This window comes from Bradyrhizobium sp. SZCCHNS3002 (genome assembly GCF_032377435.1).
Taxonomy (GTDB): Bacteria; Pseudomonadota; Alphaproteobacteria; order Rhizobiales; family Xanthobacteraceae; genus Bradyrhizobium.
Genome location: NZ_JAUHHY010000010.1, coordinates 278,768 through 333,153, shown reverse-complemented (window position 1 = coordinate 333,153; position 54,386 = coordinate 278,768). Strand labels below are relative to the sequence as shown.

General features: G+C 65.1%; 55 protein-coding genes, 1 tRNA gene and 2 pseudogenes (1 of these 58 cut by a window edge). 32 read left to right on the top strand and 26 right to left on the bottom strand.

Features of this window, described 5'->3' with window-relative positions:
* Window positions 1–221: 221 nt before the first annotated feature.
* Together QW845_RS22940 and QW845_RS22935 are read right to left on the bottom strand one after the other, a co-directional pair.
* On the bottom strand, window positions 222–2,987 hold the full coding sequence (locus tag QW845_RS22940) for an EAL domain-containing protein (protein ID WP_315803788.1): 2,766 nt from the start codon (window positions 2,985–2,987) through the stop codon (window positions 222–224).
* 149 nt (window positions 2,988–3,136) lie between these two features.
* A complete protein-coding gene (locus QW845_RS22935) occupies window positions 3,137–4,390 on the bottom strand; it encodes a FecR family protein (protein WP_315803787.1) in 1,254 nt (417 codons plus the stop codon).
* Window positions 4,391–4,517: 127 nt separating this feature from the next.
* Here QW845_RS22935 and QW845_RS22930 point away from each other — a divergent pair, with 127 nt between their 5' ends.
* Together QW845_RS22930 and QW845_RS22925 are read left to right on the top strand one after the other, a co-directional pair.
* A complete protein-coding gene (locus QW845_RS22930; RefSeq protein ID WP_315803786.1) occupies window positions 4,518–6,314 on the top strand; it encodes a ShlB/FhaC/HecB family hemolysin secretion/activation protein in 1,797 nt (598 codons plus the stop codon).
* A gap of 513 nt (window positions 6,315–6,827) precedes the next feature.
* Entirely contained in the window at window positions 6,828–7,223 is a 396-nt protein-coding gene (locus QW845_RS22925) for a hypothetical protein (RefSeq protein WP_315803785.1), read from the top strand.
* Here the strand turns inward: QW845_RS22925 and QW845_RS22920 are convergent, their stop codons facing one another.
* Complete coding sequence (locus QW845_RS22920) at window positions 7,224–7,736, bottom strand: DUF1833 family protein (RefSeq protein WP_315803784.1); 513 nt, start codon at window positions 7,734–7,736, stop codon at window positions 7,224–7,226. It abuts the gene before it with no gap.
* A gap of 11 nt (window positions 7,737–7,747) precedes the next feature.
* Window positions 7,748–8,995 carry a multidrug effflux MFS transporter gene (locus tag QW845_RS22915; protein WP_315803783.1) on the bottom strand — a complete coding sequence of 416 codons (1,248 nt, stop codon included), beginning with the start codon at window positions 8,993–8,995 and terminating at the stop codon, window positions 7,748–7,750.
* 205 nt (window positions 8,996–9,200) lie between these two features.
* On the opposite strand from QW845_RS22915, the gene QW845_RS22910 reads away from it, so the two are divergent.
* The 3 genes from QW845_RS22910 to QW845_RS22900 all read left to right on the top strand — a co-directional run bounded on the left by QW845_RS22910 (window position 9,201) and on the right by QW845_RS22900 (window position 10,686).
* On the top strand, window positions 9,201–9,521 hold the full coding sequence (locus QW845_RS22910; RefSeq protein WP_315803782.1) for a hypothetical protein: 321 nt from the start codon (window positions 9,201–9,203) through the stop codon (window positions 9,519–9,521).
* A gap of 1 nt (window position 9,522) precedes the next feature.
* Complete coding sequence (locus QW845_RS22905; protein ID WP_315803781.1) at window positions 9,523–10,158, top strand: CAP domain-containing protein; 636 nt, start codon at window positions 9,523–9,525, stop codon at window positions 10,156–10,158.
* Window positions 10,159–10,326: 168 nt separating this feature from the next.
* Window positions 10,327–10,686 carry a hypothetical protein gene (locus QW845_RS22900; protein WP_315803780.1) on the top strand — a complete coding sequence of 120 codons (360 nt, stop codon included), beginning with the start codon at window positions 10,327–10,329 and terminating at the stop codon, window positions 10,684–10,686.
* Window positions 10,687–10,750: 64 nt separating this feature from the next.
* On the opposite strand, the gene QW845_RS22895 is transcribed toward QW845_RS22900, so the two are convergent.
* Window positions 10,751–11,476 (bottom strand): Crp/Fnr family transcriptional regulator, encoded by a 726-nt coding sequence (locus QW845_RS22895; protein ID WP_315803779.1) that lies wholly within the window; start codon window positions 11,474–11,476, stop codon window positions 10,751–10,753.
* A gap of 122 nt (window positions 11,477–11,598) precedes the next feature.
* Here QW845_RS22895 and QW845_RS22890 point away from each other — a divergent pair, with 122 nt between their 5' ends.
* Window positions 11,599–11,835 (top strand): hypothetical protein, encoded by a 237-nt coding sequence (locus QW845_RS22890; RefSeq protein ID WP_315803778.1) that lies wholly within the window; start codon window positions 11,599–11,601, stop codon window positions 11,833–11,835.
* Window positions 11,836–11,841: 6 nt separating this feature from the next.
* On the opposite strand, the gene QW845_RS22885 is transcribed toward QW845_RS22890, so the two are convergent.
* On the bottom strand, window positions 11,842–12,429 hold the full coding sequence (locus QW845_RS22885) for a TetR/AcrR family transcriptional regulator (protein WP_315803777.1): 588 nt from the start codon (window positions 12,427–12,429) through the stop codon (window positions 11,842–11,844).
* Window positions 12,430–12,628: 199 nt separating this feature from the next.
* Here QW845_RS22885 and QW845_RS22880 point away from each other — a divergent pair, with 199 nt between their 5' ends.
* Both QW845_RS22880 and QW845_RS22875 read left to right on the top strand, forming a co-directional pair.
* Entirely contained in the window at window positions 12,629–12,919 is a 291-nt protein-coding gene (locus QW845_RS22880) for a hypothetical protein (protein WP_315803776.1), read from the top strand.
* Window positions 12,920–13,046: 127 nt separating this feature from the next.
* The gene (locus QW845_RS22875) at window positions 13,047–13,613 is read left to right on the top strand and encodes an HXXEE domain-containing protein (RefSeq protein WP_315803775.1); all 567 of its coding nucleotides are present in this window, start codon (window positions 13,047–13,049) and stop codon (window positions 13,611–13,613) included.
* A gap of 134 nt (window positions 13,614–13,747) precedes the next feature.
* On the opposite strand, the gene QW845_RS22870 is transcribed toward QW845_RS22875, so the two are convergent.
* The 6 genes and pseudogenes from QW845_RS22870 to QW845_RS22845 form a co-directional block, all read right to left on the bottom strand.
* Window positions 13,748–13,963 (bottom strand): hypothetical protein, encoded by a 216-nt coding sequence (locus QW845_RS22870; RefSeq protein ID WP_315803774.1) that lies wholly within the window; start codon window positions 13,961–13,963, stop codon window positions 13,748–13,750.
* A 163-nt stretch (window positions 13,964–14,126) separates the two neighbouring features.
* Window positions 14,127–15,578 (bottom strand): HAMP domain-containing sensor histidine kinase, encoded by a 1,452-nt coding sequence (locus QW845_RS22865; protein WP_315803773.1) that lies wholly within the window; start codon window positions 15,576–15,578, stop codon window positions 14,127–14,129.
* Between the two features lie 235 nt (window positions 15,579–15,813).
* Window positions 15,814–17,373, bottom strand: a complete 1,560-nt coding sequence (locus tag QW845_RS22860) for a serine hydrolase (protein ID WP_315803772.1) — start codon at window positions 17,371–17,373, stop codon at window positions 15,814–15,816.
* Window positions 17,374–17,490: 117 nt separating this feature from the next.
* A pseudogene (locus QW845_RS22855) lies at window positions 17,491–17,785 on the bottom strand (type II toxin-antitoxin system RelE/ParE family toxin).
* Window positions 17,782–18,027: a CopG family ribbon-helix-helix protein gene (locus QW845_RS22850; RefSeq protein ID WP_315803771.1), complete on the bottom strand. Its 246-nt coding sequence runs from the start codon at window positions 18,025–18,027 to the stop codon at window positions 17,782–17,784. Before QW845_RS22850 ends, QW845_RS22855 begins: the two are co-directional and overlap by 4 nt.
* Before the next feature lie 98 nt (window positions 18,028–18,125).
* A complete protein-coding gene (locus QW845_RS22845) occupies window positions 18,126–18,857 on the bottom strand; it encodes an alpha/beta hydrolase (protein WP_315803770.1) in 732 nt (243 codons plus the stop codon).
* Between the two features lie 996 nt (window positions 18,858–19,853).
* Between QW845_RS22845 and QW845_RS22840 the strand changes: the two genes are divergently transcribed.
* The 8 genes from QW845_RS22840 (at window position 19,854) to QW845_RS22805 (ending at window position 27,407) form a co-directional block, all read left to right on the top strand.
* The gene (locus QW845_RS22840; protein ID WP_315803769.1) at window positions 19,854–19,979 is read left to right on the top strand and encodes a hypothetical protein; all 126 of its coding nucleotides are present in this window, start codon (window positions 19,854–19,856) and stop codon (window positions 19,977–19,979) included.
* Between the two features lie 127 nt (window positions 19,980–20,106).
* The gene (locus tag QW845_RS22835) at window positions 20,107–21,681 is read left to right on the top strand and encodes a 2-isopropylmalate synthase (RefSeq protein ID WP_315803768.1); all 1,575 of its coding nucleotides are present in this window, start codon (window positions 20,107–20,109) and stop codon (window positions 21,679–21,681) included.
* Window positions 21,682–21,970: 289 nt separating this feature from the next.
* Entirely contained in the window at window positions 21,971–22,987 is a 1,017-nt protein-coding gene (locus QW845_RS22830; protein ID WP_315803767.1) for a TRAP transporter substrate-binding protein, read from the top strand.
* Window positions 22,988–23,108: 121 nt separating this feature from the next.
* On the top strand, window positions 23,109–23,675 hold the full coding sequence (locus QW845_RS22825; RefSeq protein WP_315752772.1) for a TRAP transporter small permease: 567 nt from the start codon (window positions 23,109–23,111) through the stop codon (window positions 23,673–23,675).
* Window positions 23,672–24,997: a TRAP transporter large permease subunit gene (locus QW845_RS22820; protein WP_315756319.1), complete on the top strand. Its 1,326-nt coding sequence runs from the start codon at window positions 23,672–23,674 to the stop codon at window positions 24,995–24,997. The genes QW845_RS22825 and QW845_RS22820 overlap by 4 nt, the downstream gene beginning before the upstream one ends.
* A 149-nt stretch (window positions 24,998–25,146) precedes the next feature.
* Complete coding sequence (locus tag QW845_RS22815) at window positions 25,147–25,746, top strand: Spy/CpxP family protein refolding chaperone (protein WP_315803766.1); 600 nt, start codon at window positions 25,147–25,149, stop codon at window positions 25,744–25,746.
* Window positions 25,747–25,911: 165 nt separating this feature from the next.
* A tRNA-Lys gene (locus QW845_RS22810) sits at window positions 25,912–25,987 on the top strand.
* 907 nt (window positions 25,988–26,894) lie between these two features.
* A complete protein-coding gene (locus tag QW845_RS22805) occupies window positions 26,895–27,407 on the top strand; it encodes a glycosyltransferase (protein ID WP_315803765.1) in 513 nt (170 codons plus the stop codon).
* A gap of 158 nt (window positions 27,408–27,565) precedes the next feature.
* Here QW845_RS22805 and QW845_RS22800 read toward each other — a convergent pair whose 3' ends face one another.
* Together QW845_RS22800 and QW845_RS22795 are read right to left on the bottom strand one after the other, a co-directional pair.
* Window positions 27,566–28,891 carry an ATP-binding protein gene (locus QW845_RS22800; RefSeq protein ID WP_315803764.1) on the bottom strand — a complete coding sequence of 442 codons (1,326 nt, stop codon included), beginning with the start codon at window positions 28,889–28,891 and terminating at the stop codon, window positions 27,566–27,568.
* Window positions 28,888–29,550 carry a response regulator transcription factor gene (locus tag QW845_RS22795; RefSeq protein ID WP_315803763.1) on the bottom strand — a complete coding sequence of 221 codons (663 nt, stop codon included), beginning with the start codon at window positions 29,548–29,550 and terminating at the stop codon, window positions 28,888–28,890. The genes QW845_RS22800 and QW845_RS22795 overlap by 4 nt, the downstream gene beginning before the upstream one ends.
* Window positions 29,551–29,718: 168 nt before the next feature.
* Between QW845_RS22795 and QW845_RS22790 the strand changes: the two genes are divergently transcribed.
* The 4 genes from QW845_RS22790 to QW845_RS22775 all read left to right on the top strand — a co-directional run bounded on the left by QW845_RS22790 (window position 29,719) and on the right by QW845_RS22775 (window position 34,040).
* Entirely contained in the window at window positions 29,719–30,123 is a 405-nt protein-coding gene (locus tag QW845_RS22790; protein ID WP_315803762.1) for a PepSY domain-containing protein, read from the top strand.
* A gap of 237 nt (window positions 30,124–30,360) precedes the next feature.
* Complete coding sequence (locus QW845_RS22785) at window positions 30,361–30,831, top strand: DUF2271 domain-containing protein (RefSeq protein ID WP_315803761.1); 471 nt, start codon at window positions 30,361–30,363, stop codon at window positions 30,829–30,831.
* A gap of 16 nt (window positions 30,832–30,847) precedes the next feature.
* Window positions 30,848–33,052, top strand: coding sequence for a PepSY domain-containing protein (locus tag QW845_RS22780; protein ID WP_315803760.1), 2,205 nt, complete (start codon window positions 30,848–30,850; stop codon window positions 33,050–33,052).
* Window positions 33,033–34,040: an FAD:protein FMN transferase gene (locus QW845_RS22775; protein WP_409997948.1), complete on the top strand. Its 1,008-nt coding sequence runs from the start codon at window positions 33,033–33,035 to the stop codon at window positions 34,038–34,040. The genes QW845_RS22780 and QW845_RS22775 overlap by 20 nt, the downstream gene beginning before the upstream one ends.
* A 159-nt stretch (window positions 34,041–34,199) precedes the next feature.
* Here QW845_RS22775 and QW845_RS22770 read toward each other — a convergent pair whose 3' ends face one another.
* From QW845_RS22770 to QW845_RS22725, 10 genes are all read right to left on the bottom strand, one after another.
* Window positions 34,200–35,054 (bottom strand): F0F1 ATP synthase subunit gamma, encoded by an 855-nt coding sequence (locus tag QW845_RS22770; RefSeq protein ID WP_315803758.1) that lies wholly within the window; start codon window positions 35,052–35,054, stop codon window positions 34,200–34,202.
* Window positions 35,055–36,587: a F0F1 ATP synthase subunit alpha gene (locus tag QW845_RS22765; protein WP_315803757.1), complete on the bottom strand. Its 1,533-nt coding sequence runs from the start codon at window positions 36,585–36,587 to the stop codon at window positions 35,055–35,057. It abuts the gene before it with no gap.
* Window positions 36,584–37,300: an ATP synthase F0 subunit B gene (locus QW845_RS22760; RefSeq protein ID WP_315803756.1), complete on the bottom strand. Its 717-nt coding sequence runs from the start codon at window positions 37,298–37,300 to the stop codon at window positions 36,584–36,586. The genes QW845_RS22765 and QW845_RS22760 overlap by 4 nt, the downstream gene beginning before the upstream one ends.
* A gap of 27 nt (window positions 37,301–37,327) precedes the next feature.
* On the bottom strand, window positions 37,328–37,573 hold the full coding sequence (locus tag QW845_RS22755) for a F0F1 ATP synthase subunit C (RefSeq protein ID WP_315803755.1): 246 nt from the start codon (window positions 37,571–37,573) through the stop codon (window positions 37,328–37,330).
* On the bottom strand, window positions 37,570–38,256 hold the full coding sequence (locus tag QW845_RS22750) for a F0F1 ATP synthase subunit A (protein ID WP_409997954.1): 687 nt from the start codon (window positions 38,254–38,256) through the stop codon (window positions 37,570–37,572). The genes QW845_RS22755 and QW845_RS22750 overlap by 4 nt, the downstream gene beginning before the upstream one ends.
* Window positions 38,256–38,546: an ATP synthase subunit I gene (locus QW845_RS22745; protein WP_315803753.1), complete on the bottom strand. Its 291-nt coding sequence runs from the start codon at window positions 38,544–38,546 to the stop codon at window positions 38,256–38,258. The genes QW845_RS22750 and QW845_RS22745 overlap by 1 nt, the downstream gene beginning before the upstream one ends.
* Complete coding sequence (locus QW845_RS22740; RefSeq protein WP_315803805.1) at window positions 38,543–38,839, bottom strand: AtpZ/AtpI family protein; 297 nt, start codon at window positions 38,837–38,839, stop codon at window positions 38,543–38,545. The genes QW845_RS22745 and QW845_RS22740 overlap by 4 nt, the downstream gene beginning before the upstream one ends.
* Window positions 38,839–39,261: a F0F1 ATP synthase subunit epsilon gene (locus tag QW845_RS22735; RefSeq protein ID WP_315803752.1), complete on the bottom strand. Its 423-nt coding sequence runs from the start codon at window positions 39,259–39,261 to the stop codon at window positions 38,839–38,841. The genes QW845_RS22740 and QW845_RS22735 overlap by 1 nt, the downstream gene beginning before the upstream one ends.
* Entirely contained in the window at window positions 39,258–40,685 is a 1,428-nt protein-coding gene (atpD, locus tag QW845_RS22730; protein WP_315803751.1) for a F0F1 ATP synthase subunit beta, read from the bottom strand. Before atpD ends, QW845_RS22735 begins: the two co-directional genes overlap by 4 nt.
* 226 nt (window positions 40,686–40,911) lie before the next feature.
* The gene (locus QW845_RS22725; RefSeq protein WP_315803750.1) at window positions 40,912–41,865 is read right to left on the bottom strand and encodes a LysR substrate-binding domain-containing protein; all 954 of its coding nucleotides are present in this window, start codon (window positions 41,863–41,865) and stop codon (window positions 40,912–40,914) included.
* Window positions 41,866–42,084: 219 nt separating this feature from the next.
* Here QW845_RS22725 and QW845_RS22720 point away from each other — a divergent pair, with 219 nt between their 5' ends.
* The 10 genes from QW845_RS22720 to QW845_RS22675 all read left to right on the top strand — a co-directional run bounded on the left by QW845_RS22720 (window position 42,085) and on the right by QW845_RS22675 (window position 51,845).
* On the top strand, window positions 42,085–43,116 hold the full coding sequence (locus tag QW845_RS22720) for an ABC transporter substrate-binding protein (RefSeq protein WP_315803749.1): 1,032 nt from the start codon (window positions 42,085–42,087) through the stop codon (window positions 43,114–43,116).
* A 117-nt stretch (window positions 43,117–43,233) separates the two neighbouring features.
* Window positions 43,234–44,277 carry an ABC transporter ATP-binding protein gene (locus QW845_RS22715; protein ID WP_315803748.1) on the top strand — a complete coding sequence of 348 codons (1,044 nt, stop codon included), beginning with the start codon at window positions 43,234–43,236 and terminating at the stop codon, window positions 44,275–44,277.
* Window positions 44,274–45,155: an ABC transporter permease gene (locus QW845_RS22710; RefSeq protein ID WP_315803747.1), complete on the top strand. Its 882-nt coding sequence runs from the start codon at window positions 44,274–44,276 to the stop codon at window positions 45,153–45,155. Before QW845_RS22715 ends, QW845_RS22710 begins: the two co-directional genes overlap by 4 nt.
* Window positions 45,152–45,961 carry an ABC transporter permease gene (locus QW845_RS22705; RefSeq protein WP_315803746.1) on the top strand — a complete coding sequence of 270 codons (810 nt, stop codon included), beginning with the start codon at window positions 45,152–45,154 and terminating at the stop codon, window positions 45,959–45,961. The genes QW845_RS22710 and QW845_RS22705 overlap by 4 nt, the downstream gene beginning before the upstream one ends.
* Before the next feature lie 8 nt (window positions 45,962–45,969).
* Window positions 45,970–47,109: an FAD-dependent oxidoreductase gene (locus tag QW845_RS22700; protein ID WP_315803745.1), complete on the top strand. Its 1,140-nt coding sequence runs from the start codon at window positions 45,970–45,972 to the stop codon at window positions 47,107–47,109.
* 33 nt (window positions 47,110–47,142) lie between these two features.
* Complete coding sequence (locus QW845_RS22695) at window positions 47,143–47,439, top strand: (2Fe-2S)-binding protein (protein WP_315803744.1); 297 nt, start codon at window positions 47,143–47,145, stop codon at window positions 47,437–47,439.
* Entirely contained in the window at window positions 47,436–48,842 is a 1,407-nt protein-coding gene (locus tag QW845_RS22690) for an FAD-dependent oxidoreductase (protein ID WP_315803743.1), read from the top strand. The genes QW845_RS22695 and QW845_RS22690 overlap by 4 nt, the downstream gene beginning before the upstream one ends.
* Window positions 48,839–49,972: an FAD-dependent oxidoreductase gene (locus QW845_RS22685; RefSeq protein ID WP_315803742.1), complete on the top strand. Its 1,134-nt coding sequence runs from the start codon at window positions 48,839–48,841 to the stop codon at window positions 49,970–49,972. The genes QW845_RS22690 and QW845_RS22685 overlap by 4 nt, the downstream gene beginning before the upstream one ends.
* A 7-nt stretch (window positions 49,973–49,979) precedes the next feature.
* Window positions 49,980–50,327, top strand: a complete 348-nt coding sequence (locus QW845_RS22680) for a RidA family protein (protein WP_315752792.1) — start codon at window positions 49,980–49,982, stop codon at window positions 50,325–50,327.
* 126 nt (window positions 50,328–50,453) lie between these two features.
* A complete protein-coding gene (locus QW845_RS22675) occupies window positions 50,454–51,845 on the top strand; it encodes a M20/M25/M40 family metallo-hydrolase (protein ID WP_315803741.1) in 1,392 nt (463 codons plus the stop codon).
* A 413-nt stretch (window positions 51,846–52,258) separates the two neighbouring features.
* Here QW845_RS22675 and QW845_RS22670 read toward each other — a convergent pair whose 3' ends face one another.
* Entirely contained in the window at window positions 52,259–52,384 is a 126-nt protein-coding gene (locus tag QW845_RS22670; protein ID WP_315803740.1) for a hypothetical protein, read from the bottom strand.
* A 460-nt stretch (window positions 52,385–52,844) separates the two neighbouring features.
* On the opposite strand from QW845_RS22670, the pseudogene QW845_RS22665 reads away from it, so the two are divergent.
* Window positions 52,845–52,958: pseudogene (locus QW845_RS22665) on the top strand (fumarylacetoacetate hydrolase family protein); the annotation flags it as partial.
* A gap of 44 nt (window positions 52,959–53,002) precedes the next feature.
* A complete protein-coding gene (locus tag QW845_RS22660; RefSeq protein WP_315803739.1) occupies window positions 53,003–53,797 on the top strand; it encodes a cyclase family protein in 795 nt (264 codons plus the stop codon).
* 61 nt (window positions 53,798–53,858) lie between these two features.
* Here QW845_RS22660 and QW845_RS22655 read toward each other — a convergent pair whose 3' ends face one another.
* Window positions 53,859–54,386 carry the 3' portion of an IS4 family transposase gene (locus tag QW845_RS22655; protein ID WP_315800429.1) on the bottom strand. The gene runs 627 nt beyond the window's last position, so 528 of the gene's 1,155 nt are visible here — the last part of the coding sequence; the start codon falls outside the window, past its right edge; its stop codon occupies window positions 53,859–53,861.

Genomic DNA, 54,386 nt, shown 5'->3' with positions numbered 1-54,386 from the left:
TTGCCAAAAACCCACAACAGTTGAGCCTCGCAATATGCGGAAGCTGAACCGGACAGCCGTGGGTCAAGCCCGGCCATGACGGATCAGTGAGTCAGGCGCTCGCATGGGCCCAACCTTGAACTGGGCGCCCGGACATAACGGTGGATTAGTGCTCGACACGCGAGAGATGCGAGCGTGAACACGCATGGCCCATCCGCTCGCATCAATCCCGCCATCTCACCTCACGCCGCGCCGGCTTGGCGTGTGTCCTCGTGCACCTGCAGGAACCGCTGCGTGAAATCCGCTGCCGGCATCGGCTTGCCGAAGTGATAGCCTTGTCCCTGCTCGCAGCCGAGCCGCAGCAGGAACTCGGCCGTCGCCGCGTTCTCGATGCCCTCGGCGATCACCGACAGGCCGAGCTGCTTGCTCAGGCTGACCGTCGAGCCGACGATGGCCGCGTCGTCGGCCTGGGTCAGCACGTCGCGCACGAAGGAGCGGTCGATCTTGAGCCCGTCGAGCGGGAATTTCTTCAGATAGCTCAGGCTTGCATAGCCGGTGCCGAAATCGTCGAACACCAGGCTGACGCCGAGTGCCTGCAGCCGGTTGAACGTCTGCAGCACGCCGGGTTCGTCGTGCAGCAGGATGTCCTCGGTGACTTCGAGCTCGAGCAGGCGCGGCGACAGGCCGGTCGAGGTGAGCAGCTTGCTGACGAAGGCCGCGAGGTCGCCGGACTGGAACTGGGACGGCGAGAGGTTGACGCCGACGCGAATGTCGTGGCCGGCGAGCTGCCAGTCCCGCGCCTGCCGGCAGGCGGTGGCCATGACCCAGGTCGCAACCGCCTCGGAAAGATGCGAGGTGTTGACGACCGGAATGAAATCACCGGGAGGCACGAGGCCGCGGGTCGGGTGACGCCAACGGATCAGCGCCTCGGCGCCGATCACGCGGCCGTCCAACAGCTCCACCTGCGGCTGGTAGAACAGCTCGAATTCGTTCCGCTCGACGGCGAGCGCAAGCTCCGCCTCCAGCGTCAATCTCTGCTCGAGCTCGTGGCGGATGGCGCTCTCGAACAGCACATGGCCGCCCCGCCGGTCCGTCTTGGCGCGACAGAGGGCAAGGTGGGCATTGCTGAGCAGCTCGTCTGCCGAGTGCCCGCCCTCGGGATGCACCGCGACGCCGAGGGTGACCTTGACGCGCTGCTGGCGCGTGCCCGCGTCCAGCGGCGCCTCGAACAAATGCGACAGGTGATCGGCGAGCTCGGCCACCGTGCCGCCGATGGCGGAGCAGGGAATGGCGACGGCGAACTCGTCGCCGCTGAGCCGGGCGACGCGGCCCATGCTGCCGATCTCGGTGCGCAGCCGCTCGGCCGCCGCGCGCAAGACGCCGTCGCCGAAGGCGTGGCCGAGCATGTCGTTGATGCGCTGGAAGGCATCGAGCCCGACCACCAGCAGCGCCACGCGGTCGGACGCGGCATCCGCGGTCGCGATCATGGCGGCGAGCTCGCTCTGCAGCGTGTTGCGGTTGATCAGCGCGGTCAGCGTGTCGTGCTCGGCGAGGTAGCGGATGCGCTCGGCCTCGCGCTTGCGCGCCGAGATGTCGCGCAGGATCACGCCATATTGCAGGCCGTCGGCGCCCTGCCAGGCGGAGAAGCTCGCCTCGACCGGAAATACCTCGCCGTCCTTGCGCCGGCCGTCGAACTCGATCGTGGAGCCGTCGGGCATCAACGTCGCCGGCAGCGCCGCCTCCTGCTGCGGAAACAGGTCATGCGCGTCGCTGCCGTCGGAGCGCAGATGCGCAAAGGGCTGGCCGATGATCTCGTCGGCGCCATAGCCGAAGATCGCGACCGCGCCCGGATTCCACACCGTGATCCGCCGGTTGCGGTCGGTACAGACCAGCCCGTCCCCGATCGACATCGCGATCCGCTCGAAACGGCTCTCGGCGACGTGCCGCAGCAGGCCGCGGAAGTCGATCTCGTCGAGGGCGGTGGCCGCGAGATAGGCGACCAGCGCGATCTGCAGCAGCGAGGTGTCGAGCACCACGGCGTAGCGGTCGTGCAGCAGCAGCGCCACGGCCTCGATCAGGACGCTGATCATGGCGATCAGCAGCGCGCGCCGCGCCGCCGAGAGGTGCCGCCAGCTCGCCAGCATGATGATGACGATCAGCAGCACGCCCGCCATCGTGGCCGCCGTCGACGTCGAGAGCAGGGTGCGATGCTGAATGATGGACTCGGCCGCCAGCGCCTGCAGCATGACGCCGGGCAGGACGCGGCCGTTCGGCACGCTGTAATAGTCGCCGAGCTCGATCGCAGTCGCGCCGACGATCACCCGCTTGTCCTTGAGCCTGGCCAGTGCCGCCGCGTCGCCGCGGACGACATCGACATACGACACCCGCGGCAGCGACGACAGATCGATGCCGTAGTCGACCAGGAAAGAGCTGTTCTTGACCGCGTCGCTGCCGGCGAGGAACGCGCCCATGGATTGCAGGAAGGTTTTGCCCCCGCCGGTCTCGCAATATTCGCCGAAAGCATAGCTTCTGACGCGGCCATCGCGCGCCACCTCGATATTCACGAAGGCCGACCATGCGAGCTGCTCGAATTGCGGCAGCGGCCGGTTGAGGTGAACGGCGGTGTCCTTCCCGGCCGCATCGAGCTGCCTGAAGGCCGGCAACACGACCGAGCTCTTGGCATTCTGCAGCGCGGTCAGGAACGCCTGATCGCCGGCCGCGTCGGACGGTGTGCTGAAATCCACGTCGAAGGCGACGTCGCGGACGCCGGCGCGCTGCAACTGCTCGAGCAGGCGCGCATGCTGGGTCCGTGGCCACGGCCAGACGCCGATGGCTTCGATCGAGCGCGGGTCGATCGCGACCACCGCGATCTCGCCGCTGGCGGGGCGGTTGTCGAGGCGAAAGCGCAGATCGACGAGGGCGTTGCTCACCAGCTCGTGGCCGCCCGACAGGCCGACCGTCAGCAGCGCAACGACGACCAGAATATGCGGCATGAACCGCCTGAACATGCCCTCTCCCGAATATCTGCGTGCCACGTCGACGCCCGCGTTCCCGATCCCGACCTCATCCCGCTCCGACCGCAGAGCCATGGAACCCTGCGAGCCCGCGCTCCCCCATGACGGCGCATGACGCAGGCGTGACGCTCGATCGGGACTCCCTAGTTCTTGCTGTGGCCGTAGGCGTAGGCATTGCCGTTGCCATGGTTGCCGTTGCCATGGTTGCCGCTGTTGCCGTTGCCGCTATTTCCGTTACCGCTGTTACCGTTGCCATTGCCGTTGTTGCCTTGGCTATCGTTGCCCTGGCCGTTGTTGCCGTTACCGCCATTGTTGCTGCCGCGGCTGCCACCATTGGCATTGCCGTTGCCGGCGTCGCCATTGCCGGCTGCATTGGCGCTGGCGGATCCGCTTGGCGAGCCGACCGCCGCGGTGACGGCAGCTGCGATCGAGGAATCTCCCGACGTGCCGCTCGCGGTGGCCGAATTGCTCGTCGCATTGCCGCTGTTGCCGCGCGCGTCATTCCAGGCGGCGTTTCGTCCTCCACCGGCGGCCGGCGCGTGGGCGCCATGGGCGAGGCCGCGTGTCGCCTTCTGGATGTTCAGGTTGACCTCGCCGATCGATGACGAGATCCGCACCACGCCGGGCTTCGCGCCGCCGAATCCGGTCGCGGAATGCCGCTGAGCGGCGACCGTTGTGCCCGGACGCGCGGGCGGGCCGTTGACGTTCAGCGCGTGGATCACGCTGCCCTTGGCCTCGCGCGGCGCCTGCAGGCCGTCGCGCGGCACCGGAACACGATCGATCGTGGAGGCGCGCGGGCGGCCCTGCTCGATCGGGCTGAAGCTGCCGGCGCCGGACAGGCTGAGGCCGGAGCGGCCGGTCGCAAAGGCGGTGGCGGCCTGGCCGGGCATCACCTGGGCGATCTGGCCGGTCTTGAAATCCGACACCTGCACCTGGCCGCGGCTGACCTCGACCTTGGTGCTGCGGCCGGAGATCGTGACGCTGAACTGCGTGCCCTTGACGACGGCGGCGAGATAGGGCGTCTCGACCTCGAAATGCTGGACGTTGCGCTTCTCGACGTCGAGCAGGATCGAGCCGGCGCGCTGCAGGATGGTCGTCGCCATGCCGTCCCTGGCCGCGGTGGGCAGGCCGACTTCGGAGTTCGGCGCGATCACGATCGTCTCGGCGCCGCGGGTCAGTCGGACGCGGCCGGTCGGCCCGGTCCGGATCGTATCGCCTGGCTTCAGCGGGTCCTCGCGACCGAGCGACACCTGCGCTGCGCCCTGGGTGGTGACCCAGACCTCACCGGACGATTTGCTCACCAGCCACGGCTCACCGTCGGCCGCGAATGCGGCCGGCGTTGCCCCGAAAAGGCACGCGGCGATCAGTCCCGGGATCAGGAAGCGCTTGGATGACATGGCACGAACTCGCGTCGTTGGCAGCTTTTGAAACTAATCGAAATGTTTCAAGAGACCCTTAGGAGTTGCAGCCGCGTTTCCCTCACGCATTTACGCTTCGTTGACCTTAACAAACTAGAAACGAGGCATGCGCGCTGGTTGTGTCGACGGAACTGGGAGGACTGCGGGTTGGCGCGACGTCGCGGCCGGACCGCACGGCTCGCGACGGCTGCATCGAACCGCGATCGCCGCCGGCATTTCCCTGTCCGCGTCGCTGTTTGCAGCGACGGCCCAGGCGCAGCAGGTCAGCCAGCCGAGCTTCGACCCGCGGCAGACCGAGCGATATTTCGACGAGCAGCAGTCGCGGTTGACGCAGCCGCCGCCGCGGCCGCGTGCGCCGCAATTCGCGCCTCAGGGCGGCGGCGATCGCAAGCCCTTGTTCACCATGCGCGGCGTCACGCTGACGGGGGCGTCCGCGCTGCCCGCCGAGCAGCTCGCCGCGAGCTATCAGCCCTATCTCGGCAAGCCGGTGTCGCAGGCCGACCTCGCCGCGATCACGACCGCGATCAGCGATCAGTACCGCGCCGCCGGCTATCATCTCAGCCGTGCGATCGTACCGCCGCAGGACATCCGCGATGGCCGGGTGCGGATCCAGATCCTCGAAGGCAGCATCACCGAGGTGACCTTGAAGGGTGCCGGCGCGGAAGAGTTCGGCATCCGGCCGATGCTCGCCCCCGTGCTGGCCGAGCAGCCGTCACGGCTGGAGACGCTGGAGCGGCAGTTGCTGCTGATCAACGGCCGCGGCGGCGTCCGTCTGGTCGATTCCGCGCTGGAGGAGATCGGCGGCACCACCGGTCGGTTCCGCCTGGTGATCGAGCTGCAGACCTGGCACGTCTACGGCTTCGCCGGCGTCGACAATCTGGGCTCGTCGACCGTCGGTCCCTGGCAGAACTACGCCACGGCCGCCTTCAACTCTTATCTGCTGCCGGGCGACACGCTCACCGCCAACCTGTCGACGACGCCGGGAGATCCGCGCCAGCTCGCTTTCGGCCGGCTGTCCTATGAGGTGCCGGTCGGCACCGACGGCGCCTATGTCGGCGCCTCCGCGCTGTACAGCGAGGTGCGGCCGGGCGACCGGAGACGGCTGTTCAACGACAACACGGTGACCGAGACGCTCGAGCTGCGCGGCGGCCTCATGCCGATCCAGTCGCAACGCGCCTCGCTGAAGCTCAATTTCGCGGCGGCCTTCAGCGACGTGACCGAGCGCGACCTGTTCGGCATCTGGTATCGCGATCGCGTGCGGACGCTGACCTTCACCGCCGACTACCGCTGGAAGGATGATCTCGGCGGCGACAGCTACCTGACGGCGGCGTACCGGCAGGGCCTGAACGCGTTCGGGGCGACGCCGCTCGACGATCCCCTTGCGTCGCGCGCGGGCGCCTCGCCGAGCTTCTCGGTCTTCAGCGGCTGGTTCGCGCGCTATCAGACATTGTCCGAGGCGTGGTCGCTGAAGCTCGCGGCCGCCGGCCAGCTCGCTTCGGGTCCGCTGTACAATTCGCAGCAGTTCTATCTCGGCGGCCTCGCCTATGGCCGCGGCTATGGCAGCGCCGAGATCAGCGGCGACAACGGCGTCGCCGGCACGTTCGAGGTCCGCTTCGAGCAGAAGCCGAACTGGCAATATCTCACGAGCTACCAGCTCTACGGCTTCTTCGATGCCGGGCTCGCCTGGAACGACGGCTTCCGGCCGTCGGACGGCGTGGCGCTGACCTCGGCGGGAGCCGGGATCCGCTTCACCTTCCCGAACGACTGGCGCGCCGACCTCGGCGTCGCCGCGCCGCTCAGCTACCGTGCCCCCGACAACACGACGCGCAGCGCGCGCCTGCTTCTGACGCTGTCGAGCGTGCTCAAGCTGTGCCCGCAGCGCGGGCAGGGCCCCTGCATCTGAGAACTGGCGGGATCGGTGCGGCGGCGGATGTCCGCTCTCCCGTTGGGCGAGCGCGCCTGCGCGACCTCGCGCGCTCCGGATAGCCGGCAAACTCATCCAGCATCCAGCGTCGCGAGAAGCCATCGGGCGCGCCCACCTCTGGCAGCGCGCGGCCGAACAGCTCGCGCTGGACATGACACGCAAGGTCCAGCGGTTGCGCGACTGCCAGCTGATCGGGGGGGGAGAAACTTCGCCCGCTCGTTGCATCCCATCTCAGTTGAACTTTCTCTGCAACGCTGCCATATTTTCTAGTGCAATTGGAGGTTGTGTAATGGCCGACGAACCTAAGTCCGACACACCGAGGCCCCCAGCGGAAGAGCCAACGGCGGAACACGAGCTCCCCGCGGAATTGTGGTGGAAAGAATTCCTCAGGGCCAAGACAAGCTCAACTGGCGCTGCAGCACCCAGTGCCCCTCCGAAGGAGGCGAAGCTTATTAGTCTGGCGAGGCTTTTCAGCCGTTCCTCGAACATGCGATGAAGCTTCAGGGCTACCGCGACGCGTTCACGATGTATACCGCCAAGGTGAGCGACATCTGTCGTCACCTGGGTCTGACGGGCGTTGTAATCATTTGGACCTTCAAAAAGGATGTCGCCGGACAATCCGCTATTCCGAGCGAGCTTCTGCTGCCGCTCCTTCTTATTGCGTCCGGTCTACTGGCTGATCTGCTGCAGTATTTCCTGGGAGCGATCATCTGGTTCTTGTACTATCGGAAGCAGGAAATCTTAGGCACCAAAGAGGATAAGGATATCGGTCACACGCCGCTGCTCGACCTTCCCATGAACGTCCTGTTCCTGTTGAAAGCCGTTCTGTTCGTTGTCGCTTATGGATGCATCGCAGGCTATTTCTTTCGAGCCATCTCGTTTTTATGATCAAGGCAACAGGCTCGGAAACTGCTGATATGTGTAGTCTTTCGAGATCCACGACCATGCCGTCAGCGTCGTCCCGGTGATCGGCACATTGCGCAATTCGAAATGGACGCGGCCACGGGCCGGCCTGGTCAGATCGCTGCCAAGATATTCGCGATAGAGCACGTCGATATAGGCGCGTACGCCGAGCGCGGCACGGATCTGCGGCACCAGCTCGCGCGCGATATTGTCGATCGATATTCGGCAGGACGGCGGCTGCGCCTCGCGCTGCGCCGGATGGTCGGCCTGGAACGGACAGGCGACGAAGGTCACCGTGCTTCTGGCGTCACGCGGCGCACCGGCCTTGATGCCGTAGCTCATGTCATCGCCGACGTTGGCGACCACGCGCGCGGCCTGCGCGAAGGACGGATGCCTCCGTGCCGAGGGACTGGGCCCCTCGGTCGGCGCGACGCGCCGACCTCTTCCGACGGAGCGGAGGTGAGAGGAGATCGCGGTTGGCGCTCGGGTCTCGATCAAGTGCCTCAGATCTAGACCGGCTTGCCATGGCCGTGGAACAGCCGGCCCTTCTCGGTGATCAGGACGATGACCAGCGCGCTCGACGTGCAGGCCAGGAAGCCCGCCGCGAACGGCAGCGCGCTGCCGTCGAAGGCCTGGCCGACGACGGCGCCGGCGGCCATGCCGAGCAGGGTCGTGATCGAGCCGTAGAGCGAGGACGCGGTGCCGGCATTGGCGCGCTGCGGCTCCATCGCCAGCGCGGTGAAGTTCGCGAACATCAGGCCGAACGTGAACATCATGCCCGCCGACAGCAGCATGAACAGCCACAGCGGCAGCATGCCGAGAACCGCCGCGCTGAAACAGGCCAGCGCGATGACGACGCTGCCGACCAGCGCGCCATGCGAGATCATGCGCATGCCGAGCCGCCCGACGAGGCGGGCATTGAGGAAGCCGGCGACCGCGATGGTCACCGCGATCGCCGCGAAGGCGAGCGGGAAGTAGCGGCCGAGATGATAGACGCCGGTGAACAATTGCTGCGAGGACAGCACATAGCCGAGCACGGCGCCGAAGATGCCGCTCGCGGCGAGCGCATAGCCCAGTGTCTGGCGGTTGGTGAGGGTGTTGCGGAAGGCCGCGATGATCTCCTTGACCGAGAACGGCTTGCGCTCGCTCTCGGGCAGCGTCTCGGGCAGCCGCATCGCGGTCCACAGCAAGGTGACGATGCCGTACAAGGTCAGCACCACGAAGATGCCGCGCCACTGCGTCAGCAGCATCACGGCCTGGCCGAACGACGGTGCGATCACGGGAATGGCGATGAACACCATCATCGCCAGCGAGACCACGCTCGCCATGCGGCGGCCGGCATAGCAGTCGCGCACGATCGAGGTCGCAATCACGCGCGTCGCCGCGGTGCCGAGGCCTTCCAGCGCGCGCGCCAGCAGCAGCATCTCGAAGGACGGGGCGGCGATCGCGAGCAGGCTGGCGACCGCATACAGCACCATGCCGCCGATCAGCACCGGGCGCCGGCCGAAGCTGTCGGACAGCGGGCCGATCACGAACTGGCCGAGGCCGAAGCCGATGACGAAGGCCGACAGCACCGTCTGCAGCCGGTTGGCGATGTCGATATGGAACGAGGCGCCGATGTTCGGCAGCGCCGGCAGCATCATGTCCATCGCCAGCGGATTGAGCGCCATGATCGCCGCGACCACGATGACGAATTCGGTGAAGCCCATCGGCCGGTGGCGGACGATCTCGATGGTGTCGGCACTGGTATCAGCCAAGGCGCGGGCCTTCCACGGTGTTGGGAATGCGGGAGAGAGCACCGATAGATATCGGGTTTGCTGCGTCGCACAAGGCGTGTTTCGGAATGGCTGCTCACCGGTGCCGGCGTTGGCGTGATTGTGACTGCCCGTGAGCCGCTGAAAATTGCGCCGGCGGCGCCGCGATGGTAACGGCCGTGTGATCGACGTCCGGATCCAGGCCCGCATGAAGACCTACAAGATCGTCGTCCATGTCCCGGAAGCGGCGGGTGACGCCGTGCGCCACGCGATGGGCGAGGCGGGCGCCGGCCGCATCGGCAACTATGATCATTGTTCGTTTACCTCGAAGGGCACCGGCCGGTTTCGCCCGCTCGCCGGCGCCAACCCGGCGATCGGCGCGGTCGGCCGGCTCGAGACGGTCGAGGAGGAGCGCATCGAGGCCGTGTGCGCCGGGGACAGGCTGAGGTCCGTGATCCAGGCGATCCGCAGTGCGCATCCCTATGAGGAGCCGACGATCGACGTCTATGCGCTCGAGAGGGTGGACTAGCATGCCGATGCTTCATCTCATGCTGCGCGGCTTCCGCACTCTCCTGATCGCGGCGCTGTTCGCCACGACCGCAGCGTCCGCGGCGCGGGCCGGCGACGCCGCGCCGGCCGACCAGATCTCGGCGTTCCGGCTCGCCCATGGCGAAGGCCGCGTGACGCGCGACGCGACGCTCGACCGCATCGCGATGGAGCAGGCGCGCGCGATGGCCGACAAGGACGACCTCAGCCACGAGGTGCTCGCTCCCTTCACCCGGCGTGTCGCGCCGTCGAAGGCCGGCCGCGCCGCCGAGAACATCGCCTATGGCTATGACAATTTCGACAAGACGCTGGGGCAGTGGATCAACTCGGCGGGCCACCGCAAGAACCTGCTGCTGCCCAAGGCGACCAAGGTCGGTATCGCCAGCGCAAGGAATGCGAGCGGCAAGCGTACCTATTGGGCGATGGTGATCGCGGGCGACTACGACGCCGACAAGCCGAAGGGCGCTCCGAAGAGCAAGGGCAAGGCCGTGGTCGCGCAGACGGCGACACGATCCGGGAAGGGCGACGCCAGGCCGGCGACGCGCTGGGGCGCCAAGCCGCCAACGTCCTCCGCCAAGGACTGCCACCTCAGCATCAAGGTCATCGGTCTCTGCATCTGAGCGCAGGGCCTGCGGCCGCTGCTGAACGCGACGCCCGCCGCGCGATCACGTCGTTGTGCGAGGGAGGCTTGTTGCCGAGGCGAGTTTCATCGGATATGCAAGCAATGGTTGTCTTTTGGACAGCCAGTATCGTGAAGATTTTTCATCTCATTTTGAACGGAGACCATCATGGCAGTCATTGAGCAGACATCGGCCACCACCAGCACTAATCCGCAGACCGTCTCGGCGACCTACCAATGGTCGCTCACGTCCTACGAGGAGCAGGGCAATCTGTGGCTCAAGTGGAGCACGAACGCGCCGTTCCGCGCGCAGCAGGGGCAGATCTCCGTCTACAGCGGCAGCAGCTTCCCTTCCGATCCTCAGAAGGACCGCAAGGCCTGGTCGTGGGACAACGAGCACGGCGGCGGCTCGGGATGGGACACGGGCTTGCGCTACGGCTCCGACTGGCATTGCGCCTGGATCGCCGAGAAGAGCCCGAACGGGCCCTACGCCTACGCGGTCAAGCTGATCACCAAGGTCGCCGCCTGACCTGAGGCGGCGCGAGAGGTGGGCTCGACGAGCCCACGTACTTCGCCGCGCTGAGACCTGTGCCTCAGCGCGGCTGCTTCTTCAGGTGCAGATAGCCGGGATCGAACTCGCCGATCGCGCATAGCCGCGTCCAGTCGTGCACCGTCAGCATGCCGCTGCGGAAATCGACCGCGCGGCTGGCGCGCAGCTCGAGCAGCGTGCGGTTGACCGTCGCGATCGCCATGCCCAGCGCCTCGCCGAGCTGCACGAGGCTGACCGGCAACTGCAACTGATCGTCCCGGACGTGTCCGAGCGCGCGGGCGCGATAGAACAGTTCGCAGAACATGTGCGCCATGCGCGCCGGCTTGCTCCGCGCGCTGTTGTTGGTGATGGCCTCGCGGAAGATCGACGCATCGATCAGCGTCTCGCGCCAGATCGCAAAGCCGAGCGTCGGCCGCCGGCTGATCGCGCGGGTCAGCTCCTTGTGCGCAATGCTCGCCACCACCGCCGGCCCGATCGCGCAGACGGCGTGATCCATGCGGTCGAGGAAGATCGCCTGGGCGTCGGGCCAGTCACCCGGCATGTGAAAGGAGAGATACTGCCGCTGGCCGCCGGACAGCAGGTGATAGCGCGCCACCCATCCGGAGATCACGACGACGGAACGGTCCGGCTCGTCGCCCTGGCGGATGAGGTCCTCCTGATCGGCAAGCTCGCGCAAAGCGAAGCTGAAATGCCGGATCTCGGCGATGTCCTCGCCGGTCAGCTTCGAATGCTCCCTGAGCTTCTCGGTGACGATCCGGTCCGCATCCATGAAAATCGTACCGTCCGGGCGCTGTTTTGTATCAAATGAGACGACGGAGCCGGCGATGCCGACTAAGGTGGCTTTCAGCAGATGCGGTCGAAGTTGCCGGTCGCCGCATCGGGAGAACAGCCGTGCCCCACATCGCGTTCCTCTCCCGGCTCCGCCAATTGTTCGGTGGCACGGGGCCGCATATCGAAACCATCGCAGCTGCCCTCGCCGACGGCCGCATCAAGCAGCCGGCGCATCCGATGTCGGATCAGGAGCTGTCGCGCGCGATCCGCGAGTTCCAGAGCCGGCCGGCCTCGGAGGAGGCCTTGAGGAAGCTCGCGGAGCGGCTGGCGGCCGCGAAGCCCGACCGCCCCTCGTGACGGCTCTCATGACGATCTGGCGGGATCCGGCTCCAGCAGGAACAGCATCAGCCGCACCAGTTCGTCCTCGAGCTCGCGCGTGCCGACGAGGCGATGCTCGCGCATGAGGGCAGCCCGGATCGGGCCCAGCGCAGCGCGGACCAGGATGAAGCGCCGCGCGGCCGGCATCGCCTCGCTCCGCAAACCCACCGTCTGGATCAGCCGTTCGGTCATGCGGTCCACCATCTCGTGCAGCGCCTTCTGCAGCTCCGCGTCATTGCCCAGCAGGCCGAGCAGATAGCGCCGCACACGGTGGCGGCCGGCGAACGGGGCGAAGCCCTGGCGCACCGCTGCGCGCACGATCGCCTCGCGTCCAAGCCCGCGATGCGCCTCCAGCGCCTCCCCGAACTCCGCCTCCTGGCGAGCGAACTCGCGCAGCACCAGCGCACGCAACAGTGAGGTCTTGTCCCTGAAATAGCTGTAGAGCGTGCCGATCGAGAAGCCCGCGCGCTCGGCGATGGCGTTCGTGCTCAGGCCCTTGCCGCCGCCGCTCTGCAGAAGTTGAGCGGTTGCCTCGAAGATCACGTCGAGGGTCTGCCGCGTGCGCTTCTGCACCGGGGTTTTTCGAAGTATTTCAGGAGCTTGCTGCACGGTCTGGACCTCGGCTGGCGGACGGGCGAAATCGAGTAGGCGTTGCTGCCGGCTCGGGTTAGATCAGAGCCCGCATGCAGGCGGCCGGACAATGAGTGGATGTGCTCCGGACCGGGCCTGCTTGCGCCGGGCTGAACCTCATTTGAACGAAGGACTGATTGCCATGCTGCGCGTCGCATTCCCGTTTGTCACATTCATCGCCGTCTCCCAATGTCTTCTGTCGCAGGCCGCGCTGGCCGGCAACCGCGCCGCCGCCGACAGCTGTGCCGCCAAGCTGTCGCCGGTGGCGAAGCAGATCTACGACGCGTCTGCGCCGGCCATCGGCCCGGACAGCGTCGTCAAGGACGTCATCGTCGAGCGTGTCAGGCCGCTGGTGATGGCCGGCAGGTTCGATCGCGACACTGCCCGCGCCAACGCCACGCCGGCCGGCGAATGCCTGGTGCTGCTGAAGTAGGTCGCGCCGCGCCCCGCAAGGTTTGGCGGCTGCGATGGGACATCAGGCCGCAGCCTCCCGGAGCAGGCGGCGTCGCCCCGGGGCAACCCGGCTTGGCAAGTTCGGCCGACTCGCGCATCACTAGGTGATGCTGGAGCTTCTCACCCGTCACTGGGTTGCCGGCGCCGTGTTCATGGCCGCGGCGCTGCTGGCGTTGGTGCCGCTGCTGGCGGCCGACTGGCCGCTCGCGCTGCTGCTGATCTTCCTGCATTCGCCGGGCTACATGATCCACCAGGTCGAGGAGCACACCGGCGACCGCTTCCGCAGCTTCGTCAACACCGTGATGTTCGGCGGCCGCGAGGCGCTGACCACCGGCGACGTGCTTTGGGTCAATTGCGGCGCGGTCTGGGGCATCGACCTGATTGCGCTCTACGTCGCCTGGATCGCCGGCCCGGCCTGGGCGCTGGTCGCGCCCTATCTGATGCTCGTCAACGCGCTCGGCCATATCGGCCCGGCGCTGCGTTTTCGCGGCTACAATCCTGGCCTCGTCACCGGCATCGTCCTGTTCATTCCGCTCGGCCTCGTCACCGTGCTGACGATCCCGGCCACAGCGGCGCAGCATGCCCTTGGCTTCGGCCTGTCGCTGCTGCTGCATATCATCATCGCCGCCAACGCGATCCGTCGCGCCCGCGGCGCCGGTCTGGCCAAGGCCTAGAGCGCCGAGCGCATCTGACATGTAGGGTGGGCAAAGGCGCGCCGTGATGCCACCGCGCGCGCGCCACAGCGCGGATTGATTCGCGACATCACGGCGCACCTTTGCCCACCCTACGACGCCACGTTACGACGTTCTCAGCCGCGGCCCTTGTTGTCGTTGTGGTCCTGATACTGCTCGGTCTCGACGCAGCGGCCGTCCTGGCCGCACTCGCGCGAGTTCTCGGTCTTGTCGCGGTTCGACAGCACCATGTTCTCGCCGACCGGGTCCTCCTGCAGGTCGGTCATCGCGCCCGAGCCGTCGCCCTTGGCCTTGATGCGCGGCGGCCGCAAGACGCATGAGCAGCTGCGCATGCTGGAGCGCAGGCCGTGCGGGGCACAGGGAGGTTCTCATCTGCTCGTGCGATCGCTCGTTCGTGACGGCGGCAGAGCGGTGCGACGGTTCCTTGCCTGATCGCCGCGATGCATCGCGCGGGGACAGTTCCGCGGCGAGCCTCGATGCGCGCGATCATCGGGATTATTGCGCTGCTGCGAGCTCCAGCTCGGCCGGCTTGCCCGGCCCGATCAGCGGAATGTCCAGCGTGATGCGCGTGCCCTGCTGCGGCCGGCTGTCGAGCTCGATGCGGCCGCCGAGCGTGGATGCCACGAGGTTGAAGGCGATGTGCAGGCCGAGGCCGGCATTGCCCTTCTCGCGGCGCGTGGTGAAGAACGGGTCGAACACCCGGCCGCGCACCTGGTCGCGCATGCCGACGCCCTGATCGGCGCAGACGATGCGCACCGACTCATCGCTGGGCTGTGCGACCTCCACGGTGAAGACGCCGCTGCTGTCGCCAGGATAGGCATGCGTCGCCGCATTGAAGGCGAGGATGCTGATGACCTGCCCGAGTGCGCCGGGATAGCTGGTGAGCACGATGCCCTCCGGGCAGGACAGCACGACCGTCAGTCCCTGGCGCACCAGCAGCGGGCGGAGCTTGGCGACGTGATCGGTCATCCAGCTTTGCAACTCGAAGGTCTGCAGCGCCTCGTTGGCCTGGTCGACGGCGACCTGCTTGAAGCTGTGGACCATCTCGGAGGCACGATGCAGGCTCTGCGTCGTCAGGTGCAGACCCTGCTGCAGCCGCGCGACGCCCCGCGCCAGATCCGAGCGCCGCACCGGGCCGCCGCCAAGCATGCGCGTGATCGCCTGGACGTCGCCTTCCATCGCCGTCGACGTGGTCAGCGCCAGCCCAAGCGGCGTGCTGACCTCATGGCCGACCCCGGCGACGAGCTGGCCGAGCGAGGCCAGCTTCTCTGCCTGCACGAGATGGGCCTGCGTGGCATGCAGATCGCGCAGCGAGGTCTCGGAGCGCTCCTTCTCCCGCTGCAGTGCCTCGGCAGTGCGGAACTGCTTGCGCGCCTGGTACTCCCGCGCCCCGACCGCATAGAGCGAGAGCAGGCAGGCATTGCCGACCAGCGAATGATCGATGAAGCGCAGGCCCGGCGGCAGCGGCTCCGTCGCGAGACTCTCGGCGACCGCCAGCGCGCTCCAGCTCGTCGCGCAGAAGATCGCGTAGGAGCCGGTACGCAGCGGCAGCATGGTGGACACGAACAGGATGACGATGATCATGCCGGCCGCGGAGTAGGTGAAGCCCGACGGCAGCACCCAGTAGATCGTCGGCAGCACGCAGCCGGGGATCACGCAATAGACCAGATGGATCGGCTCCGCCCATCGGCGCGCCGGCGTCGACAGCAGCGCCGTCAGCGGCAGCAGCACCAGCACGGCGGTGCCGCCGCGGATCGCGAGCGTCGTTGGCACGATCTCGGGATAGAGCACGAAGTCCCACAAGGTGTAGCCGGCAAAGGTGAGCGCACCGAGCAGCATCGCGATCTGCGTCCAGGCGGTATTGCCATGAACAAATTGATCAACGAAGCGCCGCTCCTCGACGGCATCCTCGAAACGCAGCCCCAGCCGCTCCAGCAATCCCAACATTATGCCATCGCAATCGAAAAACGATCCCCCACCGCAGGACGAGCCGCGGCGGGAGGGCAGACATACACGAGATGAGCTGCTCGCGAAAACGACGGGAGATCGCAGCCGTGGCCTGCGGCACGCGGAAGGTTATTAGAACTGTTCCAAACTGTTTCCGGCCCGGTCTGCCGGTCCGTCAGCACCAAGGCATCCGGACTCCGCTGCTATCAGGAGTTTGGCGGAGCCGATCGGGGACTCATGGCGCCGCCTGACCTTCGATCGCCAGATCCTTGCCATAGCGGCCTTTGGTTCTGAACATCACCTTGTCGCCATCGAAGGTGAGCCGCCAGTTGCGCTCCTCGCCCTGGCCGATGAACTGCACGTCGATCGCGAAGGTCGTCGGATCGACCCAGTTGCCCTTCATGGCGCGGTAGACGTAGGGCTGCCAGGGGTGAGGTTGCGCAGTCGCTCGATAGAGGCCGTCGAGGCCGATCGGGCTCTGCAGATGAACTGTTCCCCCGTTGCGGTCTCGCGACGGGATGTCCCAGGTGACCTGCGGCTCGGGTCCGGTGAGGCTGAGGGTGATTGTGTTGATGCCGAGCGGGCCGGGCGGAAATGTGTAGGTCTTGCCCGAGATCGTCGCCGCGATATCCGGGACACTGCCGACCGTGCCTCGCGTCTCCGTCCCGGCCTCGCTGATGGCGGCCGCCAGAGCCTCCTTGGCTCCATCAGCGGCGGGCAGGGCCTCATTCGATTTCACCGTGGCCAGGATCTCATTCGCGAGCTTGCGGAACGGACAGAAATTGCGCGCGGTCATCACGGCCACGATGTCAGGGTCCGGCAGCACCATGATGACCTGGCAGTGATAGCCGACGGCCATGAAGACGTTCCGCTCCGGCAGGGCCCAGAACTGATCGGCATAGCGGAGCCCCGGATCGAACGTCGCGTTCATGCTGACGGTGGCGTGGTTGACGGCTTCGATCCAGTCGAGGGGCAGCAATTGCTGCTCGCCCCAGCGGCCACGGCGCAGATAGAGGTAGCCGATCTTCGCCATGTCGCGCGGCTTCAGCGCGAGCCCGAATCCGCCGCCGGAAATCCCCTTGGAATCCTTGAACCAGGCGTGCTCGGTGATGCCAAGCGGCGCGAACAGTCGTTCCCGGGCAAAATCCTCCGCGCTCTTGCCGGTGAGCTTGGTGACGATGGCGGAGAGCAGATGCGAGTTGCCGCTGTTGTAGTAGAACGTCTCGCCCGGCGCATGCGCCATCGGACGGTCGAGAACATACTGCACCCAGTCGGGGCTTCGTCCCATCTCGTACAGCGACGTCTCGGCGCCGCCGTTGTAGCCCTCGTCCCAGTCCAGGCCGGAGGTCATGTTGAGCAGATGCTGCACGGTGAGCGCCTGCTTGCGCGCGTCGACATTGTCGATCCTGCGATCCTTGAAGAAATCGAGCACCGGATGGTCGAGGCTGTCGAGCACGCCATCCTTGAGCAGCATCGCGATCAACGTGGCGACGACCGCCTTGGTCGAGGAGTTGATGATGTGCAGCTCGTCGTCCTTGTAGGGCGCGTAGGACGCATCGAGCACGACGCGGCCGTGGCGTGTGACCAGCAGGCTGTCGAACCTCATGGTCTTGCCGGCGGCGACGAGCTTCGTCAGCGCCGCGGAGTCCATGCCTTCTTCCTCGGGCGAGGCGGTCGCCCAGCCGGGCTGGGGGAAGCGGGAGAGGCTGGTGTCCTCCGCCGAGGCCGTGTCGGCGAAGAGACCAGCAAACAAGGCCGCCGCGACCAACAAGACGTCAATCCTGAGACGCACCATGCCGAACGTCCTCTGTTGAACATAGCGATGATACGGTATCAGAAGACCCCAATCCATCAAAGATTGTGTGACAATCATATTGCGCGCGACAGCACCGGCGTATTGCCGGTGACAGGGTCAGAACCCGTCCGGCCATCTCTGAGCCGAGTGCATCACGGTCAGAATCTCGATGCCGGCCGTCGTCGGGCGATAGGGCACGATGTAGGGGATATCTGTGAGCACGAGCTCACGGGTGCCGGCCACGCGGCCGGGGCGTCCGATGTGGGGGCTCTCAGCAAGGGATTCGACCCGCAAAAATGATGCGCGCAACGACACGGGCGGCAGCTGCGGGATTGTCTTCGGCAATGTACGAGCCGATCTCATCGAGGCGCCGCAGCGTTCTTCTTGTCCATCGGATGGGACGTTGGCTCATCCTCGTCCGGCTGGCTTCACGTATTTGGCGATGACCTTCGCCACTTCGGCGTCGCTGGCGAAGTCTCCTTGCTCAGCTTCGGCCAGACCCGCCTCGATCTCGGCAAGTTGCCAGGCTTGCCGGTGCACGAATTCCTCAATGGCACCCGCAGCGACTTCGGAGCGCGGACGGCCGAGCCTCTCGGCGAGTTCGTCGAGCTTTGCAGACGTCGCATCTGAGACGCGGACAGTGAAGGCAGCCATGGGATTTGTCTCTCGGTTGGCGCGGGTTGTGTGTGAGACCAACCGTCCGGTCAACGGCCTCCGTCAAGGATCGTCGGATCGTCCGAGCGTTTTCGCGCTCACGCCCAATGCGCCCGCAGCGCCGCCGCGATGCTCTGTGGCCGCTCGACGATGCTCCAGTGCCCGGCGTCCTGCTCGACGTGCAAGGACGCGCCGTGGTGTTGTGCGAAGCGGCTGAGCGTGTCGAGCGGCACGTAAGGGTCTTGCGTGCCTGAGATCACGAGGCCGCGTCGCGGAAGCTGCGCCAGCCGCGCGATCCAGTCGCCACTGAAGCAAAGCCCGTTCGCCGAGCGATACAGCGCGAGGATCGCGCGCTTCATCGGCGACTGCCAGGCCGCGGCTTCACGTGCGGCGAGGTCGGCCGGCAGTCCGCTCTGGCGGAACATCCGCGCCATCAAGCGCTGCGACGACAGCGTCATGAAGATCTCGCCGAGGACCGGCGTGTTCCAGATCCGTGCGATACGATGGCCGCGATAGGCGGCATCGAGGGCGCCGCCGGCGACGGCCCACGAGCGCACCAGCTCAGGCCGCAGCGACGCCGCACGCAACACCAGCAGTGCGCCCCAATCATGCCCGACCAGGTCGAGCGGCCCGACCGCCGCATGCTGCGCCTCCATCAGCGCGACCAGCCAGTCGGCGTAAGCGTCCTTGCTACATGCAAAGCCGGCCGGGGCTTCGCCGCAGAAGCCGGGCAGGCAGGGGACGGCAACGGTCTCCCCGAGCGCCGCGATCAGCGGCCCCCAAATCACCGGCGTGTCAGGGACGCCGTGGAGGAAGATGCGGTTGGTCATGACCTCAATGTATCACGGGCGCGATCTTCGTATTCCGCGAAATTTTTTCTTTCCTTTTTTCAGAAATCATGCTTATCTCCGGCCATCCCGCCTCATCGGAGAGGGGCGTACGCGTCGTCACGATACGTGGAGTGCGGGGAGCGATGGCCGTGAGGCGCCGGTGGACGACTGGCGGTTTGCGGACGGCGAAGTCGTGTGGTCCTGGCGCCCCGAAGCTGGCGTCAAGCCGGCGGCGTTCATGACGAGCGCGCCGGTGACGGGGGCAATCAAGCCGGTCCCCGGGGAGAGCGCGAAGTAAGCCGTAAAGCCGTTGCGCAGGGAAGGCCGGGTTGTCCTGGCCGAGCCTGTGGTTCCTGCCCCGTGCACTTCTTTCCGCACGGGGGCCGCGGGTGTCGGCAGACGCCCGGCCTTCCCTGCACCCTCGAATTGCAGAGGGTTTGATGTCGAGGATCAACCCGGGCGCGGACGTGCTGCGGGGATGATGAGGTGCGTGCTGATGCAGATGCCGACACCGCCAACCACACCCTCACTGTCATCCCGAACAAGCGCGCGGCACGCGCGCGCCGATCCGGGATCCATAACCCCAGGGGAGATCTGCGAGGCGCGATGGCCGCTTCATCCCATCCAGCCACACCAGTCACGGCGTATGGATCCCGGGTCGGCGGCCACCAACGCTTCGCGCTGGCGGCCTTGCCCGGGATGACACCGTTTGTGTGGTGGGCCGGTGCTGGCCGATCGGGACCCCTGCAGATGCCGACACCGCCAAACATGCCCTCGAGGTCGGCCCGGACGAGTGTGCGGCAGACGCGCGCAGATGGATCCATAACCACACGGAGATTCGCGACGCAGACGCCGCAATACGTCACCCCTTCTGACCCTTATTCGGCGTTGCGACGCCCTCCCATTCCCGGTAAAAGCACCGTCGAGGGCACCCCGGCAACGATCCATCAATGGTTTTGCCGCACCATTTTCGTGTCTTCGCAAAAGGGTTTGGCAATGCTGATTCGCAGCGCAGAGATCGAGGCCATCGCCGGGGCAGACGCCCGGTCGATCGCGCTCGCCCCGCTGCCGGCTCGCGGCCTGACCGGCGCGCTCGAGCTTCTGCTTCTTAGCTGCCCCTGAGGGCCGGCTGGGCGGGATGCGCCTGGGCACTCAGGGGGCTGCTTCGACACCGAAACACCCTTCAGCGCCCAATGTTCAGAGATCCTGACCGACAAGCGCACCACCCGACAAAATTCGAGGAAAGCCAATGTCCAATCCCGTTCAGTCCGACAAGGACCGCGTCGTCATTTTCGACACCACCCTGCGCGACGGCGAGCAGTGCCCCGGCGCCACCATGACGTTCGAGGAGAAGCTCAACATCGCGGCGATGCTGGACGACATGGGTGTCGACATCATCGAGGCCGGCTTCCCGATCGCCTCCGACGGCGACTTCGAGGCCGTCAACGAGATCGCGAAGCGCTCGAAGAACGCGGTGATCTGCGGCCTGTCGCGCGCCGGCGCCAAGGACATCGACCGCTGCGCCGAGGCGATCCGCCCGGCCAAGCGCGGCCGCATCCACACCTTCCTGTCCACCTCGCCGGTGCACATGAAGTACAAGCTGCAGATGGACCCGCAGCAGGTGTTCGAGCTGGTGATCTCCTCGGTCACGCGGGCGCGCAACCACACCGACGATGTCGAGTGGTCATCCGAGGACGGCACCCGCACCGAGTTCGACTTCCTGTGCCGCTGCGTCGAGGCCGCGATCAAGGCCGGCGCCACCACCATCAACATCCCGGACACCGTCGGCTACGCCGTGCCGGAAGAGTATTACGACCTGTTCAAGCGTGTGCGCGAGACGGTGCCGAACTCCGACAAGGCGGTGTTCTCCGTCCACTGCCACAACGATCTGGGCATGGCGGTCGCCAACTCGATGGCCGGCGTACGCGCCGGCGCCCGCCAGATCGAGTGCACCATCAACGGCATCGGCGAGCGTGCCGGCAACGCGGCCCTGGAAGAGGTCGTGATGGCGATGCGCGTGCGCAATGACAAGCTGCCGTTCTGGAACAAGATCGACACCACTCAGCTGACGCATGCCTCGAAGGTGGTGTCGGCGGCGACCTCGTTCCCGGTGCAGTACAACAAGGCCATCGTCGGCCGCAACGCGTTCGCGCATGAGAGCGGCATCCATCAGGACGGCATGCTGAAGAACGCGCAGACCTACGAGATCATGCTGCCGGAGACGGTCGGCGTGAAGCAGACCTCGCTGGTGATGGGCAAGCATTCCGGCCGCCACGCCTTCGTCCACAAGCTGGAGGAGATGGGCCACAAGCTGTCGAGCAATCAGGTCGAGGACGCCTTCGTCCGCTTCAAGGCGCTGGCCGACCGCAAGAAGCAGATCTACGACGAGGACATCGAGGCGCTGATCGACGAGGGCATGGTGAGCGCCCATGACCGCATCAAGCTGTTGTCGCTGTCGGTCATCGCCGGCACCCGCGGTCCGCAGCGCGCCACCATGAAGCTCGACGTCGACGGCGTGACCAAGATCGAGGAGAGCGAAGGCAACGGGCCGGTCGATGCCGTGTTCAACTGCATCAAGTCGCTGGTGCCGCACGAGGCCAAGCTGGACTTGTACCAGGTCCATGCCGTGACCGAGGGCACCGACGCGCAGGCCGAGGTCTCGGTGCGGCTGTCGCAGGACGGCCGCTCGATGACCGCGCGCGCGGCGGATCCGGATACGCTGGTGGCCTCGGCCAAGGCCTATCTGGGGGCGCTCAACAAGCTGGTCATGAAGCGCCAGCGCGACGTGGCGCAGGGGCAGGGCGCGACGGCGGCAGCGGGCTGATCGACAACGTCATTCCGGGGCAGCCGCGAGAGCGGCTGAACCCGGAATCCGGAGCTTGGTTTGCATCCTGCTCTGGCCATATCGAGGTTCCCCGATGCGCAAATTGCGCATCTGAGGTTGGCGCTTCGCGCCGCCCCGGACGACGCGAAGATGGTGCGTTGCAGCACGGGAATCCCCGGCTCTGCGGCTAACGGTCAATGGCATTCCGGCCGGCGACCCGCTAACAATGTCCCTGGCATACAAAGCGGGGGCATCATTGCAATGTCCCCCGAAACGTCGGGAGGACACCTTGCACTTCAAGTTTCGCCATGTGATCGCCACCGCCGCCTCGCTCGCGGTGCTCGCGCTGGCCGGCCCGGCCCTGGCCGCCGACAATCCGATCGTGATCAAGTTCAGCCATGTGGTGGCCTCGAACACCCCGAAGGGCCTCGCCGCCGACAAGTTCAAGGAGCTGGCCGAGAAGTACACCGACGGCAAGGTCAAGGTCGAAGTCTACCCGAACTCGCAGCTCTACAAGGACAAGGAAGAGCTCGAGGCGCTGCAGCTCGGCGCGGTGCAGATGCTGGCGCCGTCGAATTCCAAGTTCGGCCCGATCGGCATCAAGGAATTCGAGGTGTTCGATCTGCCCTACATCCTGCCCGACCTCGCCACCCTGCGGAAGGTGACCGATGGCCCGCTCGGCGCCAGGCTGCTGAAGCTGCTCGAGCCCAAGGGCATGATCGGGCTGGCCTACTGGGACAACGGCTTCAAGCAGATGAGCGCCAACAAGAAGCTCGTCGATCCCGCCGACTACAAGGGCCTGAAGTTCCGCATCCAGTCCTCGAAGGTGCTGGACGCGCAGTTCCGCACGCTCGGCGCGATCCCGCAGGTGATGGCGTTCTCGGAAGTCTACCAGGCGCTGCAGACCGGCGTCGTCGACGGCCAGGAGAATACGCCCTCGAACATTTATACCCAGAAGATGCACGAGGTGCAGAAGTACATCACGCTGACCAATCACGGCTACATCGGCTACGTCGTGGTCGTGAACAAGAAGTTCTGGGACGGCCTGCCGCCGGATATCCGTGCCGCCTGCGAGAAGGCGATGAAGGAAGCGACCGCCTACGGCAACAGCCAGTCGGCGAAGGAGAACGACGACGCGCTCGAGGAGATCCGCAAGTCCGGCAAGAGCGAGCTGGTCAAGCTGACGCCGGCCCAGGACGAGGCGATGCGCAAGGCGATGATGCCGGTGTACAAGGACGTCGCGGGGCGCGTCGGCCAGCCGCTGATCGACGAGTTCCTGAAGGAGACGCGCGGCTCGACCAACTGATGGCGTGAGGCGAGCGGTGCGCGGGCCATGGTCCGCGCACCGAGGGGGCGACGCACTCGGCGCGCAAGAAGGCAGACGGCGCAGCCAAGCGCCGCTGACGTTTGATTGTGGGGGAGGGGACTTGGGCTTTCTATTGCGCATCCTCGATCGGCTCGAGGAGATCCTGATCGCATTTCTGATCGCGGCGGCGACCTCGATCATCTTCGTGGCCGTGCTGCACCGCTATCTGGTCGGCGTGCCCTTCCTCTATCCCATCCTGTTTCCGATCGACCTGTCCTGGGCGCAGGAGCTCTGCATCTACATGTTCGTGTGGATGGCGAAGTTCGGCGCCGCCTATGGCGTGCGCACCGGCATCCATGTCGGCGTCGACGTTGTGGTGAACATGATGCGGCCGTCGCTGCGCAAGGTGACGATCCTGTTCGGCCTGCTGTGCGGCGCGCTGTTCACCTCCATCATCGGCACCATGGGCGCCAAGTTCGTCTACGGCCTGTCGCAGACCGACCAGGTGACGCCCGACATGGAGCTGCCGAGCTGGCTGGTCTATCTCTGCATCCCGCTCGGCTCCTATCTGATGTGCTTCCGCTTCCTGCAGGTGGCCTGGCACTATCTTCGCCATGACGAGCTGCCGCATCACGACCACGCCTATGTCGAAGGCGTCGACCCGACGGCGACGGAGGCGCTGCGATGAGCAGCCTCCTCATCTTCAGCCTGCTCATCTTCCTGATGCTGACGGGCATGCCGATCTCGATCGCGCTCGGCCTCACCGTGCTGTCGTTCGTGTTCTTCATGACCAACGTGCCGACCGAATCGGTCGCGCTGAAGCTGTTCACGGGCATCGACAATTTCGAGATCATGGCGATCCCGTTCTTCATCCTCGCCGGCAATTTCCTGACCCATGGCGGCGTCGCCCGAAGGATGATCAACTTCGCGACGTCGATGGTCGGGCACTGGTATGGCGGCCTCGGCCTAGCCGGCGTCGTGGCCTGTGCGCTGTTCGCCGCAGTCTCCGGCTCCTCGCCGGCGACCGTGATCGCGATCGGCTCGATCATGCTGCCGGCGATGGTCAAGCAGGGCTTTCCCAAGCGCTTCGGCGCCGGCGTCATCACCACCTCGGGCGCGCTCGGTATCCTGATCCCGCCGTCGATCGTGATGGTGGTCTATGCGGTCGCGACCGGCGGCAGCATCGCGCTCGATCCGGCCGGCCACCGCGTGTCCTCGGCCTCGGTCGGCCAGCTGTTCATCGCCGGCGTGATCCCCGGCCTGATGCTGGCGAGCCTGCTCGGCTTCACCACCTTCTACCGGGCCTGGAAGAACGACTACCCCCGGATGCCACGGGCAAGCTGGGCCGAGCGCTTCACGGCCTTCCGCAAGTGCGTGTGGGGTCTGCTGCTGATCGTGATCGTGCTCGGCGGCATCTACACCGGCAAGTTCACGCCGACTGAGGCCGCGGCCGTCAGCGCCGTCTATGCCTTCGTCATCGCGGTGTTCGTGTATCGCGATATGTCGCTGAAGGACGTGCCGAAGGTCTTGCTCGGCTCGGCCAACATGAGCGCGATGATCCTCTACATCATCACCAACGCCGTGCTGTTCTCGTTCCTGATGGCGAACGAGAACATCCCGCAGCAGATCGCCAACTGGATGGCGGCGGCCGGCGTCAACTGGATCGTGTTCCTCCTGGTCGTCAACATCCTCCTGCTGCTCGCCGGCAACGTGATGGAGGCGACCTCGATCGTCTTGATCATGGCGCCGATCCTGTTCCCGGTGGCGGTCAAGCTCGGCATCCATCCGGTGCATCTGGGCATCCTGATGGTGGTCAACATGGAGGTCGGCATGTGTCACCCGCCCGTCGGGCTCAACCTCTACGTCGCCTCGGGCATCGCCAAGATGGGCATCACCGAGCTGACCATCGCCGTCATGCCCTGGCTGCTGACGATGCTGGGCTTCCTCGCGCTCGTCACCTACGTGCCGGAAATCTCGCTGTGGTTGCCGCGCATGCTGGGGATGCTTTGAGGCGCAGACATGAAATGACACCGAATTGCAAAAACAGAAAGGTATTTGAAGCAATTACATCTTCGTAAGGTCGTACACTCTGTCCAAACTGTAAGTTGAAGGTGCGGAACGGCGGGCTCATGCTGATCCGACTTTCCAAGGAGGTTGGCATGAGAAGGTTCACCATCGCCGCTGTCGCCGTGCTCGCCATCGCCGGCTCGACCGCGGTCTACGCCCAGCGCGGCTGGTTTCATGATCACATGCATCATGCGCGCATGAATCCGGAAGATCGCGCCGCCATGCTGGATGCGCGCATCGCTTCCGTCCATGCCGGCCTGAAGCTGACGGCGGACCAGGAGAAATTGTGGCCGCCGGTCGAGAGCGCGGTGCGCGATCTCGCCAAGCTGCGGTTCGACCGCGCCAATGCGCGGATGACCGACGCAGCCCAGGACAAGGACATCGATCCCGTGGCGCGGCTGCGCGAGCGTGCCGATACGATGGCGGTCACCGCGGATGCGATGAAGAAGGTCGCCGACGCTGCCGACCCGCTCTACAAGACGCTCGACGACGGCCAGAAGCGCCGGCTGTCGATGCTCACCCGGCCGATGGGGCGCATGATGGGAACGGACGGTCCGCGCCATCACCGCTGGATGGAGCGCGGCGAGGGCGGCATGGAGGACGGTCCGCGCTTCGGCGGGCATCGCTTCGGCCCGGGATCGATGGGCCACATGGGCTGGTCCGAGGAGGAACGCGAGTCCGGACGGCTCTGAGCGCCGGTTAACGATCCTTCTGATTTCACTTGGGGAAAACCGCCGCCCGCCGGCGGTTTTTCTGCATCGAAAGTGACGAAAAATCGTCATGGATCGCTGGACATCCCGGAATCGCTTTGCTAAACGACCGGCTCTCGCGGAAGGCTTTCTCCGGATGCAAGATCCGGGCGCATAGCTCAGTTGGTAGAGCAGCTGACTCTTAATCAGCGGGTCCTAGGTTCGAGCCCTAGTGCGCCCACCAAGCCTTCCAAAGATGTATGGCCAATCTGCAAAGCCATTCCGACAAGCGGGTCAGCGGCTATTCCGACACGCCAGCTGCTTCTGTTTGCTCCTGCCGCCGCTTCTTCGACCCTGAGATCAACTGTTTGCGGGTCCGTTCTGGATAGGTCGGTAGCTGTCGACTTGAGCAGTGGCGGCCCGCGACACGCAGCTCGGCGTCTGTCAGATCGTGGATTGCGGTCGGGTCCCCGGGCGTGGTGTAACTCGGTAGAGCAAAGCCGTTCGCCCGCGCGCTCCCCTTCGCGTGCTCGCGGAGAAGGCCCCGGACACCGATCTTCTGCGCGAGTGATCGGCTTTGCTGCCCATCGCTTGATGGAGATGGAGGACGCCGGGCTGACCGGAGCGGCCAACGCCACGCCGGATGGTCGAGGCGCTGACGGCCGTTGTCCAGGAGGCCTGCGTACACGAGGGCGTTCGATCCGCTCGCGTTCACTTCGTCACATGTATGGCCCAACGCGTCCTGTCGGACGATATCGTTCGGCTCGCGCACGCCGGTGTACGCGGATGGTTGCGAGCCGTCGGTGCCGAGTGATCCTGAGCGGTACGACCTATCAGGAGCTGGCCGCCGCCGTGGCCGAGGCCCAGGGGGTGCCGCTTGCCGCCCTGCATTACTTCCCCGTCAGGGCGAACAACCATATCCTGCCGATTCGGTTGCCCCCGAGTTTGGTCGAATCCTTGTGGTCAGTCGCCGAGTGGTCGCACTGGCGCCTATTGAGGCCGGCCTATGATGAACAGCGCCGGGTTCTGCGGCTTCCGGACTCCAGAATTAGCGCCGTGCGCCGTATCGTCGAATCGGGCGCGCTGGAGATTCAAGCCTATGACAAGGTGTTTTTCCCGGACTCGAGGCGCGATGGGGCTGGGAGAGACCATTGGTCGGCACCATGACCTTGGAATCAGCCACCGGCTTCGATGAGTCCGTGATTTCCTGGATCGGCGCCGGCCGCCCCCCAATCTACTTCGGGTTCGGCAGCATGCCGGTCGACAGACCGACGGAGACCGTTGCGATGATCGCAAATGTTTGCCGCGAACTCAGCGAGCGTGCGCTGATCTGTTCGGGAGTCCTGCGGCTTGAAGACACGGTCCCCACGCAGGACGTCATGATCGTGCCTGCGACCGATCACGCCGCTGTCCTGCCGCGCTGCCGGGCCATCGTTCACTATGGCGGCTCCGGCACCACGGCCGCGAGCGTTCGCTCCGGCGTCCCAACTCTTGTCCTCTGGATCGGCGCCGACCAGCCGGTATGGGCGACACGGATCAGACGCCTGGGTATCGGCACCTCGCGTCGTTTTTCGGCAACGACGCAAGCGACCCTTCGCCATGAACTGCGGACCGTTCTGGAGCCGGGATGCCCACTCGGGCGCGCGAGGTGGCCAATCAGATGACGCCGCCGAGCCGAAGCCTAGCGGCTACCGTAGCGCTTCTCGAAGAGCTGGTCGCCACGCGCGCATGATTCGCCCCCCGGCCTGCTAATTGGCCGCAATTGCCACGTCCCAATCTGCTCCCAATTTCTCGAAAAATCATCGACTGGCCGCCGATGAACTCACTGCGCGGAAAACCTCGCCTGGAAGCCGCCCTGCGCTCCAGGCAAAGGCGACGTCAGGACGAGCTCGGCACCAACTCCGGAGGCGATGGCTTTTGCGATGGCGAGGCCCAACCCCGAGCCGTCAGCATCGGTGCTGCCGCGCTCGAACGGACGAGACAAGCGTTCCAGCAACTCCGGCGGAACGGCTGTTCCCTCATTTGTAACGGTCAGCACGCCAGTGTTGGAAAGAGTTACAACGACTGGTGCGGGGGACGCTCCGTGCTTGAGGCCGTTCTCAATGAGATTGCGCGCTAGAATGGCAAAGGCATCCGTATCAATATCGAAGAGAACCGGCGTCGCAGGAATGTTGACAGCGAGTCGACCGGCCGCAGCCGGATCGCGCATCATCTCCCCGATGACCAGTTTCAGCACCGATGCGATGTCAGTCGTCTCCCTGCCCTGAAGCCGTCCACCCTCCGCCTTCGCGAGTTGCATCAACTTTTCAGACAATTGCGAAAGCCGCCGCAGCGCCACCTCGATCTGCTGGGCCCGGGTTCGGGCCGCGGTGTCCCTGGTCTCGGCGATGAGTCGTTGCGTCTGCGCGAGCGCGGCAGCCACCGGCGTACGTAGTTCGTGCGCGGAATTGGCCGTGAAACTTCGCTCGGCTTCCAGGGCGCGCCGAAGCTTCTCCAGCAGGCCGTTCACGGCGTCGGCGATCGGCCCGATCTCGGAGGGCAGTCCCGCGGCTGGAACCGGAGACAGATCGCCGGTGCCGCGCGCTTCAATGTCGCCTCGCAGGCGCCTGACCGGGGTCATCGAAACGCGCACGACGCCCCATACGGCGAGAAGACTGAGGGGAATGAGCAATCCCAGCGGCCAGGCAAGCCCGAGGAGCGCCTGGTTCGCGACCTCGCGACGATGTGTCAGCAGCTCCGCCACCGCGATCGTCATCGTGCCTCGCACTGCAGTGTCGAAGTAGATTCGATGGGTTGGGGTGTCGACAAACCCCATTCTGGAGAAAGGAGGAAAGATCGCGTCATCGGCACCGTGCGAGCGCAGCAGGACGGTGCCGCGGTCGTCGCGGACCACATAGGTGAAGTACTCGTCGTGCTGCCTGAGCGTGGCGATACGCTGAGACGTGCCGTCTGCCTCACGGCCGAGGATATCGAGCACCGCAAGCGGAAGAATCCGCTGAGCCGTCTCCTCAAGCGCGCTATCGAATACCTCGTTCATTTCGTGACGCAGCCTTTGGCCGGTCACGACGGCTGCAACAATCCAAAGGAGCGCGACGCCAAGCCCGAGCCACAGCGAGATCTGCCACTGCAGACTACGCGGGCCTTTCATGAGGCGATTCCCAGCCGATAGCCGAGACCTCGCACGGTCTCAATGACGGCGTGTCCGAGCTTCTTGCGAAGCCGGCTGACATGTACCTCGATGGTGTTGCTCTCGATCTCTTCGCCGAAGGAATAGAGCCGTTCCTCGAGCAGCGATTTGGACAAAACCTGTCGCGGACGCTGTAAGAAAGTCTCGAGCAGCACCCATTCCCGCGCCGTCAGGGCGATGTTCTTTCCTGCACGCGCAATCGACCGAGCGGCCAGATCGATCTGAAGATCGCCAATTCGGATCAGTGGGTTCGGATTGCCGGCATAGCGGCGAGCGACGGCATTCAGCCGCGCCGTAAGCTCCGAAAGATCGAAGGGCTTGATCATGTAATCGTCTGCGCCGGCGTTGAGCCCTTCGATCCGGTCGGACAATTGATCGAGCGCCGTCAGGATGATGACCGGCGTCACGTCGCCCTTGGCGCGTCGATCCCGCAGCAGTCCGATACCGCGGCCATCCGGCAGCATCAGATCCAGGAGCAAGAGGTCATAGGCCGCGGTGTCAAGATATTCCCTTGCCGCATCCAGGCGGGTCACCCAGTCCACGGAATGGCCATCCGACACAATCTGGTCGCGTACTGCCGCCCCCAGAATCGTGTCGTCTTCGATCAGCAATATCCGCATCGGGTCATTCCGCCCAGCCCGTCGACCTGTAAGCGATAATCATAGAGGAGATCCTGACGTTGACCTGAAGCAAAAGTCGCGGCGTCTTCAGGCCAACGTCAGGAAACCGGCTCAAGAAGAAGACGGGCAGGAGCCTTGAAGCGGGAGCAAGAGAACGTGAACAGGACAATGTTGATTGCCGCCATTCTGCTGGGGGCGCTGATCCCCGGCATGGCGCTGGCCGATGATGACGATTGCAACGTGCCCATGGCGCAGTGGCAGCCGCGCGAAGCGGTCGAGCAGATGGCGAAGGCGCGCGGCTGGACCGTGCGCAGAATCAAGATCGACGATGGATGCTATGAGATCAGGGGACAGGACGAAGCCGGTCGCGCCATCGAGGCAAAGATTGATCCTGCATCTCTGGCTGTGATCCGCGTGAAGCAAAAGCGCGGAGAGCACGACAAGGATCATGATCAAGGTGACCGAGAGCGGCGAGGCGATCAGTCGGGACCAGGACGAGCAGCCGCGCCTACGGCGCCGCCCACCAACGGACTTATTCAGGGCGGCGCGGCTCCCAAGGTCCAGGTTCAATAACGGTCCGGAAGCCGCGAGCATCCTGGGACGCAAAAGGCCGGCCTGACTGACGGACGTCGCCTGAATCGAGTGAACGCGACATCGCGTTCAAGCGCGCCCCGCCTCGTGCGGGGCGTTTTCTTTTGGGGAGAGCGCAACCTGACGACGACCTGAAGCAGAATCGGATCGACCTTCAGGAGCACGTCAGCCGCGCCATTCAGTTAGGGCGCGATAGAAGCGCCACTGTCGGAGACAAAAATGAAATCGATGATTGCCGCCCTTGCCGTGACCACCGCGCTGACCGCCCCCGGGCTGGCCATGGCGCGACCTGTCACGTTGACCACGACGCTTAATAACTACGGCGGGAACGGCGCGTATTTGGCGCTTTACGTGACCGACGCGACCGGAGCTTACAAAGGCACGCTGTGGATGGCTGGCTCCAAGTCCAAATATTACAGCCATCTCAGCGGCTGGGAGCGCAGTTCTCGTGGAAACCTTGCAGATATCAACGGCATCACCGGCGCAAGCGTCGGAGCCGGCCGTACGCTGAAGATCACGCTCGATCTTGCGGATGCGCTCTTCGACGCGGGCTACAAGCTGCATATCGACGCCGCCGCCGAGGATATGCGCGACAGCCCGTCCGAGGTGGTGGTTCCGCTGACATCCGCGGGCGCGGGCCGGCCGCTGGCAGGGCGCAGCTACATCCGCTCGTTCACTTACGACAAATAGCCTTGGGATGGGTGTGATGCTGCGCTTGATTCATAGGGGCCTGGCCCTTGCCGTCGTCCTGCCGCTGATGGTGCTTGTCCTAAGCGGCGCGGTGCTGTCGGTGATCCCGGCTTGGGAAAGAGCTGGGGCGATATCGCCAGACAGCATGAGCGTCGCCGACCTCGCCGGCCGGATCGCCCACAGGTATCCTGGCGTCGAGCAGATCAAGCGACTGACCTCCGGCAAAGTCATCGCCTTCTACTCCGGACCAGCCGGCCCGGCCGCGAGCGTGGTGGATCCTTCCAGCGGCAAGCCGGTTTCGGACTACGTGCGCTCCCCGTTCGAGCGCTGGATGACAAACCTGCACCGCTCGTTCTTTCTGAGCGATGGCGGACGCATGGCCGCAGGCGCGAGCGCATTCGCCATGCTTGTCCTGACGCTGTCCGGTCTGCAGATGACGGCCCGGCGCATGGGAGGGTGGCGGCATATTCTCGGCTGCTCCCGTGGCGGCGGCATGCAACGCCTGCATACCGATCTCGGTCGGCTGGCGGCTTTCGGGCTCGTGCTGTCGGCTATGACGGCGCTTTATCTGTCGCTCACGACGTTCGGACTGATCCCGGACGGCACGGCGCAGCTGTCCGCATTCCCGAGCGTGACAAGCCGCGGCCCGGCTCTTCCGGTCGAGCAAATCGAGGCTTTGCGTGGCATCGATCTTTCCCAACTGCGTGAATTGACGTTTCCCAACGTCGCGAATCCGAACGATCTCTTCCATCTGGTCACCGCTGCAGGCGAGGGCTACGTCGACCCGGCCAGCGGAGAGATGCTGGGCTGGCAGGACAATTCGGTCGCCCGGCAGATCTACGAATTCATCTACATGCTGCACACCGGGCAAGGGCTCTGGTGGCTTGGGTTGCTGCTCGGCGTCAGTGCCCTCAGTGTGCCGGTGCTCGGGTTGAGCGGAGCCGTGGTGTGGTCGAGCAGGAAGCACGCTCACGCTCCCATCAGCGACAACGTTCCTGCCAAAGATGCCGACACCGTGATCCTGGTCGGCAGTGAAAGCGGCAGCACATGGGGCTTCGCCCGCACGCTGCATGCCGCGCTGACGGCCAACGGGCACAGGGTTCACGCTGCTCCAATGGACAGCTTGTTGCGATCCTATCCGTCGACCCAGCGCATGTTCGTGCTGACGGCAACCTATGGCGACGGCGCAGCGCCGGCGACAGCCGGCGCATTCCTCAAACGCCTCGACGCGATCACCGCGCCACCGCCGTTTCCGGTCGCAGTCCTCGGCTTCGGTGATCGGCAGTTCCCGCAATTCTGTCAATTCGCCCGCGACGTCGAGGCGGCCCTGGCGCGTAAAGGCTCGCGATCGTTGATGCCGCTGGACACGATCGACCGCCAGTCTGCGCAAGAGTTTGCGCGGTGGGGCAAGGCCCTGTCGGATGTCATGGGTGAGGACCTTGTGCTGATCCATGTGCCGGAGCGGCCGCGTACTGATATGCTGACGCTCATCGAACGGGTCGATTACGGCGCGGAGGTGCAGGCGCCCACCTGCGTGCTGCGCTTCGCGCTGCCAGGACGCGGCATGTTCGCGCGCCTCATGGGGCATGGCTGGCCGCGCTTCGCCGCAGGCGACCTGATCGCGGTTCTGCCGCCAGACTGCAACTTGCCGCGCTACTATTCGTTGGCAAGTTCGACCCGTGATGGCTTCGTCGAGATCTGCGTCCGCAAGCATCCGGGCGGACTTTGCTCTGGTCTGCTTCACGGCCTTCAGCCGGGCGACAAGGTCGAGGCCTTCGTGAAGGCAAATCCCGCTTTCCGTCCGGCACATGGACGAAGGCCGGTGATCCTGATCGGCGCTGGCACCGGCATAGGTCCGCTGGCAGGATTTGTTCGTGCCAACGGCGGGTGCCAGCCGATGCATCTGTATTTCGGCGGGCGCGATCCAGCCTCTGACTTTCTCTATGAGCGCGAAATCGATGGCTGGCTGGGTGAGAAACGATTGACGAGCCTCACCACTGCCTTCTCGCGCGTGAAGGGCGGCGGCTATGTGCAGGATCGCCTGCGCGGTGACGCGGATCGCCTGCGCGCACTCATCGCCAACGGAGCACAGATCATGGTCTGTGGCGGGCGCGACATGGCAGCGGACGTCATGCAGGCGGTGGCGGACGTATTGGCGCCCCTGGGTCTGACGCCTGTCGCACTCAAAGCCCAAGGGAGGTATGTTGAAGATGTCTACTAACCTGCACCGTCATGTATTGAGCGGCGCCACCATGGGAACGCGCTGGTCGGCGCTGCTCTATGCACCGCCGTCGACCAATCTTGCCGCGCTGGAAACCGCATTGGCTCACGCCGTCGATTGCGTCGACCATCAGATGTCCACATGGAAGCCGGACAGCGACCTGATGCGTTTCAATGCAGCGTCGCCGGGCACCTGGGAATCCTTGCCGATTGAACTCATGCGGGTCTTGGAGCGGGGAGTTGCAATCGGACGCGCCTCGGACGGAGCCTTTGACGTCGGGCTCGGAACTCTCGTCAATGCCTGGGGTTTCGGACCTCCCTGTTCGGCGACAGACGCGCAAGCGCTTCGCGCGGCTCTTCGCGAGCGGCTGCCACCAACCCACACTGTTCTTGAACTGGATGTGCCGGAACGAAGGGCGCGCAAGCACAGCCACTTCGCCCTCGATCTTTCGGGTATCGCCAAGGGTTTCGCCGTGGACGAGATGATGCGCGTGGTCGAGTGCTTCGGCGTCTCCAATGCGCTGCTCGGTCTCGATGGAGAGTTGAAAGCGCGAGGCGCCAAGGCAGACGGATCCTCGTGGCGAGTAGCGGTGGAAGCGCCTGACTACGAACTGCGCGGTCCGCTCGGCGTGATCGAATTGCGTGATGCGGCGGTCGCGACCTCGGGCGACTATCGGCGCTGGGTCGATATCGGGCGAAAGCGCCTCTCTCACGCGATGGACCGATCGCGCGGCGGCCCGGTAGACAATGGAATTGCGTCGGTTTCAGTCGTTGCCGCCAGCTGCATGGATGCCGATGCTTGGGCCACTGCGCTCATGGTTCTCGGTCCGGAGCGAGGCAAGGCCCTGGCGCTGAAGCAAGGCCTCGATGCGCTGCTGATCCAGCGGCAAAACGAGACGTTCTCAGAGATTCCTGTCGGTCCCTTGTTCCATGAGCCTCGGGGCGCGCGGCAGGAAATGAGCCGGCACGAACGAGTGCCGGCTTTCTGAAACGGCCGGACGGTGGCGCCGATGTCCCGCCACAAGGATCTCCCGGTGCGCATGGTGGCCATTGCGGGCGAGAGCTCAGGCCGGCCGCCATCTCCACGATGCCAAAGGGGGCCGTTTGATCGCGGGGCCAGTTGTCCCTTTCAAAATGCGTCGTTCATTTCAGCGATCCGCCAGCGCCTCGGCTCCGGCGGCGAGCTCGACGATCTCATTTGTTATCTCTTCCTGCCGGAGCTGCTGCTCACGCTGTCCAAGCGTGACGAGGCGGGTCCCGATGTTGTGCCGGGCTGCCGTCATCGTCATCATGCGTGCCTGGTTTTCGGCTTCATAGGAATGCATGGCTGCCTCGCAAAGCCGGGCATAGACATACTCGGCCGTGAGTCGTTCGAGCAATTCCCGCGGCTCGAGTGTTGTCAACGGCGGCAGAGTCTCGGAGTCACTGGCAAAGCGCGCAAGATCAAGTGGAAGCAGCGAGTAGCGTTCAATCTGGACGCCGACGCCGGAGATTGATCGCGGCACGATCATTTGAACGGTTGATGGCGTACCGCTTGCGATCTGCGCGTACAAGGCGTCGGCGATGTTGTTCGCAAGTGAAGGAACAGCATCCACGTGGCTGGCCATCGGAGTCGACCAGGACGGGTTCAACCCACGCTCGCGGGCGATGACAAGGCCACGCGTTCCAATCAGGAATGTCGTTGCGTTTGCGAGATCGCCCCCTGCAGCGTTCAAAACACGTTCGCTGAATGCGCCGGCGAAGCCCTGTTCCGCGCAAAAGAGGATCACGCCGGTTGTCGCTCTTCTTCTTTCCGGCAGATGTCGAAAATCTGCCGGCAGCAGCGTCAGGGCCTGTCCGATGGCCCGGGAAACGACAGCGCTATAGGAATCGATGCCGTCAAGGAGGGAGCGTGCTCGCTGCGCGCGCGACGCGGCGATGCCGCGCAAGGCAGTGACCACGGCCTCCAGTTGACGGACGTTCTGGATTTGGGCCGAGATCTCAGCGAGCCGTTCCACCATCATTCAGATCCGATCGGCGCGCGGTCGGGCACACTTGGCGGCAAGCCCCGTGAGCGCCGCTGTCATGGCTGCTCTCTGCGGGTCATCGAGTTCGCCTGTCCGCTCGATGGCCGCCACGGCCTCCTTTGCCTCCTTGTCGATCCAGGACGAGAGTTCGGTGCGAAACCTTGCGATGTCGTCCAACGCCACGCGGTCAAGAATGCCGGTCTGCAGCGCCGTGACGAGCGCGACCTCGTCCGCCAAACGAACCGGCGAATATTGTGGCTGGGCCAGGATGCTCCGGATGTGTCGCCCGCGAGCGATCTTGTCCTTGACTTGGGTGTCGGTCACTCCGCCAAAGCGCGTGAACATTTCCAGTTCCAGAAATTGCGCGTAGTCGAGGCGCAGAGCGTGCGCGGCTTCGCGCAAGGCTGGAGCCTGAGTCTTTCCACCCACTCGGCTGACGCTTGTGCCGACATCGACGGCCGGCTTGTGACCTTCGTGGAAAAGACGCGCATCGAGAACGATCTGGCCGTCGGTAATCGATATCAGGTTGGTCGGAATGTAGGCGCTGAGATTCCCGCCATCGAGTTCAGCGATGGGCAGCGCGGTCAGCGAACCTCCCCCGGCCGCCTTGGAAAGTTTTGCCGCCCGCTCCAGCAGCCTGGCATGAACATAGAAGACGTCGCCGGGGTAGGCCTCGCGACCGGGCGGTTGGCGTGTCAGCAAGGCGATTTCCCGATGGGTGGCCGCATGTTTCGTCAGATCGTCGATGGCCACCAGCGCATGCTGGCCACGGTCGCGGAAGTATTCGGCGATGGTGAAAGCGGCGAAAGGGGCGATCCATTGCAGGCCGGGCGAAGCGGAAGCGCCGGCAACGACGAAAATGCATCGCTCGGGAGCGCCGTGTGCCTGTATCGCCTGTATCGCCCGCTTCACGGTCGACGACTTCTGACCGATAGCGACGTAGACACAAACGATGTCGCTGAACTTCTGATTGATGATGCAGTCGATCGCTATTGCCGTCTTGCCGATTGCGCGATCGCCGATAATGAGCTCGCGCTGGCCGCGGCCGAGCGCGAACATCGAATCCAGCACAAGAATTCCGGTCTGCAGGGGCTCGCTGACAAGGTCGCGATCGATGATCGACGGTGCCGGCCGTTCGATCGGCTCATATGCGCCCGACTCGATCGGTGCTCCGCCGTCCAGAGGACGCCCCAGCGGATCGATCGTCCGGCCGAGCAGAGAAGGTCCGACGGGGACGCGGACCACTTCGCCGCTGCCGTGCACCTGATGGCCCGCCTTGAGGCCTGTGGGGTCGTCGAGCAGGACGCATCCCAGCAGATCGCGGTCGAGCGTGGTGGCGTAGCCGACCTGTCCGTGCTCGAAGCGTACGAGCTCATCAAGACGCACATCGGGCAGGCCTGACACCAATGCGATCCCATCGGCAACGGATTCCACGCAGCCAATCTGCTCGGTTACCGGTGCAAGCGTCGCAGCATCAACGCGCGCCTCGGCTTCCCGTAGCCAGCTGTCGAGAGGGGCGATGGCCGTCATCGGTCCAGCTCTCTTCGAATGATCTCGAGGTCGGCCTGCCAGTTGTTGCGCACGACGATATTCCGGCCTCTGATTTCGAAACCAGCGATGAGCCTGGAATCGCACGAGAGACGTATCGGTGGCTCACTGCCGAACGCTGCGTGGATCGTCTCCCGCAAGCTGGCCGCCTGCTCGTCATCCAGTTTCGCCGCTGCGACGACGTCGAGCGGGTGAGCCGGATCCGATCCCGCAAGGCGATTGCGCGAGTCCACCGTCAGCCGGCCCAGTTCAGCACCAAGACCATCGAGAAAAGCGGAGAATGCAGCGCTTGCTGGAAGCCGTTCTAGTAGTCGGCGTGCAATCCGCACCGAGAGCTCGCTCGCTCGATCGAGCACAGCGTGCTGCATGGCGATGCGCTCTTTTTCGATCGCGACTGCCGCATCCTTTCGGTGCTGATCGAGCTCGCTCGACAGTTGGGCGAGCGCGGACGCTTTCTCCGCCTCCGCGTCCTTGCGGGCCTGTGCGAGCAAGCGATCGCGCTGCGCGTCGATCCCGGCGCGGAGTGTCGTTGCTTCGGCGCGAAGGTCCCCGGCCTCCTTTCGAGCCGCGTCGGCGTCCGCAAGGAGCTTAGCCGCCTCTTCTCGCCGTTTCGCTACGAGATCGGCGACCGGACGAAAGAAGAACCGGCCCAGGATCCAGATGAGGATGAGGACATTGACGGTCTGGAGCGCCAACGTCCACCAGTCGATATGCATATCGGCCTAATGGATGAAGGGGTTGGCGAACAACACGAGCAGCGCGATGACGAGACAGTAGATTGCCATGGTTTCGATCATGGCAAGACCGACGAAGAGGGTGCGCGAGATCGTCCCCGCCGCCTCGGGCTGCCGGGCGATGGCATCCATTGCTGCGGCGACCGCGCGACCTTCGCCGAGTGCCGGCCCAATCGCTCCAAAAGAGACCGCCATGGCCGCTGCAAAGATGCTGACAATCTCGATCCAGTTCATGATGACTTCCCTTTCGTGGGAGCGCGTCCCTCGTTCAACGCGCTGCCGATGAATACCATGGCGAGGACGGTGAAAATGTATGCCTGAACCGCGCCGGTCAGGAGATCGAGCGCCATGAGCGGAATAGGCACGAGTAGACCGGCAAGGGACAGAACAATGCCGACGACAAAAACACCGCTCATCACGTTTCCGAACAGGCGCACGATCAGCGAAAACGTTCGCGTGAACGTTTCGACGATGTTCAGGGGAACCATGATGAAGGTGGGCTCGGCGAAGGTCTTGAGATATCCGACCAGCCCCCGTGCCCGAACACCGAAGTAGAAGATGGCGACGAACACGATGAGCCCCAGCGCCGCATCTGTTTCAATGTGCGCAGTTGGCGGCTCGACACCGGGGATCAGCGAGCACCAATTTGCCGCCAGAATGAAGAGAAAGAGCGTACCGATCATCGGGACGTATGGCGCCGGCGCCACGCGCATGGTCTCGTGGACTTGATTTTCGATGACGTCGACAACCGTCTCGACGATCGCCTGGGCAGCGGTGGGCCGCAGCGAGAGCGAGCGCGTGGCGAGCCAGCCACCCACGCCGAGGATGGCCATGAGCCCCCAGGTCACGACGACGGGCTCGGTGACTGCGACTGGCCCAATCGTGAACACGACCTTTGCGGTCAGGGGTGAACCGATCATCGTCGCGTCTCCGGCCGAAGAAGTCCGTTTCGCGCGGTCAGGAGGCCGAGGGTCCCGGCAAGGAGGGGCATCGCTCCAAACGATTTGGTGACGAGCACCATGGCTCCACCTGTCGCAGCGAAACGAAGCAATTGCAGTCCGAGCGAAGAGAATGGCTGGCCACCGATGAGGAAGCGTACGTTCCATCGCAAGGAGGCGAAATGCAGCAGCCCCAGCAGGCCACCAGCACCAATCCAGCCAGCTGCCTCAGCAATGAAGAGATAGTCGTGCATGACGGCATGGCTCATTGCTGATGCATCCATCGCCAGGCCGACCAGCAGCCGGCCGCCACCCCGAGCAAAAGGAGCGGCGCGCTCCAGAAGATGCCTGTCCCGAGCCAACGGTCGATCCAGCGGCCGACGAACAGGCCAATCAGCGTAGGTGCGACGATGATCCAGCCGAGCACGCCGATCTGGCCGACAAATCGCACCACCGATGAGTCGCCATCGCTACGCCAAGACTCCCATCGCGCGCGTCGGTCGCGGACCGCCTTGGTCAATCCATCAGGAGTGGGATCGCCGTTCGGCTTCGAACCGACCATCACGAGCCGCCCTCCATCAAACTGCGCTTGTCGGGACGCAGGTAGTGGACGATCTGCCGGATGGCCTTCATCTGCAGTTGGAGATTCTCCGTTCGGGACGCGCGCTCGGTTTCGCTTCGTTTGCGAAATTCATCGAGCACGATCACTTCAAGGCGATCGAGATCGTCGCCGGCAATCGCCTCGCGTGTGGCGATGGCGATCTCGGCGCCGCCGGTCACGGAAAGCACGCCCCGCCGCACCGCACAGTAGCGTAGGCGCCTGTCGGCGCCTTGCCAACTGACCACCGAGATGTTCAGAGCAGTAAGAAGGTCGGCATGACCTGCGAGAATTCCAAAGCTGCCGCTGTCGTCCTCGGCGCGAACGCTCGAAACGTTTGCTTCGTCGACCACGATTGCAGTCGGTGTGGTGATCAGGAGCCTCATCTCGCCGGCTCCTCGGACTTTTCCTGAGGCTGCCTGGCCCTCGCGTCGTCGATGCCGCCGATCATATAGAACGAGCTCTCGGCCCACTGATCACAGTCACCGCCGAGGATCGCCTGACAGCCCTTGAGCGTCTCTGCCAGGGGAACCGAGCGGCCGGGCACACCCGTGAACGCCTCGGTCACGGAAAACGGTTGAGTGAGAAAGCGCTGCAGGCGTCGGGCACGTGCAACAGCCAGCCGGTCCTGAGCGCTGAGCTCTTCGATTCCGAGCAGCGAGATGATGTCCTGAAGTTCTCGATAGTGTGCAATCGTCTCGCGCACCTCTTCGGCGATCCGATAGTGCTCGTCGCCAACCACAGTCGGATCAAGCAGGATGGAGGACGAGTTCAAGGGATCGACGGCGGGATACATGCCCTCGGCCGCCATCGTTCTCGACAGCACGATCATGCTGTCGAGATGACTCGAGATCGCGGTCACCGCCGGATCGGTGAAGTCGTCGGCCGGAACGTAGACCGCTTCGATGGCGGTCACCGAGACGCCGGAAACCGAGGCGATGCGTTCGTGCAACGCGGCGACTTCCGTGGCAAGGGTCGGCTGATAACCGACACGCGACGGCAAGCGCCCGAGCAGGCCGGACACCTCGCTCCCGGCCTGCACGAACCGGAACACGTTGTCCATGAGAAGCAGAACGTTCTGACGCTTCGTGTCGCGGAAGTATTCGGCGATCGTCAGCGCCGTCAGCCCGACACGCCAGCGGGCACCCGGCGGCTCATTCATCTGGCCGTAAACCAGTACGCTGCGATCGAGCACCCCGGATCGGCGCATTTCCAACAGGAGCTCATGCCCTTCGCGGGAGCGCTCGCCGATCCCGGCAAACACGGAAATGCCCTGGTAACTCTGGACCATGGCGTGGATCAATTCCATCACTACCACGGTCTTGCCGACGCCGGCTCCGCCAAACATTGCGGCTTTGCCACCCTGCGGAAGCGGCGCCAGAAGATCGATGACCTTGATGCCCGTTTCGAAAATTGCCGTGGCCGGGCTCCGTTCGCCGAGTGGCGGCGCGGGATTGTGAATCGGCGCGCGCGCCAGATCGTCGGGCAATGCGGGGCCGTTGTCCCGCGTGCGCCCGGTCACGTCGAGCAGGCGCCCGAGCACTGCGTCGCCGACGGGAACGCTGATCGGTCCACCTGTCGATTGCACCCGCGCCCCCCGTTTCAGGCCGGCAGTTGCTTGTAAGGCGACGCCGCGCACCGTCGTCTCGTCCAGGTGCGCCTGAACCTCAACGATCAGGATGTCCGGCTGGTCCCAGTCCACCAGAAGCGCGTCGCCCAGCTTGGGGAGCTCGGCGGCGGCGAACTCCACGTCGACCACGGCGCCGCGGACCGCAAGGACCCGGCCTTCTGATTGTAAAGGAAGCGCCATGGTGATCCGTCGGCAAATGTCAGTCCTGCACGTTGCTACCGCGCTGACGGCTCTCAGCCTTGATCAGAATCAACGGGCGACTCCCCCTTTTCTTGGGCACACATGATCTTGATCGAACTGCGTCGAACAACGTCGGTGCGTACAACTGGGAGCATCATGACAGAGCTGACGACGATACCGATGCAATCAAATCCTGCCGTCAAACCGGCAGAACTCTCGATCACAATCAGCGAGTCCTAAGTTCGCCCACCAGACCTTCCCCTGTTTCTCCAGGGATCGACGATCGGCCGAGCTCTTCCAGGGCCTGTCGCACCGACTGGACAAGATCCAGCGCCACCGGCGAGGGGCTGCGCTGCGGCGGAAACACCGCGGCGAATTCGAAATCGATGCGCGGCGCGAAGGGCCGCATCACCACGCCACGGCCGTCGAATTCGCGCGCGGTGAACGGATCGCAAATCGAGACGCCCAGTCCCGACGACACCATCCCGCACATGATTTCCGACAGCGTCGTCTCGACCCGCAGCACGCGCCTGACATCCTCGCGATGGAAGATCTGATCGATCAGATGACGGCTGGTGGAGCCTGACGAGAGCGAGATGAAGGTCTCCCCATCGAAGTCGCGCGGCACCAAGATCGTCTTCGCGCAAAGCCGGTGGCCTGCTGGGAGAACGGCGACGCGCGGCAGCGCCGGCAGCTTGATGCTCGGAAGCCCGGCATGGGCGATCGGCACCTCGGCAAAGCCGACGTCACATTGCGCGTTCAGCACCCAGTCGATCACGATCGGCGAGATCACGCCGAAGAAGGCGAGGTTGAGGTTCGGGCGCTCCTGCAGGAAGTGGCCCGCGAGCCGCGGCAGATAGCCATTGGCAAGCGCGGGGAGCGCGGCAATGCGCAGCGTCCCGGTGCGTCGGCCACGGATCTCCTCAGCGGCCGCGGTGATGCGATCGAGCCCGACGAAGGAGCGCTCGACCTCCATGTAGAGCGCCGTCGCTGCCGCGGTCGGCACCAGGCCGGTGCCGCGACGCTCGAACAACTCCATCTTGAGCAGCGCCTGCAGGTCGCGCAGCAGCCGGCTGACCGCCGGCTGCGTCACCGCCATCAGCTTGGCCGCTTCCGTCACGCTGCCGCTCAGCATCATCGCCCGGAAGGCTTCGACCTGCCTTGAGTTGATCCGCGCCATACGTTTTCATCCATAACATTCGCGTATGAATAGGGTGTCATTATTCATTGGACGATCAAAGCCTCTGCTGCGATCTTTTTTGGCAGGGTGAGGGAAGGCTCGTTTTTTAGGCTCTTCAGCTCCGGCTTTCCTGGATCTGCGGATGCCATCGGGCAAGCCGATCTCCCTGGGACGGTTTTTTAATACCGTCTTTTATCCAAGATGATGGAGATCGGTCCAATGAAGCACCCTAAACTCCTGATGGCGGTCAGCGTCGCCGTCCTGGCCTCAGCCTCGCAGGTCTGGGCTCAGCAGAAGACGCTCTATGTCGCCGGCTATGGCGGCTCGTTCGAGAAGACGATCCGCGAGGAGGTGATCCCGCCGTTCGAGCAGGCCAACGGCGTCAAGGTCGAATACGTCGCCGGCAACTCCACCGACACCCTCGCCAAGCTGCAGGCGCAGAAGGGCAACCAGCAGATCGACGTCGCGATCGTCGATGACGGCCCGATGTACCAGGCGATCCAGCTCGGCTTCTGCGACAAGGTCACCGGACTGCCCGGCGATCTGCTGGAGGTCGCGCGCTTCAAGGATGACAAGGCGGTCGCCATCGGCCTGGTCGCCACCGGCCTGATGTACAACAAGAAGGTGTTTGCCGAGAAGGGCTGGGCCGCGCCGACCTCGTGGAACGATCTCAAGGATCCGAAATACAAGCAACTGCTCGTCATTCCGCCGATCAACAACACCTACGGCCTCAACGTGCTTCTGATGCTGGCGAAGATGAACGGCGGCAGCGAGAGCAATGTCGATGCCGGTTTCAAGATCTTCAAGAATGACATCAATCCCAACGTATTGGCCTACGAGCCGTCGCCCGGCAAGATGACCGAGCTGTTCCAATCGGGGCAGGCGGTCATCGCGGTGTGGGGCAGCGGTCGCGTGCAGAGCTTCGCCAACACCGGCTTTCCGGTCGATTTCGTCTATCCGAAAGAAGGTGCCGTGAGCCTGCTGACGACGGCGTGTCCGATCGCCAAGCCGTCGGTCTCGCCGCTGGCCTCGAGCTTCATCAAGCTGCTGCTCGATCCGAAGATCCAGCTCACGATGCTGAAGGAATATGGCTACGGCCCGGTCGTGAAATCCGTCGTGATCCCCGAGGGCGTGGGCGCGATGGCGCCGATCGGCGAACGCGCCGCCAAGGTCTATGCGCCCGATTGGAGCGTGGTCAACGAGAAGCGCGAGGAATGGACCAAGCGCTGGAATCGCGAGGTCGAGCGCTAACCGGTTGCTTGTTGCGAGCCTCTCTCGTTGACGGCGGTGTTCTCCCTTCCCCTAAAGGGGAAGGGAGGTGCACCGTGCGCGGAGCGCCAGTATTCCTCGCCCATCTGGATCCAAAGCATGTCCCTCCTCGAACTCGACCGCGTCGGCAAGTCCTTCGGCCCCAACACGGCCGTCGAAGAGTTCAGCCTCGGCGTCGCCAAGGGCGAGTTCATCTCGTTCCTCGGCCCCTCCGGCTGCGGCAAGACCACCACGTTGCAGATGATCGCGGGCTTCCTCGATCCCTCACATGGTGCGATCCGCCTCGAGGGCAGGGATCTCGTCGCGGTGCCACCGGCGAAGCGCGGCCTCGGCATCGTGTTCCAGAGCTACGCGCTGTTTCCTCACATGACCGCCGCCGAGAACGTCGCGTTCGGTCTGGAGATGCGCAAAGTCGCGCGCAAGGAACGCGAGGAGCGCGTACGATCGGCGCTCGCGCTGGTCGGCCTTGCCGGCTATGAGGACCGTCATCCTCGCCGCATGTCCGGCGGCCAGCAGCAGCGCGTGGCGCTCGCGCGCGCGCTGGTGATCCGGCCGAGCCTGCTGCTGCTCGATGAGCCCCTGTCCAATCTCGATGCGCGCCTGCGCGAGGACATGCAGATCGAGCTGCGCCAGATCCAGCGCGACCTCGGCACTACGACCATCCTCGTCACCCATGATCAGATCGAGGCGATGTCGCTGTCCGACCGCATCGTGGTGATGAGCAAGGGCAGGATCGAGCAGATCGGCACGCCGCAGCAGGTCTACGAGCAGCCGGCCTCGGCCTTCGTTGCGCAGTTTCTCGGCAAGACCAACGAGTTTGCCGCGATGGTGGATTGCGCCTCCGGGCAGGCCAGGCTGGTCGCGGGATCGTGGAGCGCGCCGGCGCCGGCCGGCGTCGCCGGCTCCGTCGCCGTCAGCGTCCGGCCCGAGCGCATCAATTTCGGCGACGCCGGTCTTGCGGGGCGCATCACGAGCCGCATCTTCCAGGGCAATCATTGGCTGTTCCAATGCGACACCGAATGCGGGCCCGCCATCGTGATCCGCCAGAATGACGGCCTGCCGCAGCCGGAGCAGGGCGCCGCGGTGCATCTCGTCTGGCAGGTCTCGGACATGAGCCTGCGCGCCGCGAAGGCCGCAGCATGAGCGCGACCATCGCGTCCAACCCGTCGGAGACGCGGGCCGGGCTTTCCCTGGCGCTGCCGGCCTTGATGCTGTTCCTGGGCGTCGTGGTGATCCCGCTGGCGATGACCGTGATGCTGTCGTTCCACGATTGGGGCCAGTACAAGGGCATCGAGCCGGTGTTCATCCTGAAGAACTGGCGCGAGATCGTGGACGATCCCTACTACGCGGAGATGTTCTGGCGCACCTTCCGCGTCGCGGTGCTGGCGACCTCGATCACGGCGGTGTTCGGCGTGCCGGAGGCCTACATCCTCAACCGCATGCAGGGGCCGTGGAAGGGCCTCTTCCTGCTGGTGATCATCGGCCCGCTGCTGATCTCGGTCGTCGCGCGCACCCTCGGCTGGGCACTCCTGTTCGGCGGCAACAACGGGCTCGCCAACAAGCTGCTGATGGCGCTCGGCCTGATCGAGTCACCCATCAGGTTCATGTTCACCGAGACCGGCATGGTGATCGCGCTGGCGCATGCGATGATGCCGTTCATGGTGCTCGCGGTGTGGACCGCGCTGCAGCGGCTCGATCCGCAGGTCGAGAACGCGGCGCTGTCGCTGGGGGCAAGCTCGCTGACGGTGGTCCGCCGCATCGTGCTGCCGCAGATCATGCCGGGCGTGCTGTCGGGCGCCATCATCGTATTCTCGCTGTCCGCAAGCGCGTTTGCGACGCCGGCGATCATCGGCGGCCGCAGGCTCAAGGTCGCGGCGACGCTCGCCTATGACGAGTTCCTCAATACGCTGAACTGGCCGCTCGGCGCCGCGGTTGCCGTGCTGCTGCTGATCGCGCTCGTCCTGATCGTCGTCGGCTCCAACGCGCTGATCGAGCGCCGCTACCAGGAGGTGTTCCGATGAGCAGGAACGGCCCACTGGCGCTGATCTTCCATGCCGTCTTCGTCGTCTTCATGGTGGCGCCAATCGTCGTCGTGTGCTGGGTCGCGTTCACACCGGAAGGTTTCCTGTCGATCCCGATCACCAGCTTCTCGCTGCGCTGGTTCAGGGCGCTCGCCGACTATCCGGAATTCGTCCACGCCTTCGGCGTGAGCCTGTGGCTCGGCGCGCTGTCGTCGTGCGTGGCGCTCTTGTTCGCGGTGCCGGCGGCGCTGGCGATCAGCCGCTATCGCTTCCGCGGCCGTGACGCGCTGTCGGCGCTGTTCCTGTCACCCTTGATGATCCCGCACGTCGTGCTCGGCATCGCCTTCCTGCGCTTCTTCACCTCCGTCGGCATCGGCGGCACGTTCGTGGCGCTGGTGATCGCCCATGTCGTCGTGGTGTTTCCGTTCGCGCTGCGGCTGACGCTTGCGGCCGCGACCGGCATGGACCGGTCGATCGAGATGGCCGCGATCTCGCTCGGCGCCGACGGCTGGACCATGTTTCGCCGCGTCACCTTGCCCGCGATCCTGCCCGGCATCGTGAGCGGCTGGATGCTCGCCTTCATCCAGTCGTTCGACGATCTGACCATGACCGTGTTCCTGGCGACGCCCGGCACCGAGACCTTGCCGGTGCGTATGTTCCTCTACATCCAGGACAACATCGATCCGCTGGTGACGTCGGTGTCGGCAAGCGTCATCGCCGTCACCATGACCGTCCTGATCCTGCTCGATCGCTTCTACGGGCTCGACCGCGTGCTGACCGCCAAAGGCGGCGACGCCGGACGATAGGAGACCTTATGACGAAAGACTATGACGTCGCCGTCGTCGGCGGCGGCCTGCTCGGCTCTGCGATTGCCTGGGGATTGGGCCGGCTCGGCCAGCGCGTCGCGGTGCTCGACGAGGGCGATATCGCCAAGCGTGCCTCGCGCGCCAACTTCGCGCTGGTCTGGGTGCAGAGCAAGGGCCTGGGCATGCCGGCCTACACCGGCTGGACGGTGCGCGGCTCCAAGGCGTGGCCGAAGCTCGCCGAAGAGCTGAAGGCGCAGACCGGCCTCGATGTGGTGCTGCAGCAGAACGGCGGCTTTCATCTCACCCTCGGCGAGGCCGAGTACGCGCAGCGCACCCAGCTCGTCGCGCGCATGCACAACCAGGTCGGTGCCGCCGACTATCAGATGGAGATGCTGCCGGCGTCCGAGGTGAAGAAGATGCTGCCGCTGATCGGCCCGGAGGTCTCCGGCGGCAGCTTCTGTCCCTATGACGGTCATGTGAATTCGCTGCGCACCTTCCGCGCCCTGCACGCCGGCATGAGGCAGTTCGGCGTCGACTATCTGCCGGAGCGCGCGGTCGGTGCGATCGCGCGGGACGGCAATGAGTTCAGGCTGACGACGGCGCAAGGCGAGATCCGTGCGACCAAGGTCGTGCTCGCGGCAGGAAATGCCAACCAGACCCTGGCGCCGATGGTCGGGCTGTCCGCGCCGATGGGGCCGACGCGCGGCCAGATCGTCGTGACCGAGCGCACGATGCCGTTCCTGCCGCATCCGCTGACCACGATCCGCCAGACAGACGAGGGCACGGTGATGATCGGCGACAGCAAGGAGGACGAGCTCGACGACCGCGTGCAGAACTTTTCCGTCAACGCGGTCATGGCCGATCGCGCCCAGCGCACCTTCCCGCATCTGGCGCGCCTCAACGTCGTCAGAAGCTGGACCGGCATCCGCGTGATGCCGAAGGACGGCTTTCCGATCTACGAGCAGTCGGAGACCCACCCGGGCGCCTTCGTCGCCTGCTGCCATTCCGGCGTGACGCTCGCGGCGAACCACGCCTTCGACATCGCGCGCATGGTCAAGGACGGCGCGCTGGAGCCGGAGCTGGTCGGCGCGTTCACAGCCCGCCGCTTCGACAGCGAAGCGGGAGCGGGCGGCAGTGGCTACTACTGAGAGATGACGGCGCAGGGCGCCATGGAGACGATGATGTTCAAACGAACTGAGGGTGATGCGAGGGGATCGGTGACGATCCATGTCGAGGGCCAGCCGATTGCCGCGCGCGAGGGTGACTCCGTGTCGGCGGCGCTGCTCGCCTCCGGCCTCGACGTCCGGCGCGCCACTGCGGTGAGCGGCGCAAGGCGCCTGCCCTATTGCATGATGGGCGTGTGCTTCGACTGTCTCGTCACCATCGATGGCGTCGGCAACCGGCAAGGCTGTCTCGTGCCGGTCGCCGAGGGCATGCAGATCGAGATCCAGAAGGGCAAGCGGGAGATCGGCAAATGAGCGCGGCGCCGAAGCATGATGAATATGACGTCGTGGTGATCGGCGCCGGTCCTGCCGGGCTGGCCGCGACGGCCGCGACCGCCGGCGCCGGCCTGTCGACCTTGCTGCTCGACGAGAATGCGGGCCCGGGCGGGCAGGTCTGGCGCGCGATCCATGCGACGCCGGTGAAGCGCGAGGCGCTGCTCGGCACCGACTATTGGTCGGGCGCCGAGATCGCGAAAGCCGCGGAGACCAGCGGCGCCGAGATCATCCCTCGCGCCACGGTGTGGAGCCTCGATCGCAATCTCGAACTCGGTGTTTCCATCGGCGGCGGTTCGGCCTTCATCAAGGCGAGGCGAGTCATCATCGCGACCGGGGCGCAGGAGCGGCCGTTCCCGATACAAGGCTGGACCCTGCCCGGTGTGATGACGGCCGGTGCCGCGCAGACGATGCTGAAATCGTCCGGGCTGGTGCCGGATGGTCCGACCGTGATCGCCGGGCAGGGGCCGCTGCTGTGGCTGCTCGCGGCGCAGATCCTGCGCCTCGGTGGCCGCATCGACCGCATTCTCGACACCACGCCGCGTGCCAACTACATCGCGGCGCTGCCGCATGCCTTCGCGTTCCTGACCTCGCCCTATTTCGGCAAGGGGCTTGCGATGATGCGTGAGGTGCGCGCCAAGGTGCGCATCACCAGCGGTGTGACCGAGCTCGTGGCAGAGGGCGATGACGAGCTCTCGGCGGTCAGCTACGCCACGGCGGGCGGCAAGCGCGAGACGCTGGCGGCCGAGTTGTTGCTGCTGCATCAGGGCGTGGTCCCCAATGTGAATCTCGCGATGGCCGCCGGCGTGGAGCATCGCTGGAACGAGCTGCAACTGTGCTGGACTCCGGTGCTGGATGCCCTTGGTAACAGCTCCATTCCCGGCATCGCCATTGCCGGGGATGGCGCCGGCATCGGCGGCGCGCAGGCGGCGCTGTGGCGGGGCCGTATCGCGGCAGCAAGCGCCATCAAGGCGCTGCGGCCCCAGGCACAGGTTCTGGACCATTCAGCGCAGTTGAAACGTGCCGAGCGCGCTCGCGCCTTCCTCGACGTTCTATTCCAGCCGGCAAAGCAGTTCCGTATTCCTCAAGGCGACACCATCGTGTGCCGCTGCGAGGAGATCACCGCCAGAGATGTGCTCGACTCCGTCGCGATCGGCGCCACCGGACCGAACCAGCTCAAGGCCTATCGCCGCACCGGCATGGGGCCGTGCCAGGGCCGGCTGTGTGGCCTCACGGTCACCGAGCTGATGGCGCAGGCGCGCGGCAAGACCCCGCAGGAGATCGGCTACTACCGGCTGCGCGCGCCGGTGAAGCCGATCATGCTGTCCGAGCTGGCAGGCCTACCGAAGACCGAAGAGGCGACCAAGGCCGTGGTGCGCGGATGACCGTGAAGACGGATGCCATCATCGTGGGTGGCGGCATCCACGGCTGCTCCACCGCGCTGCATCTGTGTCTCGCCGGGCTGAAGCCGGTGCTGATCGAGAAGGATTATGCCGGCCGCCACGCCTCCGGTGTCAACGCCGGCGGCGTGCGGCAGCTCGCGCGCGACGTCGCGGAGATTCCGCTGTCGATCCGCTCGATGGGCATCTGGGAGACCATCAGCGACCTCGTCGACGATGATTGCGGTTTCGAGAGTTTTGGCCAGGTGCTGGTCGCCGAGAACGATTCGGAGCTCGACGCCTGCCGCGTCCGCGTCGCCGATCTCAACGCACGCGGCTTCAGCCATGAGGAGCTGATCGACGGCTCGGAATTGCGTCGCCTCGTGCCTGCCGTGGCGGAGAGCTGTCCGGGCGGCGTTGTATCTCGCCGGGACGGCGCGGCGCAGCCTGCGCGCACCACGACGGCGTTCCGCCGCAAGGCGGAGCAGCTCGGCGCGCTCATTCGCGAGGGCGTGGCTGCGGCGAACATCCGCAAGGACGGCAAGCTCTGGCTTGTCGACGTCGGCTCCGAGACGTTTGCCGCCCCGGTGCTGGTCAACGCCGCCGGCGCCTGGGCCGGACGGATCGCCGCGCAATTCGGCGAGCCGGTGCCGGTCGAGACCATCGCGCCGATGCTGATGATCACCTCGCCGGTGGCGCACTTCATCGATCCCGTCGTGATCCTGCGCGGCCGCAAGCTGTCGTTCAAGCAGTTCCCCAACGGCACGGTGCTGATCGGCGGTGGACACCTCGCCATCCCCGATCAGGACCGCAACGAGACCGTGCTCGACTGGCGCAAGCTGTCGGAGAGCGCGCGCACCGTCGCGGAGCTGTTCGCTGTCATGCGCAGCGCGACCATCGTGCGCGCCTGGGCCGGCATCGAGGCACGCATGCGCGACGACATTCCGGTGTTCGGGCCGAGCGCCGTTCACGACGGGCTGTATCACCAGTTCGGCTTCTCCGCGCACGGCTTCCAGCTCGGCCCCGGCGCCGGCGCCGTGATGGCCGAGCTGATCGCCCATGGCGGCACCCAGACGCGCATCGGCGGTCTCAGCGTCGCGCGCTTTCAGACTTCCACTCTTTCATCAACGACATGAGGACATGATGACGATCACCCGCAAGATCCGCTCCGCCATTCATCACCGCATCGTCGAGGCCAATGGCTTCGTCTTCATCGGCGGCACCATCGCCGACGACACCTCGGTGTCGATGGGCGAGCAGACCCGCAACATCCTCGGCAAGATCGACGGCTTCCTGAAGGAGGCCGGCACCGACCGGTCGCGCGTCGTCTCCGGCCAGATCTTCGTCACCGACCTGTCGAAGAAGAAGGAGATGGATGCGGCCTGGACCGCGTTCTTCGGTGACGACCTGCCGGTCCGCGCCACGGTCGGCGTCTCCGATCTCGGCGGCGGCGCGCTGATCGAGATCGTGGTCACGGCCGTCAAGGGTTGAGCATCGCGCCGCATCGAGCGGTCAATCGATCACGCGCGGGGCTCGCTCCGCGCGTGATTTGCTTTTCGGTCCAATTCGATCGAACATGAGCCTGTCCTTCCATTGCACGCGCCGAAAGCCGACATCATGAATGAAGAGCGTAGCCTGCCGCGTCCATCTGCTGGCCTGAAGGCGGTGTTCGCTCACATCGAGAATCAAAAGCAGGATTTCCTGGCTCGCGTGATGGACTATGTCCGGCATCCCTCGATCAGCGCTCACAATGTCGGCATCTCCGAGGTCGCCGCGCTGCTGGTGAGGATGCTGCGGGAGATCGGACTCGATGCCGAGACGGTGCCGACGGCAGGACATCCGATGGTGCTCGGACGCTGGCAGAAGAAGCCGGGCGCACCGACCGTGCTGCTCTACGGCCACTACGACGTGCAGCCGCCGGATCCGCTGGAGCTGTGGCTGAGCCCGCCGTTCGAGCCGACCATCCGCGACGGCCGCATCTATGCGCGCGGCATCGGCGACAACAAGGGCCAGCATTTCGCGCAGCTCATGGCGATCGAATCCCATCTCCGAGTGCATGGCGAGCTGCCCTGCAATGTGATCCTTCTGCTCGAAGGCGAGGAGGAGATCGGCAGCCCGCGCATCGCCGATTTCGTCGCCGCCAACAGGGACCGGCTGAAAGCCGACTTCGTCGTCACCGCGGACGGGCCGATGCACCCTTCGGGGCGGCCGACCATGACCTATGGCGTGCGCGGCATGTGCTCGTTCGAGCTGCGCGCCAGGCACGCCAGCCGCGACGTGCATTCCGGCAATCTCGGCGGCATCGTGCCGAATCCGATCTGGACGTTGGTCCACCTGCTCGGGACGATGAAGAATGCCGCAGGCGAGGTCACCATCGACGGTCTGCATGATGCGATCGTGCCGCCGAGCGAGCTGGACATTGCGGCCGTGAAACGCCTGCCGCTGGATATCGATGCCGCCAAGGCGAGCCTCGGTCTCAGCCATCTCGATGCGCCGCCCGATCGCGGCTACTACGAACGCCTGATGTTCCATCCGACGCTGACCATCAACGGCTTGCACGGCGGCTATGGCGGACCGGGCAGCAAGACGGTGCTGCCCTGCGAGGCATTCGTCAAATGCGACATCCGCCTGGTCGAGGCGATGACGCCGGACGACGTGCTGGCGAAGGTGGAGGCGCATGTGAAGCGCCACGCGCCGGAGGTGGAGTTCATCCGGCGCGGCGGCATGCTGCCGTCGCGCGTGCCGCTCGATTCGCCCTTTGGCGCGATCGTGCGTGATGCCATCGCGCTCGCCCAGGGCGTCACACCGCTCGAATTTCCGTGCACCGGCGGCAGTCTGCCGGACTACGTCTTCACCAAGATCCTCGGCGTTCCCGCCTTCGTCGTTCCCTATGCGAATGCCGACGAGGCCAATCACGCGCCGAACGAGAACATGACGATCGACTGCTTCTACAATGGCATCCGCACCGGTGCGGCACTGCTCGACCGCGTCGGCGCGCGCGAGCGCTGATGCCGGCGGAACGTCCATCACGATCCCGCGTGCAGTGCGGGAGGCGTCATCGCGCGGCCACGAACGGATGGCAAGCACACGCTGGTCCGTCGCGTTGCGGGCGAATCGGCCGCACGCGGCGAGATCGCGCATGGATTAACGCAGTTGATATCGCCTAGTCTCGGAAGGGATTAGTAAACGCCGCTTCAGGGCTCGGAGCTGCCACATGCACGACCCCGTTGACCAGCCGAGTGATTCGGCAAGTTCCGCTTCGCCATGCGCGCGCGATCAGCGCAGCGCTCCGGAACACCCCGCCGCGGTTGCTGTGATCCAGCTCGACCACGCGCCCGCAATCGAACCTGAGCCCAATGTCGATCAGGCTGCACAAAGCCCTGGCGCTCTCGGTCGGAAACGGTCCGATGGCGCGCATCTTGTCACACCGACGATGTGGCGTTGAGAAGGTTCCGTTCTTGGCGGAGATCGAACTTGCGCCGTTCGGCGACGAGTTCCTGAAGAACACCTTCGCCACCGACGCATTCGATCAGTTTGAGATCGCCCACTATTTGAGATCGCCACCTACAAGTCGCTGCTCGCGTTGCGCCGCGCCGACGATGTCGAGGAGGTCCGCGCGCCGCTCGAGCAGTCGCCGCAGCTGGAGCAACGGATGGCAGAGTGGGTCCACTCCAATGTCGGGAAGGTCACGGAATTCGTGCGTGCGGGAGCGTCAGGCGGCGTAGTCTAACGGTATCTCGGTCGGGATATGGAACCCGGCAGCGCGATGACAACCTCCGGTATCATCCGGATACCCACGACTCTCCTGATCTAGTAAGTAAAACCTAGCCCTTCTTGGGGCGTTTCCTCCCTGGACTTGGGCCGCCTGCACTTCTTGTGTCGGCGGCCTCTTTCTTTCAGGGGCTGGTCGGGTGCTCTGGCCCCGCAATCGGCCCCATGGGTGTTCCGTCCAGATCGTCCCAGCCGTTCAACAGTTTGAGCTGGCTCCGCAGCGGCTCACCGCGGCCGCGCTCGGCCGGCATGCTGTTTTCGTTCGAGGAGCTGATCGCCTATACCAGCAAGGACGAGACCCTGATGCCCGGCGAGTTCATCGGCTCGGGCACGGTCGGCAATGGCTGCGGTTGCCGACGACGACAACCAATAATGACAATCAGAGAGGACCGCCCATGGCCCGCAAGCTGATCGACATCTCCGTGCCCTTGCAGAACGATGTGCCCGCCGATCCGCCCGGCAATCATCCGACCATCACCTATATCGACCATCAGCAGGGGCTGCCGCGCATGCTGCAGTTCTTCGACGGGCTGAAGGCCGAGGACCTGCCGGATGGGCAGGGCTGGGCGGTGGAGCAGGTGAATCTTTCGACCCACAACGGCACGCATCTCGATGCGCCCTGGCATTTTCATCCGACGATGAATCGCGGCGAGCGCGCCTGGACCATCGACGAGGTGCCCCTGGAGTGGTGCCTGCAGCCGGGCGTGAAGCTCGACTTCCGTCATTTCCCCGACGGCTATGTAGTGACCGCGAGGGATGTCGAGGATGAGCTCAAGCGCATCGGCCACACGCTGTCGCCGCTGGAGATCATCGTCGTCAATACCTCGGCCGGCGCGCGCTTCGGACAGGCCAACTACGTCAATTCCGGTTGCGGCATGGGCTATGAGGCGACCATGTATCTGCTCGAGCGCGGCGTGCGCCTGACCGGCACCGACGGCTGGAGCTGGGACGCGCCGTTCGTGTTCACTGCCCAGAAATATGCCGAAACCCACGATGCCGCCTTGATCTGGGAAGGCCACAAGGCCGGTCGCCACATCGGCTATTGCCACCTGGAGAAGCTGCACAATCTGGAGCAGCTGCCGTCGACGGGGTTCACCGTGTCGTGCTTCCCGGTCAAGATCGAGCGCGCCTCGGCCGGATGGACGCGGGCGGTGGCGATCATCGAGGGGGGAGGAGGTGATGGCATCTGACTGTCAAATTGCGCCCCTCTTCCAGGGCGTCATGGCCGGGCTTGTCCCACGACTGTCCGGTTCAGCTTCCGCATATTGCGAGGCTCAACTGTTGTGGGTTTTTGGCAAGTTGGGGTGGCCCCGTGAGCAATTGATCGATGGGGCGGCGATGCATGAGGTTGGTGCGGACCAATCTGGCAAAGACCAAGGGGCTTTGGATTGCCTTCTGAAGGTCTTGCGCGAGGCGAAGCAAGAGGAAGGCGATCAGGGCAACGGCGATCTGGATACGAACGGCGTTCTCAGAAGTCCCGAGGAACCTGGTGATCTTGAGGGTCTGCTTGACCCAACGAAAGAACAACTCGATGGCCCAGCGGCGACGATAGAGGTCGGCGATCTCTTGAGCGCTGGCATCGAGGTCGTTCGACAGGATGCGCAGGATCTTTCCCGTTTCCAAGGTGACGCGCACTTCGCGCACCGCAGTCTGCATTGGATTGCGGCGGCTGTAGGCTTGGCGTTGTGGAAGGAAGCCGATGCGGTCGGAGAGGATGTTGCCATCCGCGATGACAGGCAACTCCTCCACGACCCGCAGCGGCGTATTGGATTTGAACCG

Excerpts from the sequence above, each read along its gene's own strand:
- QW845_RS22815 (WP_315803766.1), top strand. The coding sequence starts at position 25,147 with ATGAGAAGGTTCACCATCGCCGCTGTCGCCGTGCTCGCCATCGCCGGC.
- QW845_RS22930 (WP_315803786.1), top strand. The coding sequence starts at position 4,518 with ATGCGCGCTGGTTGTGTCGACGGAACTGGGAGGACTGCGGGTTGGCGC.
- QW845_RS22910 (WP_315803782.1), top strand. The coding sequence starts at position 9,201 with ATGAAGACCTACAAGATCGTCGTCCATGTCCCGGAAGCGGCGGGTGAC.
- QW845_RS22895 (WP_315803779.1), bottom strand. The coding sequence starts at position 11,476 with ATGGATGCGGACCGGATCGTCACCGAGAAGCTCAGGGAGCATTCGAAG.
- QW845_RS22840 (WP_315803769.1), top strand. The coding sequence starts at position 19,854 with ATGCTGATTCGCAGCGCAGAGATCGAGGCCATCGCCGGGGCAGACGCC.
- QW845_RS22690 (WP_315803743.1), top strand. The coding sequence starts at position 47,436 with ATGAGCGCGGCGCCGAAGCATGATGAATATGACGTCGTGGTGATCGGC.
- QW845_RS22695 (WP_315803744.1), top strand. The coding sequence starts at position 47,143 with ATGTTCAAACGAACTGAGGGTGATGCGAGGGGATCGGTGACGATCCAT.
- QW845_RS22875 (WP_315803775.1), top strand. The coding sequence starts at position 13,047 with ATGCTGGAGCTTCTCACCCGTCACTGGGTTGCCGGCGCCGTGTTCATG.
- QW845_RS22800 (WP_315803764.1), bottom strand. The coding sequence starts at position 28,891 with ATGAAAGGCCCGCGTAGTCTGCAGTGGCAGATCTCGCTGTGGCTCGGG.
- QW845_RS22775 (WP_409997948.1), top strand. The coding sequence starts at position 33,033 with ATGTTGAAGATGTCTACTAACCTGCACCGTCATGTATTGAGCGGCGCC.
- QW845_RS22905 (WP_315803781.1), top strand. The coding sequence starts at position 9,523 with ATGCCGATGCTTCATCTCATGCTGCGCGGCTTCCGCACTCTCCTGATC.
- QW845_RS22860 (WP_315803772.1), bottom strand. The coding sequence starts at position 17,373 with ATGGTGCGTCTCAGGATTGACGTCTTGTTGGTCGCGGCGGCCTTGTTT.
- QW845_RS22745 (WP_315803753.1), bottom strand. The coding sequence starts at position 38,546 with ATGAGCCATGCCGTCATGCACGACTATCTCTTCATTGCTGAGGCAGCT.
- QW845_RS22780 (WP_315803760.1), top strand. The coding sequence starts at position 30,848 with ATGCTGCGCTTGATTCATAGGGGCCTGGCCCTTGCCGTCGTCCTGCCG.
- QW845_RS22900 (WP_315803780.1), top strand. The coding sequence starts at position 10,327 with ATGGCAGTCATTGAGCAGACATCGGCCACCACCAGCACTAATCCGCAG.
- QW845_RS22725 (WP_315803750.1), bottom strand. The coding sequence starts at position 41,865 with ATGGCGCGGATCAACTCAAGGCAGGTCGAAGCCTTCCGGGCGATGATG.
- QW845_RS22770 (WP_315803758.1), bottom strand. The coding sequence starts at position 35,054 with ATGATGGTGGAACGGCTCGCTGAGATCTCGGCCCAAATCCAGAACGTC.
- QW845_RS22740 (WP_315803805.1), bottom strand. The coding sequence starts at position 38,839 with ATGGTCGGTTCGAAGCCGAACGGCGATCCCACTCCTGATGGATTGACC.
- QW845_RS22710 (WP_315803747.1), top strand. The coding sequence starts at position 44,274 with ATGAGCGCGACCATCGCGTCCAACCCGTCGGAGACGCGGGCCGGGCTT.
- QW845_RS22685 (WP_315803742.1), top strand. The coding sequence starts at position 48,839 with ATGACCGTGAAGACGGATGCCATCATCGTGGGTGGCGGCATCCACGGC.
- QW845_RS22870 (WP_315803774.1), bottom strand. The coding sequence starts at position 13,963 with ATGCGCAGCTGCTCATGCGTCTTGCGGCCGCCGCGCATCAAGGCCAAG.
- QW845_RS22675 (WP_315803741.1), top strand. The coding sequence starts at position 50,454 with ATGAATGAAGAGCGTAGCCTGCCGCGTCCATCTGCTGGCCTGAAGGCG.
- QW845_RS22705 (WP_315803746.1), top strand. The coding sequence starts at position 45,152 with ATGAGCAGGAACGGCCCACTGGCGCTGATCTTCCATGCCGTCTTCGTC.
- QW845_RS22765 (WP_315803757.1), bottom strand. The coding sequence starts at position 36,587 with ATGACGGCCATCGCCCCTCTCGACAGCTGGCTACGGGAAGCCGAGGCG.
- QW845_RS22795 (WP_315803763.1), bottom strand. The coding sequence starts at position 29,550 with ATGCGGATATTGCTGATCGAAGACGACACGATTCTGGGGGCGGCAGTA.
- QW845_RS22880 (WP_315803776.1), top strand. The coding sequence starts at position 12,629 with ATGCTGCGCGTCGCATTCCCGTTTGTCACATTCATCGCCGTCTCCCAA.
- QW845_RS22790 (WP_315803762.1), top strand. The coding sequence starts at position 29,719 with ATGTTGATTGCCGCCATTCTGCTGGGGGCGCTGATCCCCGGCATGGCG.
- QW845_RS22735 (WP_315803752.1), bottom strand. The coding sequence starts at position 39,261 with ATGAGGCTCCTGATCACCACACCGACTGCAATCGTGGTCGACGAAGCA.
- QW845_RS22835 (WP_315803768.1), top strand. The coding sequence starts at position 20,107 with ATGTCCAATCCCGTTCAGTCCGACAAGGACCGCGTCGTCATTTTCGAC.
- QW845_RS22940 (WP_315803788.1), bottom strand. The coding sequence starts at position 2,987 with ATGTTCAGGCGGTTCATGCCGCATATTCTGGTCGTCGTTGCGCTGCTG.
- QW845_RS22785 (WP_315803761.1), top strand. The coding sequence starts at position 30,361 with ATGAAATCGATGATTGCCGCCCTTGCCGTGACCACCGCGCTGACCGCC.
- QW845_RS22720 (WP_315803749.1), top strand. The coding sequence starts at position 42,085 with ATGAAGCACCCTAAACTCCTGATGGCGGTCAGCGTCGCCGTCCTGGCC.
- QW845_RS22680 (WP_315752792.1), top strand. The coding sequence starts at position 49,980 with ATGACGATCACCCGCAAGATCCGCTCCGCCATTCATCACCGCATCGTC.
- atpD (WP_315803751.1), bottom strand. The coding sequence starts at position 40,685 with ATGGCGCTTCCTTTACAATCAGAAGGCCGGGTCCTTGCGGTCCGCGGC.
- QW845_RS22755 (WP_315803755.1), bottom strand. The coding sequence starts at position 37,573 with ATGAACTGGATCGAGATTGTCAGCATCTTTGCAGCGGCCATGGCGGTC.
- QW845_RS22925 (WP_315803785.1), top strand. The coding sequence starts at position 6,828 with ATGAAGCTTCAGGGCTACCGCGACGCGTTCACGATGTATACCGCCAAG.
- QW845_RS22660 (WP_315803739.1), top strand. The coding sequence starts at position 53,003 with ATGGCCCGCAAGCTGATCGACATCTCCGTGCCCTTGCAGAACGATGTG.
- QW845_RS22700 (WP_315803745.1), top strand. The coding sequence starts at position 45,970 with ATGACGAAAGACTATGACGTCGCCGTCGTCGGCGGCGGCCTGCTCGGC.
- QW845_RS22715 (WP_315803748.1), top strand. The coding sequence starts at position 43,234 with ATGTCCCTCCTCGAACTCGACCGCGTCGGCAAGTCCTTCGGCCCCAAC.
- QW845_RS22865 (WP_315803773.1), bottom strand. The coding sequence starts at position 15,578 with ATGTTGGGATTGCTGGAGCGGCTGGGGCTGCGTTTCGAGGATGCCGTC.
- QW845_RS22845 (WP_315803770.1), bottom strand. The coding sequence starts at position 18,857 with ATGACCAACCGCATCTTCCTCCACGGCGTCCCTGACACGCCGGTGATT.
- QW845_RS22850 (WP_315803771.1), bottom strand. The coding sequence starts at position 18,027 with ATGGCTGCCTTCACTGTCCGCGTCTCAGATGCGACGTCTGCAAAGCTC.
- QW845_RS22935 (WP_315803787.1), bottom strand. The coding sequence starts at position 4,390 with ATGTCATCCAAGCGCTTCCTGATCCCGGGACTGATCGCCGCGTGCCTT.
- QW845_RS22820 (WP_315756319.1), top strand. The coding sequence starts at position 23,672 with ATGAGCAGCCTCCTCATCTTCAGCCTGCTCATCTTCCTGATGCTGACG.